General features: G+C 31.2%; 53 protein-coding genes (1 of these 53 running past the window's edge). 35 read left to right on the top strand and 18 right to left on the bottom strand.

The features are described from left to right. The 3 genes in view from ACXAHM_RS06135 to ACXAHM_RS06125 are tightly spaced (at most 46 nt apart) and all read left to right on the top strand, a layout consistent with a single transcriptional unit that may run on beyond the window. On the top strand, positions 1–2,937 hold the 3' portion of the coding sequence (locus ACXAHM_RS06135; protein WP_474959533.1) for a caspase family protein. Its footprint begins 618 nt before the window's first position; the window shows 2,937 of its 3,555 coding nt (coding positions 619–3,555); its start codon lies off the left edge, out of view; it ends in the stop codon at positions 2,935–2,937. A gap of 46 nt (positions 2,938–2,983) precedes the next feature. Next, positions 2,984–3,565, top strand: a complete 582-nt coding sequence (locus ACXAHM_RS06130) for a Maf family protein (protein ID WP_474959532.1) — start codon at positions 2,984–2,986, stop codon at positions 3,563–3,565. A 5-nt stretch (positions 3,566–3,570) separates the two neighbouring features. After that, positions 3,571–4,173 (top strand): DUF445 domain-containing protein, encoded by a 603-nt coding sequence (locus ACXAHM_RS06125; protein WP_474959531.1) that lies wholly within the window; start codon positions 3,571–3,573, stop codon positions 4,171–4,173. Between the two features lie 71 nt (positions 4,174–4,244). Here ACXAHM_RS06125 and ACXAHM_RS06120 read toward each other — a convergent pair whose 3' ends face one another. After that, entirely contained in the window at positions 4,245–4,415 is a 171-nt protein-coding gene (locus tag ACXAHM_RS06120; protein ID WP_474959530.1) for a hypothetical protein, read from the bottom strand. Between the two features lie 259 nt (positions 4,416–4,674). Here ACXAHM_RS06120 and ACXAHM_RS06115 point away from each other — a divergent pair, with 259 nt between their 5' ends. From ACXAHM_RS06115 to ACXAHM_RS06100, 4 genes are all read left to right on the top strand, one after another. After that, a complete protein-coding gene (locus ACXAHM_RS06115; protein ID WP_474959529.1) occupies positions 4,675–5,367 on the top strand; it encodes a pseudouridine synthase in 693 nt (230 codons plus the stop codon). Next, entirely contained in the window at positions 5,360–6,205 is an 846-nt protein-coding gene (locus ACXAHM_RS06110) for a CvfB family protein (RefSeq protein WP_474959528.1), read from the top strand. The genes ACXAHM_RS06115 and ACXAHM_RS06110 overlap by 8 nt, the downstream gene beginning before the upstream one ends. 107 nt (positions 6,206–6,312) lie before the next feature. Further along, entirely contained in the window at positions 6,313–6,891 is a 579-nt protein-coding gene (locus ACXAHM_RS06105; RefSeq protein ID WP_474959527.1) for a SiaB family protein kinase, read from the top strand. A gap of 13 nt (positions 6,892–6,904) precedes the next feature. Next, positions 6,905–7,285, top strand: coding sequence for a DUF1987 domain-containing protein (locus tag ACXAHM_RS06100; protein WP_474959526.1), 381 nt, complete (start codon positions 6,905–6,907; stop codon positions 7,283–7,285). A gap of 35 nt (positions 7,286–7,320) precedes the next feature. Here ACXAHM_RS06100 and ACXAHM_RS06095 read toward each other — a convergent pair whose 3' ends face one another. Continuing rightward, positions 7,321–8,667, bottom strand: coding sequence for a hypothetical protein (locus ACXAHM_RS06095; protein WP_474959525.1), 1,347 nt, complete (start codon positions 8,665–8,667; stop codon positions 7,321–7,323). 259 nt (positions 8,668–8,926) lie between these two features. On the opposite strand from ACXAHM_RS06095, the gene ACXAHM_RS06090 reads away from it, so the two are divergent. Beyond that, positions 8,927–9,952 (top strand): rod shape-determining protein, encoded by a 1,026-nt coding sequence (locus ACXAHM_RS06090; protein ID WP_474959524.1) that lies wholly within the window; start codon positions 8,927–8,929, stop codon positions 9,950–9,952. Positions 9,953–10,048: 96 nt separating this feature from the next. On the opposite strand, the gene ACXAHM_RS06085 is transcribed toward ACXAHM_RS06090, so the two are convergent. After that, positions 10,049–11,017: a M48 family metallopeptidase gene (locus ACXAHM_RS06085; protein ID WP_474959523.1), complete on the bottom strand. Its 969-nt coding sequence runs from the start codon at positions 11,015–11,017 to the stop codon at positions 10,049–10,051. A gap of 333 nt (positions 11,018–11,350) precedes the next feature. Between ACXAHM_RS06085 and tamL the strand changes: the two genes are divergently transcribed. The 9 genes from tamL (at position 11,351) to ACXAHM_RS06040 (ending at position 23,780) form a co-directional block, all read left to right on the top strand. After that, positions 11,351–13,906, top strand: a complete 2,556-nt coding sequence (tamL, locus tag ACXAHM_RS06080) for a translocation and assembly module lipoprotein TamL (protein ID WP_474959522.1) — start codon at positions 11,351–11,353, stop codon at positions 13,904–13,906. A 36-nt stretch (positions 13,907–13,942) separates the two neighbouring features. Next, positions 13,943–14,437 (top strand): 2-amino-4-hydroxy-6-hydroxymethyldihydropteridine diphosphokinase, encoded by a 495-nt coding sequence (gene folK, locus ACXAHM_RS06075; RefSeq protein WP_474959521.1) that lies wholly within the window; start codon positions 13,943–13,945, stop codon positions 14,435–14,437. A 29-nt stretch (positions 14,438–14,466) separates the two neighbouring features. Next, the gene (gene rlmD / locus ACXAHM_RS06070; RefSeq protein ID WP_474959520.1) at positions 14,467–15,876 is read left to right on the top strand and encodes a 23S rRNA (uracil(1939)-C(5))-methyltransferase RlmD; all 1,410 of its coding nucleotides are present in this window, start codon (positions 14,467–14,469) and stop codon (positions 15,874–15,876) included. A gap of 775 nt (positions 15,877–16,651) precedes the next feature. Further along, positions 16,652–17,494, top strand: coding sequence for a 1,4-dihydroxy-2-naphthoyl-CoA synthase (locus tag ACXAHM_RS06065; RefSeq protein WP_474959519.1), 843 nt, complete (start codon positions 16,652–16,654; stop codon positions 17,492–17,494). Between the two features lie 180 nt (positions 17,495–17,674). Further along, positions 17,675–18,334, top strand: coding sequence for a TerB family tellurite resistance protein (locus tag ACXAHM_RS06060; RefSeq protein WP_474959518.1), 660 nt, complete (start codon positions 17,675–17,677; stop codon positions 18,332–18,334). A 752-nt stretch (positions 18,335–19,086) separates the two neighbouring features. After that, positions 19,087–19,881 (top strand): M23 family metallopeptidase, encoded by a 795-nt coding sequence (locus tag ACXAHM_RS06055; protein ID WP_474959517.1) that lies wholly within the window; start codon positions 19,087–19,089, stop codon positions 19,879–19,881. Positions 19,882–19,938: 57 nt separating this feature from the next. Further along, positions 19,939–20,751, top strand: a complete 813-nt coding sequence (locus ACXAHM_RS06050; RefSeq protein ID WP_474959516.1) for an arylamine N-acetyltransferase family protein — start codon at positions 19,939–19,941, stop codon at positions 20,749–20,751. Between the two features lie 91 nt (positions 20,752–20,842). Then, a complete protein-coding gene (gene ggt, locus ACXAHM_RS06045) occupies positions 20,843–22,531 on the top strand; it encodes a gamma-glutamyltransferase (RefSeq protein ID WP_474959515.1) in 1,689 nt (562 codons plus the stop codon). Between the two features lie 145 nt (positions 22,532–22,676). Further along, a complete protein-coding gene (locus ACXAHM_RS06040; RefSeq protein WP_474959514.1) occupies positions 22,677–23,780 on the top strand; it encodes a DUF4476 domain-containing protein in 1,104 nt (367 codons plus the stop codon). A gap of 65 nt (positions 23,781–23,845) precedes the next feature. Here ACXAHM_RS06040 and ACXAHM_RS06035 read toward each other — a convergent pair whose 3' ends face one another. The 3 genes from ACXAHM_RS06035 to ACXAHM_RS06025 form a co-directional block, all read right to left on the bottom strand. Further along, on the bottom strand, positions 23,846–25,711 hold the full coding sequence (locus ACXAHM_RS06035) for a peptidase U32 family protein (protein ID WP_474959513.1): 1,866 nt from the start codon (positions 25,709–25,711) through the stop codon (positions 23,846–23,848). 122 nt (positions 25,712–25,833) lie between these two features. Then, positions 25,834–27,135 (bottom strand): dicarboxylate/amino acid:cation symporter, encoded by a 1,302-nt coding sequence (locus ACXAHM_RS06030; protein ID WP_474959512.1) that lies wholly within the window; start codon positions 27,133–27,135, stop codon positions 25,834–25,836. A gap of 255 nt (positions 27,136–27,390) precedes the next feature. After that, a complete protein-coding gene (locus ACXAHM_RS06025; RefSeq protein ID WP_474959511.1) occupies positions 27,391–29,538 on the bottom strand; it encodes a S9 family peptidase in 2,148 nt (715 codons plus the stop codon). Between ACXAHM_RS06025 and ACXAHM_RS06020 the strand changes: the two genes are divergently transcribed. Then, positions 29,537–30,100 (top strand): thioredoxin family protein, encoded by a 564-nt coding sequence (locus tag ACXAHM_RS06020; protein ID WP_474959510.1) that lies wholly within the window; start codon positions 29,537–29,539, stop codon positions 30,098–30,100. The two genes, ACXAHM_RS06025 and ACXAHM_RS06020, sit on opposite strands and share 2 nt — an antisense overlap. A 63-nt stretch (positions 30,101–30,163) precedes the next feature. Here the strand turns inward: ACXAHM_RS06020 and ACXAHM_RS06015 are convergent, their stop codons facing one another. From ACXAHM_RS06015 to ACXAHM_RS06000, 4 genes are all read right to left on the bottom strand, one after another. Then, on the bottom strand, positions 30,164–31,618 hold the full coding sequence (locus tag ACXAHM_RS06015) for an aminoacyl-histidine dipeptidase (protein WP_474959509.1): 1,455 nt from the start codon (positions 31,616–31,618) through the stop codon (positions 30,164–30,166). A gap of 77 nt (positions 31,619–31,695) precedes the next feature. Then, a complete protein-coding gene (gene aat, locus ACXAHM_RS06010; protein WP_474959508.1) occupies positions 31,696–32,409 on the bottom strand; it encodes a leucyl/phenylalanyl-tRNA--protein transferase in 714 nt (237 codons plus the stop codon). A gap of 47 nt (positions 32,410–32,456) precedes the next feature. Then, positions 32,457–33,707 carry a PAS domain-containing protein gene (locus ACXAHM_RS06005; protein ID WP_474959507.1) on the bottom strand — a complete coding sequence of 417 codons (1,251 nt, stop codon included), beginning with the start codon at positions 33,705–33,707 and terminating at the stop codon, positions 32,457–32,459. Further along, positions 33,708–34,787, bottom strand: coding sequence for an NAD(P)/FAD-dependent oxidoreductase (locus tag ACXAHM_RS06000; protein WP_474959506.1), 1,080 nt, complete (start codon positions 34,785–34,787; stop codon positions 33,708–33,710). A 152-nt stretch (positions 34,788–34,939) separates the two neighbouring features. Between ACXAHM_RS06000 and ACXAHM_RS05995 the strand changes: the two genes are divergently transcribed. The 4 genes from ACXAHM_RS05995 to ACXAHM_RS05980 all read left to right on the top strand — a co-directional run bounded on the left by ACXAHM_RS05995 (position 34,940) and on the right by ACXAHM_RS05980 (position 38,408). Then, a complete protein-coding gene (locus ACXAHM_RS05995; RefSeq protein WP_474959505.1) occupies positions 34,940–35,599 on the top strand; it encodes a tetratricopeptide repeat protein in 660 nt (219 codons plus the stop codon). A gap of 117 nt (positions 35,600–35,716) precedes the next feature. After that, entirely contained in the window at positions 35,717–36,358 is a 642-nt protein-coding gene (locus tag ACXAHM_RS05990) for an MBL fold metallo-hydrolase (protein ID WP_474959504.1), read from the top strand. A 1-nt stretch (position 36,359) separates the two neighbouring features. Beyond that, on the top strand, positions 36,360–37,058 hold the full coding sequence (pssA, locus tag ACXAHM_RS05985; RefSeq protein ID WP_474959503.1) for a CDP-diacylglycerol--serine O-phosphatidyltransferase: 699 nt from the start codon (positions 36,360–36,362) through the stop codon (positions 37,056–37,058). A 279-nt stretch (positions 37,059–37,337) separates the two neighbouring features. Then, positions 37,338–38,408, top strand: coding sequence for a hypothetical protein (locus ACXAHM_RS05980; protein WP_474959502.1), 1,071 nt, complete (start codon positions 37,338–37,340; stop codon positions 38,406–38,408). Here the strand turns inward: ACXAHM_RS05980 and ACXAHM_RS05975 are convergent. Continuing rightward, complete coding sequence (locus ACXAHM_RS05975) at positions 38,405–39,580, bottom strand: AI-2E family transporter (protein ID WP_474959501.1); 1,176 nt, start codon at positions 39,578–39,580, stop codon at positions 38,405–38,407. The two genes, ACXAHM_RS05980 and ACXAHM_RS05975, sit on opposite strands and share 4 nt — an antisense overlap. A gap of 136 nt (positions 39,581–39,716) precedes the next feature. Beyond that, positions 39,717–40,040: a DUF3276 family protein gene (locus tag ACXAHM_RS05970; protein ID WP_474959500.1), complete on the bottom strand. Its 324-nt coding sequence runs from the start codon at positions 40,038–40,040 to the stop codon at positions 39,717–39,719. 172 nt (positions 40,041–40,212) lie between these two features. Here ACXAHM_RS05970 and ACXAHM_RS05965 point away from each other — a divergent pair, with 172 nt between their 5' ends. The 5 genes from ACXAHM_RS05965 (at position 40,213) to ACXAHM_RS05945 (ending at position 45,470) form a co-directional block, all read left to right on the top strand. Beyond that, positions 40,213–40,968 (top strand): septal ring lytic transglycosylase RlpA family protein, encoded by a 756-nt coding sequence (locus ACXAHM_RS05965; RefSeq protein WP_474959499.1) that lies wholly within the window; start codon positions 40,213–40,215, stop codon positions 40,966–40,968. A gap of 13 nt (positions 40,969–40,981) precedes the next feature. Continuing rightward, positions 40,982–41,782, top strand: a complete 801-nt coding sequence (locus ACXAHM_RS05960) for a septal ring lytic transglycosylase RlpA family protein (RefSeq protein ID WP_474959498.1) — start codon at positions 40,982–40,984, stop codon at positions 41,780–41,782. Between the two features lie 70 nt (positions 41,783–41,852). Continuing rightward, positions 41,853–42,764 carry a DUF58 domain-containing protein gene (locus ACXAHM_RS05955; protein ID WP_474959497.1) on the top strand — a complete coding sequence of 304 codons (912 nt, stop codon included), beginning with the start codon at positions 41,853–41,855 and terminating at the stop codon, positions 42,762–42,764. A gap of 144 nt (positions 42,765–42,908) precedes the next feature. After that, on the top strand, positions 42,909–44,282 hold the full coding sequence (gene hisS, locus ACXAHM_RS05950; RefSeq protein WP_474959496.1) for a histidine--tRNA ligase: 1,374 nt from the start codon (positions 42,909–42,911) through the stop codon (positions 44,280–44,282). 174 nt (positions 44,283–44,456) lie between these two features. Further along, positions 44,457–45,470 (top strand): DUF481 domain-containing protein, encoded by a 1,014-nt coding sequence (locus ACXAHM_RS05945; protein WP_474959495.1) that lies wholly within the window; start codon positions 44,457–44,459, stop codon positions 45,468–45,470. Between the two features lie 38 nt (positions 45,471–45,508). Here the strand turns inward: ACXAHM_RS05945 and ACXAHM_RS05940 are convergent, their stop codons facing one another. Together ACXAHM_RS05940 and ACXAHM_RS05935 are read right to left on the bottom strand one after the other, a co-directional pair. Next, the gene (locus tag ACXAHM_RS05940) at positions 45,509–46,573 is read right to left on the bottom strand and encodes a M42 family metallopeptidase (RefSeq protein WP_474959494.1); all 1,065 of its coding nucleotides are present in this window, start codon (positions 46,571–46,573) and stop codon (positions 45,509–45,511) included. After that, positions 46,570–47,223, bottom strand: coding sequence for a metal-dependent transcriptional regulator (locus tag ACXAHM_RS05935; protein ID WP_474959493.1), 654 nt, complete (start codon positions 47,221–47,223; stop codon positions 46,570–46,572). The genes ACXAHM_RS05940 and ACXAHM_RS05935 overlap by 4 nt, the downstream gene beginning before the upstream one ends. 169 nt (positions 47,224–47,392) lie before the next feature. On the opposite strand from ACXAHM_RS05935, the gene ACXAHM_RS05930 reads away from it, so the two are divergent. Continuing rightward, positions 47,393–47,659, top strand: a complete 267-nt coding sequence (locus tag ACXAHM_RS05930) for a hypothetical protein (RefSeq protein ID WP_474959492.1) — start codon at positions 47,393–47,395, stop codon at positions 47,657–47,659. Here ACXAHM_RS05930 and ACXAHM_RS05925 read toward each other — a convergent pair. The 4 genes from ACXAHM_RS05925 to ACXAHM_RS05910 all read right to left on the bottom strand — a co-directional run bounded on the left by ACXAHM_RS05925 (position 47,642) and on the right by ACXAHM_RS05910 (position 51,324). Continuing rightward, positions 47,642–48,745, bottom strand: a complete 1,104-nt coding sequence (locus ACXAHM_RS05925) for a glycosyltransferase family protein (protein WP_474959491.1) — start codon at positions 48,743–48,745, stop codon at positions 47,642–47,644. The genes ACXAHM_RS05930 and ACXAHM_RS05925 overlap by 18 nt on opposite strands. A gap of 9 nt (positions 48,746–48,754) precedes the next feature. Next, a complete protein-coding gene (locus ACXAHM_RS05920; RefSeq protein WP_474959490.1) occupies positions 48,755–49,780 on the bottom strand; it encodes an acyl-CoA reductase in 1,026 nt (341 codons plus the stop codon). A gap of 68 nt (positions 49,781–49,848) precedes the next feature. Further along, positions 49,849–50,517 carry a DUF4159 domain-containing protein gene (locus ACXAHM_RS05915; RefSeq protein WP_474959489.1) on the bottom strand — a complete coding sequence of 223 codons (669 nt, stop codon included), beginning with the start codon at positions 50,515–50,517 and terminating at the stop codon, positions 49,849–49,851. A 102-nt stretch (positions 50,518–50,619) separates the two neighbouring features. Continuing rightward, entirely contained in the window at positions 50,620–51,324 is a 705-nt protein-coding gene (locus ACXAHM_RS05910; RefSeq protein ID WP_474959488.1) for a 16S rRNA (uracil(1498)-N(3))-methyltransferase, read from the bottom strand. A 147-nt stretch (positions 51,325–51,471) separates the two neighbouring features. Here ACXAHM_RS05910 and ACXAHM_RS05905 point away from each other — a divergent pair, with 147 nt between their 5' ends. The 7 genes from ACXAHM_RS05905 to ACXAHM_RS05875 all read left to right on the top strand — a co-directional run bounded on the left by ACXAHM_RS05905 (position 51,472) and on the right by ACXAHM_RS05875 (position 57,592). Further along, the gene (locus ACXAHM_RS05905) at positions 51,472–52,008 is read left to right on the top strand and encodes a YceD family protein (RefSeq protein WP_474959487.1); all 537 of its coding nucleotides are present in this window, start codon (positions 51,472–51,474) and stop codon (positions 52,006–52,008) included. A gap of 20 nt (positions 52,009–52,028) precedes the next feature. Further along, the gene (gene rpmF, locus ACXAHM_RS05900; protein ID WP_044203678.1) at positions 52,029–52,235 is read left to right on the top strand and encodes a 50S ribosomal protein L32; all 207 of its coding nucleotides are present in this window, start codon (positions 52,029–52,031) and stop codon (positions 52,233–52,235) included. Between the two features lie 156 nt (positions 52,236–52,391). Then, on the top strand, positions 52,392–53,378 hold the full coding sequence (locus ACXAHM_RS05895) for a beta-ketoacyl-ACP synthase III (RefSeq protein WP_474959486.1): 987 nt from the start codon (positions 52,392–52,394) through the stop codon (positions 53,376–53,378). Between the two features lie 82 nt (positions 53,379–53,460). Then, complete coding sequence (efp, locus tag ACXAHM_RS05890; RefSeq protein WP_474959485.1) at positions 53,461–54,027, top strand: elongation factor P; 567 nt, start codon at positions 53,461–53,463, stop codon at positions 54,025–54,027. 74 nt (positions 54,028–54,101) lie between these two features. Continuing rightward, positions 54,102–54,620: an acetyl-CoA carboxylase biotin carboxyl carrier protein gene (gene accB / locus ACXAHM_RS05885; protein WP_474959484.1), complete on the top strand. Its 519-nt coding sequence runs from the start codon at positions 54,102–54,104 to the stop codon at positions 54,618–54,620. A gap of 54 nt (positions 54,621–54,674) precedes the next feature. After that, entirely contained in the window at positions 54,675–56,021 is a 1,347-nt protein-coding gene (gene accC, locus ACXAHM_RS05880; protein WP_474959483.1) for an acetyl-CoA carboxylase biotin carboxylase subunit, read from the top strand. Between the two features lie 377 nt (positions 56,022–56,398). After that, positions 56,399–57,592, top strand: a complete 1,194-nt coding sequence (locus ACXAHM_RS05875; protein WP_474959482.1) for a tyrosine-type recombinase/integrase — start codon at positions 56,399–56,401, stop codon at positions 57,590–57,592. The last annotated feature ends 79 nt before the right edge of the window (positions 57,593–57,671 follow it).

The following is a 57,671-nucleotide window of genomic DNA, read 5'->3' as shown; positions in this document are numbered from 1 at the left end:
TCAAAAAATGTATTTGTATCCGGTAGTTGGGATGGTTCTTTAAAAGTTTTTAATGAAAGCGGATCAATTAATTCTCCTTTATTTTCTCTTCCTGAAAAGCAATCAGTGCATACTATTCATTATATAAATTCACTAGATAAAGTTTTAATAACAACAACAAAAAAGAATGCTTATCTTTATTCAATCCAGAATAATATTTTAGTTTATGAGGAGAAATTTGATGAAAAAAAAATAAATAACATATCATTTAACAAAAAAGGTGAAATAGGTGTTTTTTCCTATGAAAATGGAGAAATTGCTATTTGGGATAGTAAAGATAAAAGAGTGAAGACATCTTGGAAACCTATCCTTGATAACGCAACAGAAGTAGGTGTTGCTTTAAATCATGGCTTGATGGCTGTGTCTTCTAAAAAAGGATTTATAAGGCTATGGAAGTCAGGAACTAGAGAGCCTTTAATAAAAGAAAAAGTGCATGATGGTAAGGTTACTTCATTAAACTATTTAGAAGATGGATCAATTTTATCAACAGGTATTGATAGTACTTTAAAACAATGGAATTTATCTACTGGACTTGATGAAATTCGGAAGTATGATTTCCCAATCCATAAAGCACATTTATCATCTACAAAGTCATCATTATATATGATAAATGATAGAGGTGATTTAATAAAACAAGAGCTAATTAACAATGATTCATCCCAAGTAATCTATTCATCTTTCACCCAAATAAATGACTTCTCAGTATCTTCTAGTGGAGAATATATTGCATTGGCAATGAATGATAGATCTGTGAAAATACTCGATGTTCAGAATAATTTTGCTTTAGATACAACTTTCATCACAACAGATATCTATGTAAATAAGGTTACATTCAATCATGCTTCAGATATACTATTAATTGGTGGTAAGAATCATTTGTCACTATTTAATATGAAAAAGCGTAAAATTGATATTGATTTGCCTATTAATAAAGCTATTCACTCTCTTGCATTTACTTATGACGATAAATCAATTTTAATCGCTGAAGATAACGGAGAACTTATTCAATATTCAAATGATTTAAAAAAGAAACTTTTTTCGTATCAACAAAGTAAAGGTAATATAGTTGATTTAAAGGACTTTCCAGGTAAAGATGTTTTTATTAGTCTATCATCTGATTTTGAAGTTGGAATTTGGGATTTGAAATCTCCCTATAAATTTGGAGCTGTGTTATCTGATGGAGATGTTGGCTGGGTTGTAGAACATTATTCAGGACTATTTGATGCTTCTAAAGCTAATATGCGGAATCTATATTATGTTGTAGATCAAGAAACAATTGATTTGAGCCAATTGCAAAATATGTATTGGGAGCCTGGACTAGGAACAAAACTTTTTACAGGTGAAAAATTGAGAGAAGTACCTCAGTTAAATACTTTAAATCTTTTCCCTGAAGCAGAGTTGTCCAAGAAGAATAATAAGCTTTTTGTTGACGTGAATGAAAGAGGTGGAGGTATCGGTAAAATTTCAATTCTTGTAAATGGAAAAGAGGTTCTTGAAGATATTAGACCCTATAAACAATCTCTGTCAGTTACTCACCTCAATTTATTAAACCAGAAAAAGAAAATTTCAAGATATGTTGTCCCACTGGATAGTTTAAGTCATTTGTTCCAAGTGAATGAAAGTTTAAATGATATCACTGTGGTATTGGAAAATGAAAATGGTTCTTTATCAGGTAGAGGTCTAACTATTCGCCATAAATCAAATGCTATTGATAAGGTTATACCTTCATTTTATGGAATTGTAGTAGGAGTTTCTGATTATAGAGGTATTAATTTAGATTTAAAATATGCGGCTTCTGATGCTGATAAAATAGCTTCATCTATACAACAATCTGCAAGTTATCTTTTTGGTGAAGATCATGTGAGAGTAGACCTTTTTTCATCAAATAATGAACAAAATTTTCAACCAACCAAAGCAAATATTGAAAACAGCTTTAAAGAAATAGGAAAAGTTGCTCAACCTTCAGATATCTTATTTGTCTTTCTCGCAGGTCATGGAATGTCTGAAAAAACAATAGATGGAGACGAAGATTTTTACTTTTTAACGAAAGATATGCTTTCTGCAGATCTTACTGATCAAACATTAAAGAAGAATTACACAATTTCTGGAAAAGAATGGCTAGAGTGGATGAAAGAAATTCCAATAACTAAACAAGTTTTTGTGATGGATGCCTGTAATGCAGGTAAATTTGCAGAAACGATTGTGGCTATGCGTAATTTAGATGACGAATCTATTCGTCTTAGAGCATTAGAAAGAGTAAGATCTCGATCCGGAATGTTTTTGTTGGCAGGGTCAGCCGCTGATAAAGTAAGTTATGAATCTAGTTTATATGGTCAAGGGTTACTTACTTATTCGATTTTAGATTATATGAAAAGAGGGGCCTTGAGAAATGGCGAATTTATTGACGTTCAAATGATGTTTAGTAATGCGGTGGATGAGGTGCCAAGATTAGCAGAGCGCTTTGGTGCTTATCAACAGCCGGAAATGCGAATTCCTCAAGGTGGTGATAGCTTTGATATAGGGCGATTGACACCTGAAATTAAAAATAAAATTATAATCTCTTCTGATTTATCAAGAGTTTCTTCCTCGCAAATTGAAGATGATAGTACATGGGTAGATGGTCTTAATTTATCATCTCTATTTGACCAAAAATTATTTCAACTTTCGGAAGGTTTTAATAGTGGTCGTAGTTCAATTACATTTTCACCAAATGCAAAAGGTCAAGATGTATATAAATTAAAAGGACGTTATCATTTCAAAAACAATGAAATAATTTTGACCTTAAAAATTGTATCAAACGGGACTATTTTGTTTCAATCTACCTATTCATCTGTCAATAAAGATGAAATATTGGATGAAAGCTTGAATGATGTCATTAAGTTTTTTCAAGATATTTAATTCTTTGTATTTTTGAATCTAAATTCATTTATAAAGCAAACCATAAATGCTTAATTTAAATAATAAGAAATTAATTTTAGCGTCAAAAAGTCCAAGAAGAGCCTCTTTATTAAAAGAGATGGATTTAGATTTTGATATTGAAGTACGTGAAGTAGATGAGTCTTATCCTGAAGATTTATCCTCGAATGATGTCGCAGAATATATCGCTCATAAAAAAGCTTTAGCATTTGATAATTTAAATGAAAATCAAATTGCTATTTTTTCAGATACCGTGGTAGTCAATGAAAATAAAGTACTTGGGAAACCTAAAGATTATGATGAGGCTTTCAGAATGCTAAAAGAGATGTCTGGGAAATCTCACTTCGTATATTCTGCAGTAGTTTTAAAGTCTAATTCTTTGATAGTCTCATTTACAGACGCTACTAAAGTATATTTTTCAGAAATGTCTGATGACGTAATTGATTATTATATCAATCAAAAGAAACCATTTGACAAAGCGGGGTCTTATGGTATACAAGAATGGATTGGTATGACAATGATTGAAAAAATAGAAGGTAGTTATTTCACAGTAATGGGACTGCCTACAGAAAAATTATACAAGAAATTATCTAAGTTTATTAATTCATAATTGAAATGAACTCATATTTGATGTGGTTGTTTCCTGTAATTTCTGCAGGAATAGGATGGGTTACTAATTACGTAGCGATTAAGATGCTGTTTCATCCAAGGAAACCTATTAAAGTATTATTTTTTACTTTTCATGGAGTGTTCCCAAGACGAAAAAAGACGTTAGCAAGAAGGCTAGGGGTGATAGTTGAGAAAGATTTATTTACTCCTGAAATGATTGTTGATAAACTAAAAACAGAAGAAAATAAGAAAAAACTCTATGAAGCCATTATGGTTCGAGTAAATGAATTTGTAGATGAAAAAGCTACTCAATTCGGGCCTATGTTACAGATGTTCGGCGGTGATGCAATAATTGATCAAATACGAACTGGAATGGAAAAATCTGTTGACGAAATGGTGCCAAAAGTACTAGAAGATATTGGCTCCAATATCACTGATATTAGCATTGAAGAAGTAGTCTATGAGAAAGTGATGGATTTTTCAGATGAAAAATTTGAAGATTTATTAATGTCAGTAATCAAATCAGAGTTAACATTTATAGAAATCATGGGAGCAATTTTAGGTTTTTTGATAGGATTAATTCAAGTAGGAATATTAATGCTAGCATAATCTATTTTTGAGAAAAGTCAATTAGTATAAAATAAAAAGCCAATCTGAATTAATTTTCAGATTGGCTTTTTTTATTTTTTCTTCTTTGGAATGAAAATCGTCATCTCGTCATCAACTTTAATAGCCTTTTCGAAATTGTTCTCATATGAATTATTCGTCTGCTGTTGCTGTTGTTGGAAGTAAGGATTATTTTGAGTTTGTTGTTGCTGCATTTTCATTAATCTTTTACTTAAAATATTCATGAGAAATCTGATGATCACTTTTGAATATCTTTTAAAAAGAAAAGCAAAGGCGGCAATAACAATTAAAATCTTAATTAACATATCTATATTTAATGTAGTGTAATTTATTTCGTAATGATTATGTATTAAATCTTTAATAATAAAAATATTGAAGACTTAACGCTTATATTTGTTGTCCTGCAAATATAGTCACTTTATTATAACGTATAGCAAAGTGTACAGGTTTAAAAATTGAGAATTCTTTAGCTTTAATTAATAAATGTTGGAAATCTTATTTCAAGATGAACATTTTGTCGCTATAAATAAGCCATCAGGACTTATGGTTCACCCTTCAGAATTAACGGGGAGAGAAGGCGAGTTTGCGATGCATCAACTAAGAGATCAAATTGATAAATATGTCTATCCTTGTCATCGATTGGATAGAGCTACATCAGGTGTTTTAATTTTTGCATTAAGTGCTGAAATGTGTCAAGCATTCCAAAACATAAATAATGAATCTGGAGATGTTTTAAAAGAATATATTACTTTGGTTAGAGGTCATCTTTTAGAAAATAAGATGCTAACAAAAGATATTAAAAATAGATATGACAAAGTATATAAATCTGCTAAAACATATGTAGAACCAATAAAAAATGTTGAATTGTCTATTCCTGTTGGTAAGTATGAAACATCAAGGTATTCTTTAGTTAAAGCTAGGCCATATACAGGAAAAACACATCAGATTAGATTGCATTTAAGAGGTGAAAACCATCCAATAATTGGCGATAGAAGATATGGAGATCATCGTCATAATAATATGATGCTCGAAAAATTTGGTTTAGATAGATTGTGGTTACATGCTGAGAATTATACTTTTATTCATCCAGTTACAGGAAATAGAATAAGTATCAAAGCAACATTGCCAGAAGATTTTAGAGAGATATTAAAAAAAATAAATATAAATTATGAGTAAAGTTAATGTAGGCGTTTATAATGAATTAGAAGTCGCTAGAGTAACTGATTTTGGTTATTTCTTTTCAACTGATGACGGGGATGTTTTTATGCCTAAAAGATTAGCAAAAGGTGAACTGAAAGTCGGTGAAATAACGGATGCATTTATCTTTACTGATCAAGATAGAAGATGGGTGGCTACTCATGAAAAACCTAAAGGTGTTGTTGGAGATTTTGTGACTTTACCTTGTAAGGATACGAACAAAATGGGTGCTTTTTTAGATTGGGGCATTTCGAAAGATTTGTTTGTTCCATTTTCAGAGCAAGAAGAGCCTTTAAGAAAAAAGAAATTTTATACAGTATATATTGATCTAGATAGAAAAACAGGAAGGGTTTTTGCTTCTACAAAGTTATTCAAGTATCTCTCTAAAGAAACTTCTTCATTTTACGAAGGACAAGAGGTGTTTTTATATATAGCACATCAAGTTGAATTAGGCTACGAATGTATCGTTAATAAAAAGTGGAGAGGACTACTTTACAAAGACAAAGTGTTTAAACCTTTGAAAGAAGGCAGTAAAGTAAAAGGATTTATTTCATCTATTCGTCCAGACGGGAAGCTAGATCTAACACTATCCAAGCCAGGTTACCATGCCAATGATATTGACCGTAAAGGAAAAGAACTAATTCTCTTAATGAGAAAGAAAGGTGGTCAAATGCCCTTCAATGATAAAAGCCATCCCAAAGATATAGAGAGAGAATTCCAAATGAGTAAAAAACAATTCAAACAAATTTTGGGTTATTTATACAAAATTGGCGTTGTTGAATTTACAAAAGAAGGTACAAAATTGATAAATATTTAAATTTTGTAATTATTTTTAAAGAAACATTTTGAATATCAAATTAAGATGAAGTAATTGTATAATTATAACATTGTAATTTGTTATGAAATTTGAGTACATAGTTAAAATTGGATAACACTCTATTGAAAGTGCATTCAGAAGTAGATACACTATATCAAAAAATGCGAGGAGCAAATGGCGAAGAGCTTTTTGCGTTTAAAGGCATTATGAATGACGATATATTAGGAGAAATCCTGAGTAGAGTGGAGGATACACTAAGCGAACACGAATCACTAATGAAACTTCAACGAAGAATTAATGTGATAGCTGTCGAAATTCTTCAAAATATCTTTCATCATTTTGAAGGTGTTGATTCCACAACGGTCAGTGATTCTTCACAAAATATCGTTATGTTCTTGCTATCTAAAGGAAAAGACGCCTACTATATTATAGCAGGTAATTACGTTCCTATGGAAACAGCAGAGTTTCTAAAAGAGAAGATAGACTCAATCAATGGATTATCTGTCGATGAACTAAAAAAGCGATACCGCAAAGTATTAAGTAACGGTGACTTCTCTGAACAAGGAGGTGCTGGTCTTGGTATTATTGACATTGCTAGAAAATCAGGTCAAAAACTTGACTATGATTTCGTAACAAACAACAATAGAAACTCATTTTTTACAATTAAAGTAAGTGTACCCTTATAAATCGCATTATAAGATGAAAGATTTTCTTAAAAAAGATACACCGAAGACTCCTCTCATACAAATGGAATATGAGAGTGGTTATTTTTTGATATCAGGAAGGTCAATTCCTGAAAACTCTATAGAATTTTACAGACCATTATTTGAATGGTTAGATGAATATAATACTAAGCCTCAGGCAAAAACTCAATTTGATGTACGTTTAGAGTATTTTAATACAAGTTCATCAAAATGTCTAGTTGAAGTATTTAGAAAATTAGAATTTCTAAAAGCTAGTGGGCATGATGTCGAAGTAAATTGGTATTATGAAGAAGATGATGAAGATATGCAAGAATCTGGAGAAGACTTCAAAGAAGTTATTAAACTACCAATACACATGCATATTTTAGAAGAATAAAAAAGGGGAGTAATTTTACTCTCCTTTCTTTTTATCTAAATTTTTGGATCATTGACAATCGCTGTATTAATTAAATCATCTACAAAAAACTTTGCATTTTTTGGAAGAGAAATCACCATTTTACCCGATTGATAGGCAGGTAATTGCTCAAATATCTTAGCGACTTTGTCAAGATCTTCTCTTTTTAAATTAATCTTTAATAATTTATCAGAGAATGAAGGTTTATTTTTATATATAGCATCTAATAGATTGTATTGAGGTTCGGTGAATATTAATTCTCCAATTGAAGAACCAATGTTATCCATTTCGTTTCTCTCAATTTGATCCATTAAATAGAAAACTTCAATGTCAATTTTACCTTCTTCAATATCTTCATCCTCTTCTATTAAAAATTGATTTTCATAAACCATAAGTATATGAGTAATCAGCTCTTGTTGGCTCTCAGAGAAATACTTTTTAATACTATCCCATTCGATTTCTTCAGAAAAGGCCTCTTTAAGGCTTCTTAATTGTTTTTTATTGTATCTAGAATCACCAATTTTGATACTGTCTTTTTCATTAAAAACAGCTTCTAATAATTTTAATTCAGCTTTTGAGAAATTATTATCTGCAAAAAGAGAATTTTCATCATTAGACTGATTACTTGAAGATTCTATCTCAAACAGTTCTTGAATACTAAATGTGTGAAATTCATCAGGTTCTTCATCATTTAGATGTGAACATTTTTCTAGAATATTTAAGATAAATTGCTCTTGGTCAACAGTTAATGGAGTGTGATCAGGATATTCTAAAGTTGTAATAATTTCACGAACATAATCTAATTGTTCTAGATTAAATGTTAGATTACCTACTTGAACTTCTTTCTTATTTTTTGTCTCATCTTCATGGATGATACTTAGAAATTCAAATTCTTCATCAGTTAGTGTCGTTGCAAGACTTAAATCGCTATCTCCGAATTCTCTTTCAATCTCGTTCATCATAAAAAGAACGCTGATGTTCTTCAGAGATTCAATTAATTCCCAACGATTTTCATCTTCATATTCCCAATCAGTTTCAACTTCATCTAATTTTTTAGATAGTTTTTTCAAAAAGTCTTTTTGAATGGGGTCTGATAAAGATTTTTCAAACTCTTGGTAAATAGGAGTTCTATTCTTTTGAGTAAAGTCAATTTTATCTAAAATTTCCTTTACTTTTGTGGAATCATTAGATGAAAATACAGGGAATAAAGAGCGATTAAAACTCTCATTTTTATCATAAATTGATTTAAAGAATTCAAATTCATTGATAGAAAAAATAAAATCGCTGGATTCTGGAGTAATATTATGAGCTTCTAAATCTAGACGGTCGTTTTTTTCTAATTGATAGATTTCTTCTATGTGCATTCTGATGAATTTTAAGTTTCTTGCTGAAATACTTCCAATAATAAGGACTTAGGATGAAAATACATAGTTAAAATACAAAACAGATGTAAAAAAAGTAATGTAATTTGTACTCTTACTTTCTATTTAGAACTAGTTTTTGCAGATTTGCAAAGTTAAAAAATAAACTGACCTTAAAACTGTGCAAAACTTCATTAAAAATGGGGTGATTGTGATCTTTTTTATTGGACCAACATTGACAAAAATACAGAATTAATAATATATGGGATTGTTTGATTTCTTTTCTAGTGATTTGGCGATTGACTTAGGTACAGCCAATACATTAGTTATACAGAAAGATAAAGTGGTTGTTGATGAGCCTTCAATAATTGCATTAGACCGACAAAACGGAAAAGTCATTGCTGTAGGAACTAAAGCAATGCAGATGCATGAGAAAACTCATGAAAATATTAGAACTATTCGTCCACTTAGAGATGGCGTAATTGCTGATTTCCATGCTGCAGAGCAAATGATACGTGGTATGATACGTATGATTAATGAAGGGAAAAGATTTTTTACTCCTTCTCATAGAATGGTAATTTGTATTCCTTCAGGGATTACTGAAGTAGAAAAACGTGCCGTTCGTGACTCAGCTGAGCATGCAGGAGCAAAAGAAGTATATATGATTCCTGAGCCAATTGCAGCTGCTATTGGTATCGGTATAGATATTGAACAACCTGTTGGATCTATGATTGTAGATATTGGAGGTGGTACTACAGAGATTGCAGTTATTGCACTTTCGGGTATCGTTGGTGATCAATCAATCAGAACTGCTGGGGATGTATTTACTCGTGATATCCTAGATTACATGAGACGTCAGCACAACTTATTGATCGGTGAGAGATCAGCAGAAAAAATTAAATGTGAAGTAGGATCTGCTTTAACTGAATTGGATGACGAATTAGAACCATTTGAAGTTAGAGGTAGAGACTTAATGACAGGTATCCCTAAAGTTATAACAGTTACTTATTCTGAAGTTGCTTATGCAATTGATAAATCAATTTCAAAAATTGAAGAAGCTGTTTTAAGAGCTCTAGAAACTGCTCCTCCAGAATTATCAGCGGATATCTATGATCGAGGTATTCACTTAACTGGTGGTGGTGCTTTATTAAGAGGTTTAGATAAACGTTTATCTATTAAGACTAAATTACCTGTTCACGTTGCTGATGATCCTTTAAGAGCTGTAGTTCGTGGTACTGGTCAAGCCTTGAAGAATTTAGATAATTATAAAGCAGTATTAATGACTTAATACTTTTGTAGTATTTATTTTCATATAAAAAATCCCTCTATTGAATGAAATAGAGGGATTTTTTATTTTCTCACCATTGTAAATGGTTGCTATAACTTAATCAAATAACCCTTTTACAAAATCTTTTGCGTCCTTAGCCTTATCTGCAATAGGATCTGTAAAATCTTTAAATTCTTCTTGATAACTTTTTCCAGCAGAAGTAGCAAACTTCCCAAGATCATCAACAACTTTATAATCACCACGAACAATTTCATCATACTCTCCACTTTGTACCCAATTCATAATTTCATTAATCCTTGTAACGGGGAAAGGGTGAGATTTAAAAATTGTATTTAGAAATTTATGAGCAGTATTTAAAATTCCTTTTTGATCTTCATATTCACGAGCTTGTCTTAAAAACTCACCAAGGTCCATTTGTTCTAAATTCCCTCCGCCAGCTAATTTCATAAGTAAATGAATACTTGTTTCAGGATTTTGAACCGCTAATAAACCTGCTCTATCAGCAGATAGCTCACTTTTTCTTTCCCATTCTTTTAAAGCGATGATTATACCATAAATAGCAGCTTTTCCTAATGGAATACCAAATTCAACAACTGATATTTTTAACAGAACTTGAAGTAGAGTGTGGTATAAAACATGACCACTTAGGATATGTCCTAATTCATGAGCAATAACAGATAATAATTCCTCATCATTTAATGTTTCAACGATACTTGAATTTAAAACAATAAAAGGATCATCTACACCAATTGCACCAGCATTTAAAATTGGACTTTGAGAAACATAAATTTCAGGAATATGATCTACATCAAAGATTTCACAAGCTTCTAATAATAATTCGTGAACTCTAGGGAATTGTGTTTTTGTAACTCTTACAGAAGAAGATAACGTCATCAATCTCAATGATTTTTCTGTTGTCTTACTGATGACAAATTTTAAAAGTGTATCAAACCCTGTCATTTTTTTAAGAGTAGATAATGCTAATTTATCTGCAGGATGTTCCCATACACTTGGGTGAATTTTAGGGAATTTTTTTTTGTGAATTTTAACCGCTGTAGAAGCCATAGTGTTTATCGTTATTTTATTTAGTTATAGCATTTTAAACCATCTTTTAATATTCTTTCTATTTGAAATATTTTAAGATGTGATCTTAAAAACTAAATAGGTATATTTGTCTTTGAAATAGACCCTTTACTTTAAGTTATATTTCTAATATAGTAGAAATTAATATTACAATTGTAAAATTGTTAGAAAAAATATACTTCTTACAAATTTTATTATTTTTTATGACTTATCTTTTATACAAAATAGGTCTATAAATGTGTCTATACTTTTCAACTAATAGTGGGGGAATAACCTTTATTAGTTTTCATTTTTTTACTGATTGAACAACTACTCTTGAATACAAGATTATTTAAATATAAATTCATCTCATTTTTTTTGATTGTCCTTACAAGTTGTATCTCCTATAAGAGTCTTGATCAGGAGAAAAGCTTATTGGTGGAACAGAAAATTGAGGGGGTTAAATTTTTCGATAAATCAACGTTGGATTCTTATCTCAGGGTAAAACCAAACCGTTCTTTTCTAAGAACAGACATACGTATACCTCTTTATTTTTATATGCGAGGTGAGAAGTATTACAAAAAAAATTATCAAAAAGATAGTGTGAAGTTTGCTGATATGACGGAATACTATGAAGAGGTAATTAAAGTATTAGAAGATGAGTGGAAAGAAGAAGTTTATGATAACCGAGAATATTTAGACAGTTTATATCAAAAAGATGTCTATTTAGTTTATCATGAATTAAGAAAAGCGGAAAAACAAGCGTCAAGAGATTCTCTCAGAGGTTTGAGAAAACTTCGTAAGGTCAAATCTAAATCTATAACCAAAACTGAGAAAATAGCCGAAAGAGTTGAAAATGGAAACTGGTGGATGACTTCTGCTGGTGAACCTCCCGCATATTTTGATTTAGAAGAATCACAAAATAATCAAGCAATTTTAGAAAGAACGCTAAAAGCTAAAGGTTTTTTAAATGCTAAAGTAGAATTAGAAGTTGATACTACTTTTGATGAAAATTATACTTTGGTAAAAGAAAAATATGTTGTTGATGAAGGAAAAAGGTGGAGAATAAATCGTATAAAATATGATACACCCAGTAAGACGATTTATAATGAAATCCTGAGAAATAATAGAAAAAGTAAAATAAAAGAAAAAGGACCGTATTCAGAAGAGAGACTTCAATCCGAAAGAAACAGATTGACTAAAGTTTTCAAAAATAGTGGATATTATGATTTCTCTTCAAATTATATTCATTTTGAAGTAGATACAAATAAGGTTCATGGGAAAGTAGATATTTTGGTGACTGTTGATCCACCTAAGACTGGAGATCGACATATTAAATATTATATCAATGATATTACATTGGAAACCGATCCAAATGACAAAGTAGTAGCAGACACTACCGAATATGAAGATCTTACCTATATCGAACATAAGAAAAAATACAAACCAAAAATTCTTGATGGAAAAATAGCACTGAAAGAAAGTGCTCCTTATAATGAGCTTTTAACGAATGATACAAGACGTTTCCTTACGCAAATGGATGCCTTTAAATTCGTTAATATTGAATACATCAAAACAGGAAATGATTCTTTAAATGTATTTATCTATCCAAGTTCTTTCGATAAATATCAATATGCTTTTGAAACAGGTCTAAATGTTAGCCGTTCCCTTCCAGGACCATTTGCTAGTTTGTCATTAAAATCAAGAAATATATTTAGAGGTGCTGAATCTCTTGAATTCAGAGGTCGTTTTTCACTGGAAGCGCAAGCGAGTATTGCTGAGTCAAGTGATGATATTTATAATGGTGCAGAATATGGTTTTAGTACAATCCTAAATGTACCGAGACCTTTAATTCCTTTTGTCAATAAATTAAATGAGTCCTATTATATAAGAAATGCTAAAACAAAAATTATTAGTGATATTTCATATGTTAGTAGACCTGAATATACTCGTTTGAACTTTAAAGGTTTATTTGGTTATGACTGGCGAAATAGGAAAGAGGATTTATTTGAATTATCTGTAGCCGATTTAAACGTTGTAAGAACTCCATTTTTAAGTAATGATTTTAGAATAAGATTGCAGCAATTAGCGGAGCAAGGAAATACTTTACATTATTCATTTGATAACTCTTTTGTATCAAGTATGCATATGAGTGTTTCAAGAATGAGAGGAGATTACATGACTAGCTCTTCAAAGGCAAATTACATGAAAATCTATGGTGAATTGGGTGGTAATATGCTCGATTTAGTAAATAATTGGACAGGGAGTGAACCTGGATCAATCTATGGATTACGTTATTATAAATTCTTTAAAATCTATTATGATTATCGAAAAGTAACGCCAATTGGAGAGAAGAAAAAACATTTCTTTGCCTCAAGAATACATGTTGGAGTAGCAAAACCATATGGTGAAGTAGATGCCTTACCTTATGAAAAATACTTCTTCTCAGGTGGAGGAAACAGTAATAGAGCATGGAGACCAAGACGATTGGGACCAGGATCTTTTACACCACCACAAAATGAGGATGGTACATTTGACTATAGTTATGAACAGCCTGGCGACATGATTATTGAATTAAATGCTGAATGGAGGTACAAAATCACCAATTTGTTCCAATGGGCATTTTTTATTGACGCTACAAATGTTTGGTTATTGGAAGAAGATGCAACAAGACCCGGAGGTAACTTTGAGTTTTCTCGTTTCTGGAGAGAATTCGGTATTGGTGCGGGACTAGGAGCAAGAATTGATTTTTCATTTTTATTAATTCGCCTTGATGTTGGTACAAAAATATATGATCCTGCAAGGAGAGAAGGAGATCGATTTGTTGCAGGATATGACTTTTTAGGAAAAGGTACAACAGAATTTAATATTGGTATAGGATATCCTTTCTAATAATCCTTATTTTTGTGCGAATATTAAATTTATAAAATGTCGCAAACTAAAGTTGTGTTGTTATTGGGTGCAAATCTTGGTGATAAGTTGCATACACTTCAACAAGCCGTAAAGGAAATTGAAAATGAAATAGGTCAAATTATTTCATTATCACATATATATGAAACTGCCGCATGGGGTAAAGAAGATCAACCTAGCTATTATAATCAAGTCTTAGAATGTTTTTCAACTTATAGTCCTGAAGAGTTAATTCTTATCACACAAAGTATTGAAAACAAATTAGGTAGAGTTCGAAAAGAAAAATGGGGAGCACGAATTATTGATATAGATATTTTGTTTATCGATAGTGAGGTAATTTCTCTGAAAAATTTAAATGTCCCACATCCTTTTATACAGGAAAGAAGATTTACATTAGAACCATTAACAGAAATATTACCAAAGTTTGTCCATCCAATTTTAAATCAAACTTTAAGTGATTTACTTTTGCAATGTAAAGATCCGCTTACAGTAAAAAAGCTGTTATTAAAATAGATTCGTCTTTTAGAATAGGAAATACTTTAATGGGAAGAAGAAAAAAAAATATCGTATTAGAGAACGTTAAAATTATTGACGTAGGAAGTGAAGGTAAAGCAATTGCAAAAACAGAAGATAATATGACTGTTTTTGTGACAGGTGCTGTTACAGGTGATGTATGTGATCTTCAAGTTACAAAGAAGAGAAAATCATATATGGAAGCTAGACCTATTCAATTCCATGAATATTCTGATCAAAGAACGGAAGCTTTTTGTGAGCACTTTGGAACTTGTGGTGGTTGTAAATGGCAAATGCTAGATTACAAATGGCAATTGTTTTATAAACAAAAACAAGTTGAAGATCAATTAGAAAGAATTGGTAAAATTGATTTACCTGAGATAACACCAATCTTCGCATCAGAGGAAACGTTTGAATACCGTAATAAAATGGAATTCACTTTCACTGGAAATCGTTGGTTGACAAAAGAAGAAATGGATTCTAATACAGATGGTATTGAAAAAAGAGGAGTTGGTCTTCACTTGCCAGGTATGTGGAATAAAATTCTTCACTTAAATAACTGTTACCTTCAGAACAAACCTTCGGATGAAATCAGAAAGGCAGTGTATGAGTTTATTATTGAAAATGATTACTCTGTTTATGATCAAAAAGAAGAAGATGGTTTCTTAAGAAATATGGTAATCAGAACTTCATCAACAGGAGATATCATGGTCATGATGCTTTTCTTCAAAGATGATGTTGAAAAAAGAAATGCACTTCTAGATTTTATAAAAGAAAAGTTCCCTCAAGTCACTTCTTTACTATATGTTATAAACGGTAAGAAGAATGATAGCTATCATGATTTGAATGTAAATATCTATCATGGTTTACCTTACATTGAAGAAGAAATGGAAGGTTTGCGTTTTAGAGTGGGACCAAAATCTTTCTACCAGACAAATTCAAAACAAGCGTATAACCTTTACAAAGTTGCCAGAGATTTTGCTGAATTAACAGGAGAAGAGAGGGTATATGACTTGTATACAGGAACAGGTACAATTGCTCAATTTGTTTCTAAGAAAGCAAAAGAAGTAATTGGTATCGAATATGTAGAAGATGCTATCAAAGATGCAAAAGTAAATACAGATTTAAATGGTATTGAAAATTGTAAATTCTTTGCAGGTGATATGAAGAAAATTCTTATTCCGTCATTCATTAAAAAGCACGGTGAGCCTGATGTAATTATTACTGACCCACCAAGAGCAGGAATGGATGAAAAAGTAGTAGAACAGATATTAAAAGTTGCTCCAAAACGTATTGTTTATATTAGCTGTAATCCAGCTACGCAAGCAAGAGATATAGCACTTTTAGATGAAAAATATAAAGTAACTAAGGTAATGCCAGTCGATATGTTCCCTCATACTTATCATGTTGAGAATGTAGTAGCATTGGAATTAAAATAAATTTACTAGAAAACGCAATCATTAATTTGATTGCGTTTTTTTGTGTTTTATTTGTCTATAATCACTTTTTAATTATATTAAAGCATCGAATTGTTATATCGTCAAATGCTTTACTTTTAAAAACAATATCGAAACTAACTGAAATGATGAATTTAAAGGAATTGCTATTCAATTAATACAATTTTATTACTACCAATAGTAATTCTTCGTGTGAATAAACTTTAGATAATAAACTACTTCAGTAAATAATTTTCTTCTAACTTTTTTAAACTTTCAATAATTTTGGAAAGACCTAAATGGCTGATTCATTTACTATATTTTATCTCAGGATGGACTATGTTCATACTGCTTAGTATAGTGCTTGTAACTTTTGTACTTTCAGGGGCTTTGGTAGCTTTCGAGAATTTACCGTTTATTCCCGACATGATTAGTTTTCCATTGAAAACCTTGATCTTAGTTTTAACCTTTATTACTGCAATTATTTATTCTGTAAAGTTTTCTTTATGGTTAAATAACTATCTCAATGAAATAGCAATAATCAATAGTTACACCTCTGTTGGTATTTGTCTTAATCTATCAGTATGTTTTCTAGGGGCTCCAACACTTTTAGTAATTAATTTGATCACGTTTTATTTTTCATTTTAATTGAAATAGAAGACAATTTTTTCATGAAGAAAAAGATATTTAATCTTATAAAGATTTAAAATTGAAAAGATGTTCCTTTTCACATGATTGTTTTTAAATTTGTGTCAACTAAAAACACAAAATTATTGTAATGGCAAACCTTGAGTGGAAAACAGAAAAAGAATACGAGGAAATCACCTTTAAAAGTTTAAATGGTGTAGCAAGAATCGCATTCAATAGACCAGAATGTAGAAATGCATTTACGCCAAAAACGGTTGATGAATTATGGGAAGCGTTGATTATTTGCCATGAAAGTCAAGATATTGGTGTAGTATTAATTACAGGAGAAGGTCCTTCAGAAAAAGATGGTGGATGGGCTTTTTGTTCTGGTGGTGATCAAAGAGTACGTTCAACTACAGGGTATAAAGGAGAAAATGGAATTAATCGTTTCAACATCTTAGATGTTCAGCGTCAAATTCGTTTTATGAATAAAGTGGTTATCGCTGTAGTTCCAGGTTGGGCTGTAGGTGGAGGACACAGCTTACATGTAGTTTGTGATATGACAATTGCAAGTAAGGAACATGCTAAATTCAAACAAACTGATGCTGATGTAGCAAGTTTTGATGGAGGATTTGGTTCTGCTTACTTAGCTCGTCAAGTTGGTCAAAAACGAGCAAGAGAAATATTCTTCTTAGGAGCGGAGTATTCAGCACAAGAAGCTTTTGAAATGGGTATGGTGAATAAAGTTGTACCTCATGAAGATTTAGAGCAAACAGCGTATGATTGGGCTCAAGAAATTATGACGAAATCACCTACAGCAATTAAAATGTTGAAATTTGGTTTTAACTTAATTGATGATGGTTTAGTTGGTCAACAAGTTTATGCTGGAGAAGCTACACGTTTAGCCTACGGAACTGATGAAGCCGTGGAAGGTAGAAATGCATTCTTAGAAAAAAGAAAAAGAGATTTCTCAACTTTCCCAAAATTTCCTTAACGGATTTTTATCAAGATATCATAGCCCATTTTATATGGGCTTTTTTTATTTCATTTTTTTTATGCCACCTTTCTATATATATTAGTTGAGTAATATATTCTGACTGAATTGTTATAAACTAATTAAAAACCAATTTTTTAGAAAACAATCTATTTTTTAACTACAATAATATAGCAAACTATGTTTATTATTTTTGGAACAAGAGGGGTAAAACACACTGTAAGTGAAAACCCTATTCTGACTAATTCGTGCCCTAACTGTAGTGGCTCATTAGTAAATAAACTTTACCGTAGATGGCTCACATTATTTTTTATACCAGTGATTCCATTAGACACAATCGACCGTTTTTATGAATGTAATAAATGCGGAAATGCTTATAATGAAAGTATTAAAAATATACTTCAGCAAAATCAAGTAGACAAAGAACAAGCGTTACAAGATGCGAAAAAGTTATTTACTACAACTGTAATTGCTGCAATGACACATATGGCTATCATTGATGATGATTTCGCAGCAGAAGAAGAAAGAGAGATTCTTGATATGATAAGTAATTTTCCAGATATGACTGCAGAATTGACAGAGGTGATGGAAAAAGTAAAGAAAGATGGTAACAAGGATAATTATGTTTTTGATTTATTACTAAAAGCAAGGTTAGAATTATCATCAGAGGCTTTAATCAATATTCTTGGTCAAGCAGGTATTGTTCTTTTAGCAGATGGACAAATTGAAAAAGAAGAGGAAGATTTAATGAAAGATTATTTAGTAGCTTGCGGGTTACCAAAAGATCTTTATAAAAAGATTTTAGAAAAACTAGAGAAAAAAGAAATTGCTGAGGTTTAATCTTCAATAAATAATTTTTTTGATTTCTTTGTTTTCTAAAAGCGAATTACGAAAACTCATTGAAAGATGAGTTTTCTTTTTATTACGAGAATGAACTTCAGACACTATAGATTACAAGTTGCTTTATTGTGAATTATCCCTATAAATACATACAAAAAAGATTTAATAATCAAATTTTCAATAGGATTGATAGCTTATTTTTCTCAAATAGAATAAAATGTTTATTAGGTGATATTTATGCAATTTTTCTATTGTTTTTTACCAATTTATTTCACACTTATTATTATTACTATTTCTAATCAATACCTATTAGAAAGCCAAATAGATAACCATAAATACAATTCTTTTCTAAAAATACTTTTCTTTTTTCCCTTCTTCTATTTTTTACTTAATAAAGATTTTTTTAATGGGCAAAGTTTTGCTAAATGCTATTACGGATACAAAATTATTGATCGTAATTCAAAAAATATAGCCTCAAAAAAGCAGTGTGTACTAAGAAACTGTACAATAATCATATGGCCAATAGAGGTTCTTCTTCTTGTATTAGAGAAAAGAAGAATTGGTGATTTAATTGCAAAAACTAGAATAGTAAGAACAAACCCAATAAACTTGGAAAAAAGTCTTTTAAATATGAAGGAAAAACAAATTAGCTTTCACAAAGCAAGTTTGTTCATAGCTTTATTTTTATCTTCTATTTACTCATTATTTCTTGAATTTCTAACTATTTTTATTCAAAATAATTTAATCTAACTATGAAATTATTACTTATACCTTTGCTATTTTTCTCATTTACACTATTTGCTCAAGAAAATAAAGATTTAGATTTAAATCTTGTTGAGACAGGAAATGATAAATGGAAATTATATATTAAAAATTTGAGATTAACTCCACAAGAAATAGTCATATATCTTGATTCAACTGATGAACTTGTGATGAATTTTTCTCTACCAATTTCTTCAGATACAACAATTATGAATTTAGTTGGTGATGATAGAGCACAAATTGCTGAAGCTTTTAATGCAAAATATGAAATTAAAAACTTCTTTGGAGATTCTTCAACAATTCATCCTGATTATGATTATTTATATCAATTGCCTTATAAAAAGAGAAAGAAGTATGAAGTAAGTCAGGGTTTTCATGGTAAAACTTCTCATCAAAGTGTAATTTCTGAATATGCTATAGATTTTCGTATGGACATAGGGGAAACAGTTTGTGCTGCAAGAGAAGGTACAGTTGTAAAAATTCTTGATCATTTTAAAGAATCTGGAAATAAAAGCTACGTACATAAAGCGAATAAAATTATCATCTTACATGAAGATGGTACACTCGGAACTTACGCTCATTTAAAATATAAGGGTGTAATTGTCAATGTTGGTGACCATGTAGAAAGAGGTCAAGAAATAGGATATTCTGGAAATACTGGATATACAAATGGACCACATTTGCATTTTGTCGTTAGGAAAGAAAGAGATATTGCGATTCCAATAAAGTTTGAAGGATATGAAGATATTAATTTAAAAAGAGGCAGAAGATATAAATGTCAATGATTTTTCTAATTTATTGAAACAAACTTCTAATATAATTATAATTAGATTCATAATACTATGAAGAGCTTAAACCTCAAACTATATTTCAAAAGGATTGGATTAGAAGAAACATATAAAGATACTTCATCCACTTATAAAAGTTTATCAAAGATTGTATATGCACATATTACTACAATACCATTTGAGAACCTTGATATTAATCTTGGTAGAGAAATAAAAGTGGATATTCTATCAATTTTTAATAAAGTGGTTTACAAGAAAAGAGGAGGTTATTGTTTTGAAGTAAATGGCTTAATGCATGCTGTATTAAAACAATTAGGCTTTAAAGTAAGACCCTTGCTTGCTCGAGTTTTATTGAAAGAAGAACCATCTGGAAAAACACATCAAATTACTTTAGTAGAAATAGAAGGAAAGGAATACATTGTAGATGTAGGTTTTGGGGCAGGGTCTTCTAAAACACCTTTACCAATTATTTATAATGAAGTAATAGAAAATGAATCACAAACGTATCGATTCCTTAATGATGAAAAGTTAGGGTTAACCTTACAAATTAAAGAAAAAGGAAAATGGATGTCTTTGTATGCTTTTCATAGAAATTATATTGTACAAAGTGATATAGTTCTTGGCAATTATTATTCTTATTCTAACCCCAACTCACATTTTACCTATTCAAGAATAGCATGTCTTCATACCAAATTAGGAGTTAAAAAGCTTTTCAATAATCGATTATCTATTGAAAATAATAATGAATTTCAAGAATTCTTCTTAAAGGAAGACCAAGCAACAGTTAAACGAATAGAAAGAGAGTTTAATATTACATTAAATGAATCTATAACAAGTTTTAAAACTGTTGAAGATATGAATAAGTAAGATATACTTCCAAAAAACTTCAATAGATAAACAATTCTCTTATTTTTGTGTACTCAATTATTTAAACATCTGAAATAATAAACACACTTTCATGAGAATTAATTATCTTTTAATCTACCTCTTATCAATCACTATCTTTCTAAATCTGAATGAATTAAGTGCGCAAACTTATGGTAGAAATGGTATGGTCGTATCTGACAATATCATAGCATCACAAGTAGGTAATGATATTTTAAAAAAAGGTGGAAATGCAATTGATGCTTCCATCGCTACAGCATTTGCATTAGCTGTTACACATCCTCAAGCAGGGAACATTGGCGGTGGAGGTTTTCTCGTTTATAATGATGCAAATGGAAATGCAACAAGCATTGACTTTAGAGAGAAAGCACCTCTAGCAGCATCTCCTAATATGTTTTTAGATAAAAATGGTCAACTCATCCCTGGTAGTAATCATGAAGGTTTACTCTCTGTGGGTGTACCCGGAACAGTTGCAGGATTATATCTTGCACATGAAAAGTATGGTAAACTCCCTTGGAAAACGTTAGTTGATCCCGCTTATAAACTAGCTAAAGAGGGTGTAATTTTATCATGGACATTAGCAGAACATGCAAAAAGTATTAGAGATAATGAAGGTCCTGAATTTTTAAAACACTATTATGATAATGAAAATGGTGAGTTAACAAAAGCCGGAGAGGTGTGGGTTCAAAAAGAACTTGCACAAACATTAAAATTGATTCGTGATAAAGGTAAGAATGGATTTTACAAAGGAGAAGTAGCAGAAGAAATCGCTAGATATATGAAAGAAAATGGTGGAATTATTACTACTGAAGATCTTGCAAAATATGAAGCTATTGAAAGAGATGTAATTAGAGGAACTTATAAAGGTTTTGAAATCATATCAATGCCTCCACCAAGTTCAGGCGGTGTGGCAATCGTGGAAATGATGAATATTTTAGAAAATGCTCAATTTGATACAATTCCTTTCAATTCAACACCATATGTACATTTATTAGCGGAGACAATGCGTAGGACATATGCGGATAGAGCAGAGTTTCTAGGTGATCCAGATTTTAATCCAGAGATGCCAGTTGATAAATTAACTTCAAAAGAATATGCTAAAAATCGTTACAATACGATTGATTTTCAAAATGCTTCAGTAAGTGATTCCTCCAAATATGGGCGTTTATATGACGGTAAAAATACAACGCATTTGTCTGTCATTGATAAAGATGGTAATGCTGTATCCCTAACGTATACCATTGAACAGTCATATGGATCAAGAATGGGTTCACCAAAACTTGGTTTTATATTTAACAATGAAATGGGTGATTTTAATCCACAACCAGGTTATACTAATTCAGGTTGGTTGATTGGATCGGATCCTAATATAATTGCTCCAGAAAAAAGAATGTTATCAAGTATGAGTCCCTCTATCATTACAAAAAATGGGAAGAACTATTTAGTAATAGGTAGCCCAGGTGGAAGGACAATTATTAATACTGTTTTTCAAACGATTTTGAATGTTTTGGAATTTAACATGCCATTGGATAAAGCAATTGAAGCAATGAAAATTCATCACCAATGGTTTCCTGATCAAATTACTTATGAAAAGGATTTACTTTCTCCTGATACTAAAGATAACTTAGAGAAGATGGGACATCAAATGAATGCAAGAGAGAATTTAGGTAGACTTATGGGAATATTAATTCCTGAAGGAGATAATGTGTACATTGGAGCTTCAGATTCTTCAAGCCCAGATGGTGGAGCAATTGGCTATTAAATAAAAATTATTTCCTTAAATATTAATTAAACCACAAAAATAGTTGTTGTGACAATAATTATTTAAACAAGGTAATTACACTAAGTTTACTTTGAATATATAGTACGATAATTCTACAAATTTCAATTTCACTAAAATTCTATTTATGAAAACTACAATCACATTGCTATTTTTAGTGATTAACTTCTATGGTCTTTTCGCTCAAACCAAGAAGTACAACCTTCCAAAAAGTATAAATCTAGAGAATGTAAACATTACTTTCCAAAAAGTGAGTGTTGCCTCAACAAGTTATTATATTAATTACAAAGTGGAAAACACTGGAAATGGGGTGTTATTACTTGATAGAACAAAAACTAAACTTCTTCAAAATGAAGGAGAAGTAACACCAACCTCTCAATTGACTGTATTATTACCAACAAAGAACAAGGTAATATATAATCAATTTAGAATTAAAGCACCTATACAGAAAAATGCTTCAACTTTTAAGCTACAACTAGATGGTGTTCAGTATGCATCCAAAGCTGTTAAAGCTCTTTCTGTAGCCAAATTTCCATTAGAAGAAAAAGCAACTCAATCATTAGAAGGTTTTTCTACAAAAGTGATGGAATATAATGTACGTTCAGAGGAAAATAGAATTTTTGCTGAAATCAAATGTACATTTAACGGTACAGGAAAACAATTGGGACATATTGATTTATCTAAAGTGAAAGTCAATGGGGGTAAAGCTGAAATAGTAAAAAAAGGGGATTATTTACAGGCTGGAAAATCATATACATTTGCAATCAATATAACACCAAATGGGGAAGATGTTAGTGTAGACTGGGCTGAGGCTTTATCTATTCTTGATATAAAAACCATTTCGATAGCTCCAATTGAAATCAAGAGTACTGATTATGTTGAGTCGAAGGAGGCTAAAGAAAAAGAAGACGAAAAAAAGGATGAGAAGAAAGAAGATTGTTCTTTAAGCTATGCTGATTTTTCTAAGTTAAAAAAAGACATTCAAAAAGAAATGAATGTTAGTAATAAAGCTGTGGAGATGGCAAATGAGTTCTTATTGGAAAAAGGCTGCATAAATGTTGACCAAGTAATTGAATTTATGACTGTATTTAACCTTGACGGTCAAAGATTAGCTTTTGCTAAAATGGCATATCAATTTACTTCAGATAAAGCTAAATATCATAATGTAGTAGGGAAATTATCTTACACTAAAAATAAAGAAGCTTTAGAAGAATTTCTTTCAGTTCAGTAGTATATGAATCACATTTTATCAAAAAAGCCTATCATTTCGGTGATAGGCTTTTTAGTATATTTAGCTTAATCTTTTGCAACTTCTTCAGGAGCGTCATCAATAAGCATTACACAATCTTTACAATTAAATTTCAATTTGTATCTCACATCCTTGTATTTCAAGAATAAAGGGAATTGAACATTTTCTGGTGGAGTAACAAAGGTTTCATGTTCGTCACACATACCAATTTGATAACGAAGACAGTGTTTTGTAGTCATTAAACGTAATTTACTCTTGTCTTCACGACCTTCAAAGCCTTCACCAATTTCTTCTACACCATGTCGCTCGTAAAATTCTCTAGCTTTTTGATTTAATACATTTCCATGATGATCAAATTTCTTTTGGTAGTAAGGATATGTATCATCAATCTCGGTATTAAGGCGTTTAGGTTGCTTATAGTTTTTATTTCTATACTCTTCCAGTGCCTCAATTAAATCTCTTCTCCATTGGTTTACTTTACCTCCTGGGATAAATGGAATCTCACCTTCAGGTAAGTGAACATTTTCAATACTAAAAATAGTGTTCCCAGATTTCTTAAGAGATTTCGTTAAGTTTTGAATAGCTTTTTCTTTGTTTGAAGCTACCTCGAATGGTTCTTTATATTTATGAGAAACTTTATTACCGTAAATATCTTCAATAGAAAGTTCAACAGTATTTTGTTGCCAATCTAAAGTAATATCAGCATCGATTTTACGAACTGTTTTCTCACCTTTAAGTTCTTTGTTATACTGTTGGTCAAAATTTCTATAAATTTCTGCACCAACACGTACACCCATTACAAGGGAAGTTTTGATCCAACCTTTATCATCTACATGCTCAACTTTCATACCCTGAAGCTTTTCATGTTTATCCAAGAAACATAATCCATCACCAGGAACAAGTTTCTTATCCGTTTCAATTAGATATTGATTGGCTTTTATTTCTTTTACTACACCGATTTTATCACCAATAGCTTTTGGTGTATCAAAATTAGCAATAGTATCTTTTCTTTTCTCGTAGAAGTAAGTTGTAAATTCTCTATTATACGTCTTTTCAGGAGCTGGTTCAAAACCTAAAGTAACTTTACCTTGAGAGTCTCTTACAAACTCATCTCCATATTTATCCAATACATAATCAATACGCTTACGGAAGTTACCGACCATGTTTTTAACGTAAGCCTCATCTTTAAGACGACCTTCAATCTTAAATGAATTAACTCCAGCTCTTGCTAATGGTAATATATAATCTTCAAGATTTAAGTCTTTTAGAGAAAGAAGGTGTTTTTCGCTAGCGAGTTTTTGACCAGCATTATCAATTAAATCATAAGGTAAACGACAAGGTTGTCCACAAGCACCACGATTTGCAGAGCGATCACCTACGTTATTACTCATATAACATTGACCACTTAAACTCACACATAAAGCTCCAGCAACAAAAGCTTCTAATTCAACATTAGTTTTTTCTCCAATATCTTGAATTTGCTTTATAGATAATTCCCTAGCTAATACTACACGATCAAAACCTACTTTTTCAAGAAATTGAACTTTCTCTAAATCATAGTTATGCGTTTGTGTAGAGGCATGTAAAGGAATAGGAGGAAGGTCCATTTCTAAAAGCCCCATATCTTGAATGATCAAAGAATCAACACCTGCATGATATAAATCCCAAGCTTGCTGACGTGCTTGCTCTAATTCATTATCAAATAACAAAGTGTTCATTGTAGCAAAAATCTTTGCATTAAATCGGTGAGCATGCTTTGTAAGTTGCTCAATTTCTTGAATTGAATTACCTACACCATCTCTTGCACCAAAAGCTTTTGGTCCAATATACACGGCATCAGCACCATGATTTATGGCTGACATACCAATTTCAATATTCTTTGCGGGAGCTAATAGTTCTAAAAACTTCTTCATGCTGCAAAAATAACTTTGTTTTTTGAATGAAAACGAAAATGGAATGTTTTATTTACAAAAAAAGCTGATCCAGGTCACTGAATCAGCTTTTTTTTAAATATCTATATCGTTAAATCGAAAGATTATAACTCCGGTTCTTCAATTTTAGAATGATTGCCAACAGCTTTATCTACTAATATAGCAACCGTTGAATCTCCAGTTACATTTACTACAGTTCGAAACATATCAAGAATTCTATCAGGAGCAAGAATTAATGCAATTCCTTCTGTAGGTAAACCAACTTGTTCAAGAACGATAATCAACATAATCACACCAGCGCCCGGTACTGCAGCAGCACCAATTGAAGCTAAAGTAGCAGTAACTACAATTGCTAATTGATCCATTAATGTAAGTTCAATACCAAAAACTTGTGCAATAAAAACGGCAGCTACACCTTGATATAAACTTGTACCATCCATGTTGATCGTAGCACCTAATGGTAAAACAAAACTAGTTGTTTCTTCAGATACTCCTAATTCTTCTTCCACCTGTTTCATGGTTACCGGAAGTGCTGCAGCACTACTACTAGTAGAAAAGGCCATCATTTGTGCAGGGAAGATTCCTTCAAAGAAGTTCTTTACATTCACTCTGCCAAATACGATAAGTATTAATGGATAAACTACTAAGATCATAGTAAATAAGCCTGCAATCACCACTAAAGAGTATTTACCTAAGGTTAACAATAACTCAGCAGCACTAGATGGATCATCACCTGTAAAATCTGTTATTAGAGAAGCGATTAATGCAAATACACCATAAGGAGCAAATAACATGATGATATCAACCATTTTCAGAATGATTTTATCCAAGCTTTCAAAGAAGCGCTTCACAGGTTTACCTTCTTCTATAGGGATTGCAACTAAAGAAACAGCAAATAAGATAGCAAAGAATATCACTTGAAGCATATTACTATTACTACTCATAGCATTAAATATGTTCCCAGGAACCATATCTACTAGAGCTTGTAAAGGCCCATTGTTTTTTACTTTACTTGCACTTTCAAGTTTAGAAGTCGTAGTGTCTGCAAACTTTTCGATAAAAGTCATTCTTGTTTCTTCTGAAATTCCAGACCCAGGTTCAAATATATTGACTAAAACAAGACCAATAGATATTGCTATAACAGTAGTTGCTAAATAAATAACAACAGCTCTACCACCCATTTTAGATAATTTTGATAAATCGGTCATAGATGCTACACCATTTACCAAAGAGATCAATACTAATGGTACTGCTATTAACTTTAGTAAACGAATGAAGATTGTACCAAAGGGTTTAATCCAATCATCAGAAAATTGAGCATAACCATTAAAGCTGATAAATAATCCTAGAAGAAGGCCTAACACCATTCCGATGATTATTTTCCAATGTAGTGCAAGTTTTTTCATTATTGTTATTTTGAAAAAGGATCTGTTTTGTTTTAAGTAAAGTTTATCGATCTAAAAAATGAAGAGTAAACTTCTGAAATACATCATATTAATATCTGATCGACCGATACCTTATGAGAAGTCATTAAATTCATTTGATGAAAACTCCCCACAAGATAAGACAGGACTAGAAAAAATACTCCTTTTTTATAATTTATTATAGAATAGAGATATAAAAAAGTCCTACAAAGTAATATTGTAGGACCTTAGAATATTTTAATTTAATGCATCATCAATGTACATTAATACTTTCTCCATTAAATGAACTCTATCTTTTCCTCTAACATTATGTGGATGCCCAGGGTAAGTAAAGAAGTCAACTTGAACTCCATTAGTTACGCAATTCTGTAAGAATAAGAAAGAATGCTGTGGTACAACTACGTCATCAATTAATCCATGAATAATTAATAGTTTATTTTTTAATAAAGTAGTCTTGTCTAATAATTTTGCTGTTGCAAAACCTTCAGGGTTTAATGCTGGAGTAGACATGTATCTTTCTGTATACATCACTTCATATAATCCCCAATCCATTACTGGACCTCCTGCAACACCTACTTTGAATGTTCCAGCTTCTTTTGTCATTAATGAAGTAGTCATAAAACCACCAAAACTCCATCCATGAATTGCCATTCTTTCAGGATCCACATATGGAAGTGACTTTAAATAATCAACACCAAGCATTTGATCTTTTACTTCTTCTGTACCAAGATTTAGGTGAGTAGCTTGCTCAAAATCTTTTCCTCTGTTTTCAGTTCCTCTACTGTCGACAGTATAAATAATATAACCATCTTGTGCTGCTTTCTGCATCCATAATGCAGCGCCTGCTTGCCATCTATTCGTAATTAATTGAACTCCAGGACCAGCGTATACATAAACAATAACAGGATATTTTTTATTTTCATCAAAATTTGCTGGTTTAATCATTCTTGTATTTAAGATAGTATTTCCATCAGCAGCTTTGATTGTTGAAAGTTCGATAGGGGAAGTAGTATAATCTTTTAGAGGATCTTCAGCCTCTACCAATGTTTGAATTGATTTTCCATTACCATCAATGATGATTTGTTTATTTGGAGTATCTAGATTAGTAAATGCAGCTATAATCAAATTACTTGAAGCATCATACTGTATTTGACTGTATACTCCTGACATTGAGGTAATTTTAGTAACTTTCTTTGATTTTAAATTTGCTTTATAAACTTGACGATCTAACCCATTGTTATCAGTTCCTAGAACAAACAAGTTTTGTTTCTTCTTATCAAAACCGATAACATCCATTACTACCCAGTCACCAGAAGTCAATTGAGCTAATTCTTTACCATCTGTATTGTATAAATACACATGCTCGAAACCATCCTTTTCAGTTCTCCATAAAAATTGATCATTACTATTAGGAAGAAATTCCATTGGGTGCGTTAATGATAAATATTTATTGTCTTTTTCTACAAATAAAGTTTTTACAAATTCTCCAGTTGAGGCATTATATTGATTTAAGGCTAAATGATTTTGAGCTCTATTTAATATGCCAATATATACAAACTGTCCATCAGGAGACCAAGCTACATTTGTAAGGTATTGTTCTTTTGGGCCTTCTGTTTTGACTTGAATACTTTTTTTCGTTTCAATGTTGAAAACATGTAAAGTTACTTCTTCACTTTTCATACCCGCCATTGGGTATTTGATTGGATCAGCTGAAGCAGGGCGTGTCTCAAGATTTACTAGAGGGTAGTCAGTAACCATCGTCTGATCATTTCTATAATAAGCGATTGCGTTACCATTTGGAGACCAAAAAGTACCTTGATTAATACCAAACTCGTTTCTATGTACTACATGACCATACACAATTTCTTTATTCTTTTCATTTGTGACTTGAATCTCATTTCCATTGACATTTAAAAAAAGATTGTTTTCAATTGTATAAGCAACTTTTGAGAAATCTTTGGTGAAATCTGTATTTTGTCCCTTATCATTCCAAGTGCTAAGTTTTATTGATTTTTTTGTCAATACATCAGTTGAATAGATAGCATTTTGATTCGTGAAAATAAATGATTTTTTTGTTGTCCATTGATATCTTGGAAAGCGGTTTAAACCATCTAAGTCAGGATTAGATTTTTTGACTTCTTCTAAAGTAATCAATGTTTTCTTCGTTCCTTTTTTAGCAAAAGTTGCGATTAATGCATTATCTTCGATAGAAGTATAATATCCTTTAGCATCAGGTTGCCATTGAACACTTATTCTTTCTGGATAAAATGTGGACCATCTTTCAACGATTGATTGTTCCAATGTTAAAGTCTTATTTTGTGCATTTAATTGTAAAGCACAGAAAAATAATACGCTTAGTGTAATTAAACTGTAAAATCTTTTCATGATTGATTTAAATAAAAATATAAGTTTAGTATTCTTCGTTATTTTAGCCTCTTTAAGTACTTCTATTTATGGTCAAGACAAAGTAAATTGGCTTACTTTTGAAGAAGCTATGGCTAAAAACAAAAAAGAACCTCGTAAGATATTTATTGATGTTTATACTGATTGGTGCGGTTGGTGCAAAAAGATGGATAAAAGTACTTTTTCAGACCCAGCAGTCGTAAAATATTTAAACGAAAATTATTACGCAGTTAAATTAGATGCAGAAGGGAAACAAGATATTACCTTTCAAGGTACCACCTTTAAGTACATTAAAAATGGGGGTAAGGGCTATCATGAATTGGCTGCTACTTTATTAAATGGGAAAATGAGTTTCCCAACTACTGTATTTTTAGTCCTTGATAAAAAAGAAGTACTAAAAGCACAACCTTTTCCTTTACCAGGATATCAAGATAAGAAAAATATGCACCTCGTTTTATCATATATAGAAGAAGGAGCAATGGATAATATTCCTTTTGAAACATTTAAGGAAAAAAATTATGTATCTCCTTATTCTTCTAAATAGATAAGTTATCAGTAATCAAAAAAGAGAATTAAGCATATAAGCCTAATTCTCTTTTTTGATAGATTATTTCTTAGCCACTCTTTCAAGTGTGATTTTAATAAAGTCCCAGAATCTACGAACCGTATTAATTTCACACATCTCATCTGGTGAGTGAGGATTTTTAATTGTAGGACCAAAAGATATCATATCTAAATTAGGGTAGTGGCTTCCAATGATACCACATTCTAATCCTGCATGTACTGCATTTACGATAGCAGGTTTATTAAATAACTCTTGGTGGATTTCCTTCATTTCTTCTAAAATCTCAGAGTTAGCGTTTGGAGTCCATCCAGGGTAAGCACCGCCATGCTCAACATTTCCTCCAGTGATTGCAAACGCTCCATCGATTTGATGTGTCACATCATATTTAGCAGAATCAACAGAACTTCTTGTTAAGAACTGTACAACTACTTTACCTGATTCAACATGCACTCTTGATAGGGATGTTGATGTTTCTACTAAACCTTCTAGATCATCTGACATTCTAATAACTCCACAAGGGGCAGCATAGATAGCACTGAATAAAGCTTCTTGCACTTTAACGTCCATTACTTTTTCAGGAGTTGCAATCTCTGAAACATTGATAACAAGATTTGGTTCAGTAGCATGTAACTCAGCTTTAACTGTTTCCTCAAAAGAAGCAACATAAGCCTTGAACTCTTCAACTTTGTCATCAGCAACGACAACTGTAGCAACAGATTCACGAGGAATAGCGTTTCTTAGACTACCACCATCAATTGAAGCAACCTCTAAACCAAACTTAGCATTTGATTTCCATAATAAACGGTTCATCAATTTGTTTGCATTACCTCTACCAAGGTGAATTTCACAACCTGAGTGACCGCCTTTTAATCCTTTAAGGTCAATAGATAGGGCTGTTCCTTCAGCAGCTACTTCATCATATGTATAGTTGACATTTGTATCAATACCACCGGCACAACCAATACATAATTCGTGCTCATCTTCAGTATCAAGGTTTAATAGAATATCACCATCTAACATTCCTTCTTCTAAACCGAAGGCACCAGTCATACCTGTTTCTTCATCTATCGTAAATAATGCTTCGATAGGACCATGAACTAGATCAGTTGAAGCAAGAATACCCATCATAGTGGCAGCGCCAATTCCATTGTCTGCACCTAAAGTAGTACCTTTTGCTTTAACCCAGTGTCCATCAATATATGATTGAATTCCATCTTGATCAAAATCAAAAACAGTATCGTTGTTCTTTTGATGAACCATATCCAAGTGTGATTGGATAACAATACCTTTCCTATCTTCCATTCCTGGAGTAGCTGGCTTTTTGATAATCACATTCCCTGTTTTATCAACAAGAGTGGTCAAACCTAAGTCTTCTCCAAATTTCTTTGTAAATGCAATAATTCTTTCTTCCTTTTTCGATCCTCTAGGAACTGCATTTAATTTCTCAAAGTTTTCCCATATCTGTGTGGGATTTAACTGAGCTACTTCGTTGTTCATGTTTTATATATGTTAGTATGTCAAGAAAGGGTCTCTTTCTTACTATAATTTCGATTTCAATTCAAAAATACTATTTCTTATTTATTTGTAAAGAAATCTGTTCTAAAGATTTCATTCCAATTTATACGATTAAAATGCCTTTGTTGATTACGGTCTGTATATAATAAAAAGGCATCTCTTGGTATTTCTTCAGCACCTAAGCTTTCAAGGTGAGGAGTATGCATTTGACAATCAATAATTTCATATTCCATTTCAATGAGATTTTTGCAAAGCATAATAAATCCATATTTGGATGCATTGCTTTTTTTTGAAAACATTGATTCCCCAAAAAAGGCTTTACCCATTGCTCCGCCATATAAACCACCTACTAATTCTTCACCTTCCCAAACTTCCACTGAATGCATAAAACCAATTTTATGTAATTGATTATATGCTTCTTCCATCTCATCTGTAATCCATGTTCCACCTTGATCAGGTCTGTATATTTCTTTACATGCTTGTATAACACCAGCAAAATTTTGATCAAATGTAACTTTGAAAGTTTCTCTACGCAGTAATTGTCTCATACTTTTAGAAACTTTTATATTTTCTGGGAATAAAACACAACGAGGATCAGGAGACCACCATAGCAGTGGGTCTTCGGGATTGAACCAAGGAAAAACACCGCTTGCGTAGGCTTCTATTATTCTTTTAGGGGTTAAATCACCACCTACAGCTAAAATTCCACTTTCATCTGTTAATCTCGCAGGGGGGAATTGAACGCTATCTTCTTCTAATTGAAATATTGGCATTCTAAAACTTGGTCTTTTTTATTAAATAAAGCAGAAAGATAATAAAATTATAACTGCTCAGCTATTAAAATAAGGTAATATTCATTCATGGAAGTATATGCACTGATTGGTGTAGCGAAAATCTGAATTTTCTTTCTTTCACTAGTATCAGGGTTATATGCTTCAATATGTTTAACTGTATGAGGAAGGTTTGTTTCCTTTGCAAGAATCATTGGATGTTGATCCTGAGGAATTTCCACATCAGTATCTTCTATATATATTTTACGAATATCTAATAAGTCCTCTTCAGAAGTTGGTAAAGTACCTTTTCCTAAAAGATCTTTAGCTTTATGGTTTAAATATATTGGAATAGTTTCAGCATCAGCTACCATTACACCAACTTGAGCATGTTCAAATGTATTGAAGAACCCTTGTAATTTTTCATTAGAATTTGATTCTTCCTCACCTTCATGATGTTCTTGATTTTGATATTTTGCCAATTGTTCTTTTGCCCAACGTAATTCTTGAAGTTGTGCATGATAACGTTGAGTCGCTTGTTCTTCTGTTTCTGCCTCAGTTCCCTCATGGATAATTTCTTTATCAAAAGATAAATTATATTCCATAAATAACTCTTGCCAAGCGGCAGGGACATCTCTTTCTAATTCACTACTAATACCTTGACTTTCATATTCTAAATGTTTTACAAATTTAGATAAAGGCTTTTTGATCCAGTAAGACATAGAAGAACTTTGAACAAAGAAGAAAATAGTTAATAAAACGATTCCTGCTACTGTTAAAGGTAATGATTGTACACCAATATTCATCCAAAGTTTTAACTCAGGAATACATAAAACAATTGATCTATCTAATTTACTATTAGGTTTTAATCGAATTAAAAACCACTTCCCAATAGTTTGTTTACTATGAAAATTTAATTTTTTAAAATCAGCATTTAATTCATTTGGAATGCTATTTACATCTGATCTATTTAAAATAGATTTTTCACTTCCATCTGTAATCCAATACAATGCAGATCCATGATCATTTAAGTAATACACATCTAACATGGTCATTTTATATAGACCGATACCATCTTTTTTTACTTGATCAATGGCTTTTTCAATTTCTTTAGAAGCCGTTGCATAATGATCTAATGCTTTAGAATTTAATAAAACCTGAATAAGATGTTCTTTTTGTTCTTTTACATCAAAGTAAATCTTAGCACCACAAGCACCCAACAATAAAAACAATGACAGTAGATAGAATATCACTGCTTTCATCTGAACTTTAGAAAAAATGGTATTAAGTTGTGTATTCATTTATTTCGAATTTTGTTCTATTCTTTGTTGCTTTGAAAGACGGTTAAGTCTTACCTCATAAGGAAGGGGTCTTCCATTCTCAATATGATTTAATAGCAATTCAGAAAAATAAGGACCTAATGATACTCCTTTTGCACCCAATCCATTAAATATATGAATATTTTTATGATTTTCATGAGTGCCAATAAAAGGTCTACGATCAAATGTAGCCGGCCTTATCCCAGACCAATGTGATAAAATTTCATACTCGTCATCAACCAAAGGATCAACTTTCTCTAATAATTGTCGTTTACCTTTTGCTGTAGGAGATTCCATTTCTTCCACTCTTTCATAAGTAGCTCCAAGTTTGCAAGTACCTTCATCATCAATAGGAAGGATAAAACCATTTCTATTAATGATATGTTTGAAACGTGCATTTTTGAATTTTATCAATAACAATTCACCTTTCACCGGTCTAAAGTCTAACGCTGTAAAGAAAGGATTATTTTCTACTTTATTACCTTCAGCAAAAATAATATGGTTTGCAACGATATTTTTGTAAATGATTTGATCATTCTTGACCTCTAAGTCTTCAAAGACAAATTCTTCTTCTATAATATTATTTTGATTTTGAGCTTTAAATGCGTCAAGTAAAATAGGAATATCTACATATCCACTGCGTTCTACTTCCATGCCACCATATGTATTATCAATATATTCACTATAGAATCCATCTTTAACAAAACCTTTTACATAAGTATTATATTTTGGATCTGCACTAGCCGCAATCCAATCTGTTTGCTTTTCTTGTGAATCGAAAGGAAAATAAAAGGGGATAGGTTGAAAAGATTTAACATTGTATTTTTTATCAAAGGCAGGGTAAAATTCTTCAACTTTATTAAACAAAAGATCACACAGCCATGTCTTTACCATTTTTCTTCCTGTAATAGGATTGTAAAGCCCACCTGCTACTCTAGAAGAATTTTTTGTAACACCATTATCTATGATTTTAAAAGAATTGCCTCTTTCTGCTATCGTCTCAGCAATTACAGTTCCAGCTAAACCTTGCCCTACAATTAAATAATCAACCTTTTCTTGCATATAATCGTTCAAATTAAAATAGTAATTACAAATATCTTATTCTATTTATAAAAAATATAATTTACATAAAACTAAATCTCTAATAAAAGTTGATAGGCTTTTCTTAATTTTTAGTTATTTTCATTTAATTTTTTAATTAAAACTAATAAATCATGCGCTTACTACTTATTCTGAATCTTTATTTTTTCATCACTTTTGGCCTTTACGCCCAAGAACAGGTTTTAGATGAAACAAAATTAATTTTGGCTGATAATTATTACATTAAAGCAAAATCAGATTACGAAATCAAAAATTATAAATCCTCTTTATCTTTTTTTTCAAAAGCATATGCTATCAATAATAATAATTCAGATTATGCATATGGAGTAGCTACTTCATTTTATGAGTTTAATGAATATGATAGTGCTCTAGTTTATATTTTAAAAGCAATTGAACTTGAACCAAAACAACCTGATTATCATTTAAGGGCAGGGAATATTTATTTTAAAAAAAGAGATTATGCTAAAGCTATTTCAAATTATAATATCACACTAAATAACCTAAGTGAAGAGTATCCCATAAATATTTTAAGTTGTTATTATAATTTGGCTGTAAGTCATTATTATTTAAAAAATTATACTGAATCAATAAGTGCTCTTACTGAAGTAATCAAAGAGGATAATGAAGATTATAATGCTATTCATCTTAGAGGAGTGAGTTATTTTCGCTTAAATGAAAAAACGAAAGGGTGTCAGGACCTTCAAAAAGCATACTCATTAGGTAACCTTAAATCAAAAGAATATTTAGATAAATACTGTAATACAAACAATTAAGGATTTCATTATTTTTTAGTAACAGTAGAATGACCTAGATAAAGTATAATTTCTTTATTTTTGTATGAAATTTTTATGTTCTGTTTCTCAATCAGAACAAATTGAATAGAAAGAATAATGATAAAAGTACATACATTCACATTTAGTCCGTTCCAAGAAAATACTTATATAGTATGGGATGAGACAAATGAAGCAATCATTGTAGATCCAGGTTGTTATGATGCCTATGAAGAACAAGCATTAAAAACATTCGTGGAAGAGAAAAATTTAAAAGTTGTAAAGATTGTCAATACACATTGTCATTTAGACCATGTATTTGGAAATAAATTTTGCCAAGATACATTTGGTGTGAAATTATATATACCAAAAGGAGAAATTGAAGTATTAGCATCAGGATTAGCCTCTGCAACAAAATACGGTATTCCAAATTTTGTAGTTTCAACTCATGATGAACTTTTAGAAAGTGGAGGTGAAATATCTTTTGGTGATTCAAAACTAAAAATCTTATACGCCCCAGGTCATTCACCAGGCCATTTAGTTTTTTATAATGAAAATCAAAATATTGCTTTAGGTGGAGATGTATTGTTTAAGGAATCAATCGGTAGAACAGATTTACCGGGTGGAGATCATCAAACTCTTTTAGAAAATATTAAAAATGTGATGTACTCATTACCTGATGAAACGACAGTTTACCCAGGTCATGGTCCATCTACGACTATCGGTCATGAAAAAAGATTTAATCCATTTGTAAGAGGATAATATGAATATTAAAAAACATATTCCAAATGCAATTACTTGTAGCAATTTATTAAGTGGTTGTTTGGGTGTAACTTTTTGTTTTGAAGGAGATCTAGTTTTAGGTGCTGCAATGATTTTAGTAGGAGCAACCTTTGATTTCTTCGATGGTTTTGCAGCGCGAATGTTAAAAGTATCTTCTCCTGTTGGAGCTGAATTAGATTCATTAGCTGATATGGTAACTTTTGGGTTTCTTCCTTCCGTTATCTTATATCAACTTTTGATAGAGGTAGAAATGCAAGCAGATACGCATTATACCTATTTACCATATATAGCTTTTTTAATTGCTGCATTTTCTGCAGTTCGTTTAGCAAACTTCAATGTAGACGAAAGACAATCAGATGGTTTTATTGGAATTCCAACACCTGCTACAGCATTAGTTATTGGGTCTCTTCCATTAATTCTGAAATATTATCCAGAATTTGAAGGAATTATTTTGAATAAATACCTCCTAATAAGCATTACTTTGGTCATGTCATATTTGATGAATGCAGAGCTACCACTTGTTTCTTTAAAGTTTAAGAACTTTGGATGGAAAGGAAATGAACCAAGATTTATTTTAATTGGTGTTAGTGTACTTTTATTAATAGTTTTAAAAGTAGCAGCATTACCATTAATTGTTTTAACTCAAGTAATTGTCTCTTTAGTCTTTCGGAAGAAATAACTAAAGAAGCTATAGAAATTAAAAGGATAGAAATTAGATTTTATCCTTTTTTTATTTTTTGCTAATCCACTATTTATTTTAGAAATTCAACTATTACTTTCAAGCAAACTTATGAGATATTTTTCCATTTTACTTAGTGTTTTATTAAGTCTTGTACTTTTTTATTTCAATATAAATTTACATACAGAACATACCTCAAAACAGGAAACGCAAAGTGATATATTATTGCAATTAAATTTTCTCGAAGATCAATTACATAATAAAAACCTAGGAATGGAGATGCAAAATCTATTTCCAGAAGGAGAGGTTTTTACCAATGTATTATACGGATTATCATGGTGTGAACTTGCAATGAGTGATCCTGAAAACGATTCTCTAAAGAATAAAGCAATTAAAGAAGCTCTTTTTGCTTATAATACAATTGATCAAAAGAAAGTGAAAAGTATTTTCCCAAGTTTTTTAAAACCAGATCATGGTGCTTTTTATAGCGGTTGGAGAAATTATCTTTTGTCTAAAATATTATTATTAGATACTACATTTACAAATGCAGGTCAGTATATAGAAAAGTACAAAATGCAATCTCAAGACATTGCAAATACTTATGACTCTTCTAGAGTTACCTATCTTGAATCATATGCCATGCAAACATGGCCAGCTGATAACTTTATTGCTATTGGTTCATTGGCAAATTATGATAAATTGTTCCCTTCCAAATACAATCATGTGATAAAAAAATGGATGGAGAAGGTGAAAAGTGAATTAGATCCCGAGACAATGATGATTCCTCATGCTGCTGAATTTCATCCTGATGGAGGTATTTCCTATGAAATTATGACTAGAGGTTCATCAACAACATTAATCTTAAGAATGCTTATTGATATTGATCCTTACTTTGGGAAAGAACAATATGAGCTTTTTAAAGAAAATTTTGTTGAAACTACTTTTGGCCTACCTTCAGTAAGGGAGTTTCCTAAAGGTATTTCAGCTTTTGGAGATATTGATTCAGGCCCTGTATTTTTTGGTGTTGGTTCTGCAGCAACAATTGTAAGTATAGGTACATTTGCAGCATATGGTGATTATGACAAATTTTTAAATCAATACAAAACAATAAATGCATTTGGTTTTACTACTATAACAGAAGATCAAAAAATGTACTTGGATGGTATTTTACCAATTGCAGATGCTTTTATTGCTTGGGGTAGAGCTTCAGCATTAAACTTTTCTGAAAATGAATATGAGCATGAATATTCATATGGATATAAATTCCATATTTATTCTTTAATTATTCTAGTATTAATATGGGGATATCAGCTTAAATTTAATTTAAATTTCAAAAGAAAAGACTACTAATCCTCTTTTTTCAACTTTGGAACTTTATCTCTAAAAATTTGATATTTTTTGTATCCATACCAAAATTCTTCAGAGCCTACTTTTAATACTGTTAAAGTAGGTATGGCGAATATCATTCCTACAACTCCTCCTAAAGCTGAACCAACAAATACTGCAAGAAATATAGCAAGAGGGTGCATTTTTACACTTCGAGAAAAAATAATTGGCTGAACGACGACATTATCTACCAATTGTACAATACCAAATACCGAAAGCACTTTTATAATCAAGAATATATAATCAGAAAGGTCAAGTAAAGAGGGGTCTGTAAGTACTCCCACAAGTACACCAAATGATCCGCCAATAAAAGGTCCTAGGTAAGGTATTAAATTGGCAACAGCAGCAAATACAGCGATGGTAATAGCATATTCAATGTTAGCTATCTTTAAACCAATAGTTGCAATTGAAAAAATACTTAACATCTGAAGGAATAAACCTAATAAATAACTTGAAAGTAGTTTTTCTGTTTTAATAATAGCTGAAATTGAAACTTCGAAATATTTATTAGGAATTAATACAATTAGTTGTCTCCTTAATAGTGAAGGGTCATACAGGAAGAAAAATGTAATAAAAAGTACGGCCATTGTACCTACAAAGAAATTACCAGTCAATGCGATTAATCCATTGACAAAAGTTCTAATTTGGTCACTTTCGACCATTGTAGATATTCGTTCAGTAAGTTGTTGAATTAAAAATCCATCTTCTGCTTCTGGAAGTATATATTTTTGAATAAGATTTTCAATACTATATAATGGACCTTCAACAACCATTATAAGTTCTTGTGTATTCTTTTGAGTTAATACCTCCAGTTGACTTTTAATCAGAGGATAAAAGAGAAATACAAAAAGACCAATGATGCAAAAAAGTATGATAAATGAACAGAAAACGGCTAATGCTCTAGGGAATTTATAACCAAAGGCATGGAGGTTAGCAATATAGTTTGTTGGAGTTTGAAGTATAGAAGATATAATCAAAGATATAATAATGTATGCAATTATATCCTGTAATTGAACTGACAGCCAACCTAAACATGCTACTATAGCTATTACTAAAAATAAATTAGTAAAAGACCTAAAGTATTTAGCTACTGAGGCGATTGATTTTAATGAATTATTAAACTTGTCAGATTCCATATTAAGTTTTTGTACTGCAAAAAATGTCTCTTACAATATATGAATATTGCTGAGATCTGTTCCGTAACTTAAAAATATAAAAAAGACTCCTACTTATTGTAAAGTAAGAGTCTTTTTTTGCTTTGAAAAAATGATCTTAGTAAGATAAATCGTTATCTAATGGTTCACTTTTGAATTCATTGCTGTAGCTTTCTTCGTGATTGTACTCTTGTTCAGGTAAAAGATCGTTCTTCACCTTATCAACGCACTCACCTAAAGCGTCTACAAATTTTTCAAAATCCTCTTTGTATAAGAAAATTTTGTGCTTTTCGAATACAGGTTGATCATCTTTAAAACGTTTTTTACTTTCCGTTATGGTTAAGTAATAGTCGTTTGAACGAGTTGCTTTGACATCAAAGAAGTATGTACGCTTTCCAGCGCGAACTTTCCTTGAAAAGATTTCTTCTCTTCTCTCTTCCACAGTCCTAATCTTTTAGTTTATTTCTGATCCTAATTTTTATATAACATTTCTATTATCCAAATAGAATTGAAAAAAAATGCATTTTTATCTCTGATTATTGCTAAAATTGAGGAAAAGCTGAAAATAATTGTAAGTTTACCTATGATTTTTTAGAACATTCAAAGAAAAAATAATGTCAGTAAAAAGACTTTTTGCCATCGGATTTGTAATTTTTTTAATTCTACCTAATAGTATTTATGCTCAAACTATCACAAAAATTGGTTATTCAGAAATAGGAAAGGCATCCTATTACCCAGATGATAGGAATAATATCATCACGCAGGGAGGATATAAGTTTAATAAAGATTCATTGTATGCTGCTCATCAATTTTTTCCTTTTGGAAGTATAGTGAAAGTTAGAAATGTAGATAATGGTAAAATAATTAAACTTAAGATTGTTGATCGTCCTTACACTAAAAATAGAATCCTTGATATGACCTATGTTGCTGCACAAAGGATTGATATTATAGGTAAAGGGAATGTCGATATTGAGGTAACACTTTTAGATACACCGCAAACACTAGCGGAAAAAAAGAAAAATAAAAAAGAAAAGGTTAAAGTTGAAATTGAATCACTTAAAATTTACCCTTCTAAATTTAGTCAAGTTGGAACATATCTATTAAAAGGAGAAGTAGTCCATATGCAAGGTTTTGGAATACAACTTGCTAGTTCAACAGATCTAAATTATATTCTTAATGAAGGTAAGTTGATCAATGAAAATTATCTTATTAATGGTATTTTTGTTCAGACTGGATGGTCAAATGACCAAAAAGTATTTCGTCTTCTGATAGGCAACTTCAACGATAAAGAAAAAGCAGCACCATTGTTGCAACTATTTAAAAATAATGGGTGTGATGTATGCTTTATTAGAAAACACCTAAACAAATAATTGATTTTTTATAATGAACCTAAAAAAGATTTTGTTATTATTCTTAAGTCTAATAACAATTAATACTCTCTACGGACAAACAAAAGTTGGTGACAAAAAGAAAGGTCAGTCTTCTTACTATGCTAATAAATTTCATGGTAGAAAAACAGCAAATGGTGAGAGGTTTAATATGTATGCCTATACTTGTGCACATAGAAAATTACCTTTTGATACTTATTTAAAAGTAACAAATTTGAAAAATGGTAAATGGGTGGTAGTAAGAGTGAATGATAGAGGACCATTCAAATCAAATCGTATTCTTGATTTATCAAAAGCTGCGGCTGTGAAGATTGATATGATTGAAGATGGAATTGCAAATGTTGAAATTGAAATTTTAGCTACAAATGGCCAGGGAACTAAAATAAAAGAAGGAACATCAGGAAGTTCAAACGATGCAATAAGTTCTAAAGATGTAAAAAAAGAAAAGAAAAAGTCTAAAAATTCTTCTTCTAAATCATCAACAACTACATCAAATGCAAAAGTGGGAACATATGGAGCTCCTGGAACTTACAGTATTTGGGGAACGCCAAAAACGATTAAAAATGGATTTGGAGTCCAATTAGCTTCTTATTCAGATTTATCTAAAGCAAAAGAAGCCGGAAAAAAAGCCAATAAAAAAGGATTGATAGAAATTTACATTCAAGCTGGATATCATAATAGTAAACCTATTTATCGCTTGTTATATGGTGATTATTCTGAGACTCAAGCAAAAAAAATAGTAAAAAAAGCAAAATCTAAAGGATATAAGGGTGCCTTTGTCAAAAAGCATTTGTAACTTATAAAGGTTATTAATCAAAGATCACTTTCATAGATCTAACTACTTTACAATTTCACTCAAAGAACTGATGTTGCAAGAAATCTCTTTTGATACAATTCGTCAATACGGTAATATTGAACTTTTAGCAAAGCAAATGGTTGAAGGTTTTATTACAGGTCTACATAAATCGCCATATCATGGTTTTTCAGTAGAATTTGCCGAACATAATTTATATAACCCAGGTGAAAGTACACGGCATATTGATTGGAAAGTTTATGCGCGAACTGATAAACTTTTCACAAAAAGATATGAAGAGGAAACCAACCTTAGAGCAATGATTGTCTTAGATCGTTCTCCTTCTATGTATTATCCTGATAAGACATTTGATAAGATGGCCTTTAGTACAATGGCTGCAGCTTCGTTGGGGTATATGTTGCAAAAACAAAGAGATGCTGTTGGTTTATGTACTTTTTCTGATGATTTAGAAGAAATGACGCAAGTAAAGTCGACCAGAACACATCTTCATCAGATATTTGTGAAACTTCAACAAATGTTGGAAAAACCTCCACCACAAAAGGGAACACATATTGCAAAAGTACTTCACCAAGTAGCAGAAACAATTCATAAAAGGTCTTTAGTGATTATTTTCTCTGATATGATGGGGCAGATGGGAAATAGAGATGAAATGTTTGCAGCATTACAACATCTAAAACACAATAACCATGAAGTTTTATTGTTCCATGTTGCCGATCATAGTACGGAATTGCAACTGGAATTTCCTGAACGACCTATGGTATTTGTTGATGTAGAATCAGGTCAAAAAGAAAAATTAAGACCTTCTCAAGTCAGGGAACAATATCAGAATACTATTCAAGAACTATATCATGATTTAAATGTCAAATGCGGACAGTATAAAATTGATTATGTTGAAGTAGATAGTAAAAAAGATATTGATCAAGTGATTATACCTTATATGCTCAAAAGGCAAAGAATGAGATAGTTATTAAAATGAAAAGGAACAAGACTTCAATTATTAAGACTTGTTCCTTTTTTAATATATGTCATCTTTGTAATTCTATTTTCATTTTCTTTGAAAAATGATGTAATTGCGCTTCTTTAAAGAAACAGAATAATTAAAAAATAAATGGCAAAGCAAAAACCTAGTGTACCAAAAGGTACTAGAGATTTTGGACCAGAACAAATGGCCAAGAGGACATATATTTTAGAAACAATCAAAGATGTTTATAAAAAATATGGCTTTCAAAACCTGGAGACTCCAACAATGGAAAATTTATCCGTTTTAACAGGTAAATATGGAGACGAAGGTGATCAGCTTTTATTTAAAATCGTCAATTCAGGGGATTATTTAAAGAAAGTAAATGCTGAAGATCTTGAAAAAGGAGCAAAGCATATGTTGCCAAAAATCTCTGATAAAGGACTTAGATACGACTTAACTGTACCTTTTGCTAGATATGTAGTAATGAATCAAGGTACTTTAAGTTTTCCATTCAAAAGATATCAGGTTCAACCTGTATGGAGAGCAGATAGACCTCAAAGAGGTAGATATAGAGAATTTTATCAATGTGATGCTGATGTTGTAGGAACAGATTCATTATTGTGTGAAGCTGAAATTCTTGCAATGATGGGTGAAGCATTAAATAATTTACAAATTACGGATCACACCATTAAGCTTAATAACCGAAAAGTTTTAACAGGTATTGCAGAAGCAATTGGTGAAAATGGTAAGGAGTCTGAATTATGTGTGGCCATTGATAAATTAGATAAAATTGGTGTTGAAAAGGTTAACCTTGAATTAGTTGAACAAAGAGGTTTCACACAAGAAGCAGTTGATCAACTGACACCAATTTATGAAATAAGTGGCTCAACTGAAGAGAGAATTGCCAAAATGAAAGCATTCTTATCTTCTTCTGAAGTAGGTTTAAAAGGACTTCAAGAATTAGAAGAAGTCTTTAACTATACTCAAAAAATGGGTGTGGGTACTGATAAAGTTGAGTTTGATGTAACACTAGCAAGAGGACTTTCCTATTACACAGGTGCAATTTTTGAAGTGAAAGTTAATAACGCAAAAATGGGATCCATCAGTGGAGGAGGTCGATATGATAACTTAACTGGAGTTTTCGGTCTTGAAGGAATGTCTGGCGTAGGTTTTTCTTTTGGAGTGGATAGAATCTATGATGTATTAGAAGAATTAGATTTATACCCTTCATCTGCAGTTGAAACAACAAAAGTAATGTTGACTAATTTTGATAATCAAGGAAGAGATTACTCTTTACCTTTACTTCAGAAATTACGTATCGCAGGTATTAGTGCAGAATTGTACCCAGATAATGCGAAAATGAAAAAACAAATGAACTTCGCAAATAGAAAAGGTATCGCTTATGTAGTTCTTGCCTGGGAAGATGAAATGGCTCAGGGAAAATATTCATTAAAAAATATGAATACAGGAGAGCAGCAAATGTTAACTGCAGACGAAATTGTAAACCAATTGAAAGATTAATAAGGTTACAATTTTAAATATATTAAGCACAATAGGTCTAATATCTATTGTGCTTTTTTTTGTGATAGTCGGTTTTTATATCCATATAATTGGTTTTTATAAGTTTTAGGAAGCTAATGAACGTTTAATCATGAATATAATCTCTTTAAAATATTTATGGTTATCACAGATTATTTGAAATATATAATCCTACATGTCATTATTTTTCTTTCTCTATCATCATTTGGACAATCTAATTTAGATACACTGACTTTCAAAAATGGTGATAAGATGATTGGAGAAATAAAATCCTTTTCCAAAGGTGTTTTTACAATTAAAACTGATTACAGTAAATCAGATTTTAAGGTAGAATGGTTGGAAGTTGATAAGGTAAACTCTGGCACACATTTCCTTGTAACTGTAGAAGGAGGGCGTCATTATTTTGGTAGACTTGAAAATTATAGTAGAGACAGCTTAATTATTTATAATAAGAATAATCATAAGGTGGTGAGTTATGATGATTTAGTCTACTTACAAGAACAAGGAAAAGATTTGTCAAAAAAATTGCAAGGAAGTTTTGATATGGGCTTTAGTTATACAAAAGCTAATAACTACAGTCAATTAACTTCCTCAGCTGATTTAAAATACACCAATAACTTTTATATATCTCAATTAAAAATCAATAATCTATTTTCAAAACAAGATAGTGCTGATGATATTAAAAGAAATGAAGCCTCTGTTAATTTTCAATATCTTCTAAAAAAAGATTATTACTTTCTTCTTAATAATGACTTCTTAAATAATTCAGAACAGTCAATTGATCTTCGATATACACTTGAAGCGGGTGTGGGTAAATATTTCTTCCATACAAATAAATTTAATCTTGGTACTTCATTGGGTATGAACTACTTGAATGAGAAATTTATGAATGAACTTGATGTTCAGGAATCAGCAGAGGCCTTCGTTGGTATTGATTTGGATATTTTTGATATGGGAGATATTGATTTAGATATCTCACTAATAACTTACAAAAGTTTAAACATTGATGGACGTTGGAGGGAAGATTTGGATGCTAGTTTAAAGTATGATTTACCACTCAATTTTTATATTAAAGTAGGGTTCAGTCTCGATTATGATAATAAACCAGCCGAAATAGGAAAAGATTTAGATTTCGTCATTACTACGAGTTTTGGTTGGAATAATAAATAAAAAGGATAGAACTCGAGAATTCTATCCTTTTTATTTATCTAATAGGACCAATCGCCTTTTTCAATTTCAAGAATTGCATGAACAACTAAGTCTATCATTGCAACTACATCTACCGGGTGTGCCATTTCGGTAGTTTGATGTAAATATCTCATAGGTACACTTAAAGCTCCTGCAATAGAACCATTTTTAGGCATTCGTTGAATGTTAGCAGTGTCCGTTCCACCAAATGGAAGAACCTCAGGTTGAGCTGGAATTTCCTTTTGCTCAGCAACTTTTTCTAGATGCTCTACCATTCTGCGATCACATATTGTACCGCCATCAAAATGCTTAATACCAGCACCTTTACCCATAGAAGTTACATAATCTTTTGGTGCTAATCCAGGTATATCATTAGCAACAGTAACATCTAATGCAATACCAAAATCAGGTGAAACACCATGACCAGCAACTTGAGCACCTCTTAAGCCAACTTCTTCTTGAACTGTAAATACACCGTACACATCAACGGGAGTATCTTGATTTTGAAGAGTTTTCATAATCTCTACCAATGCATAAACACAAACTCTGTCGTCTAATGATTTACCATTAATAAGATCACCAACCGTATCCATTTCTTGCCATCTTGTAATTGAATCGCCAATTTTCACATGCTTTTCAATTTCTTCTTTAGATAAACCGCAATCTATAAAATACTCTTCGTTAGTTACGACTTTAGTTCTTTCTGCAGCACTCATTGAGTGAATAGGTTTACACCCCATAACTCCCAATAAATCTTTTTTACCATGTACTTTAACTCTTAAAGAAGTTAAAGTTTTTGGGTCAAAACCTCCTAAAGTTTGAAAACGTATATAGCCATTGTCGTCTATGTGCTTCACCATAAAACCAATCTCATCCATGTGAGCTGCTAACATAAATTTCTTAGCATTTTCTTTGGAAGATTTCTTTATGGTAATGAGGTTTCCCATATTGTCAACATAATATTCATCAACAATATCTTTTAAAGTGTCAATTAATAAATGTCTTACTTTCTTCTCAAAACCAGGAGCTCCTGCTGTTTCACTGATATTTTTTAATAATGGGAGATCTATTCTTTCTAAACTCATATTTGTACTAATATATTTTCTGATACCAAAGCAGAAACAATTTTTTGTTCTCTGCTATTGATGATTATTTCTAATGATTTATCAAATTCTATTTTATCTGAAACTTCTATTTCTGTTCCAATACCAATACCTACTTTATCAAGGTATTGTAATAAACTACTATTTCCATCTTTTACTGCGACAACTGTAGCCTTTTGACTTACAGGTAAATCACAAAGAGATGTAGCTTCTAAATTACTAAATTCACCATTTTTGTCAGGAATTGGATCACCATGAGGATCATATTTAGGGTAGCCTAAGAACTTGTCAAGTCGCTCAATCATTCTAAGAGATTGAATATGTTCGAGTTGTTCAGCCACTTCATGAACTTCGTCCCAATTGAAATTAAGTTTCTCTAATAAGAAAACTTCCCAAAGTCGATGTTTTCTGATGACTAATAATGCGGCTTTTTTTCCTTCTTCTGTTAAAGATGTCCCTTTATATTTTTGATAATGAATTACCCCTTTATTGTTGAGCTTCTTTATCATATCTGTCACTGAAGCAGCTTTCGTGCTTAATTTTTCAGCAATAGCATTTGTATTTACTGGAGTATCTTTTTCAGATAAGTGATATATAGTTTTTAAATAGTTTTCTTCGGAATGACTAAACATTATATGTGTGCTATATATTATTATTTCTGCGATTTGCAAGTAAATAGTTAAGGTGGGAAAATCATAATTTTTAAAGAGAAGATTTTATCTTAAAACTTTATAAAATAACAAACAAGTGTTCCAGATACACGTATTTACTAATATTAGCAAACTATTTAATATACAAATTATGGGATTTGATTCAAGTGCAGTAAAAGTTTTAGAAAACAATAGACGTGAAATTAAGCAAGTTCAAACAGGACGTTTTCCATCTAAAGACTATTTAACGAAAGCCGGAAAACCTATGAAATTTAAACAGGGAACTAATGAGCAAAAAAGGAAATTTGAATCTTCTTTGGAGACATATAAGATGACAAGTAGAATTGAATTATTTGCTTTTTGGGCATTAGGAATCTTTGGTGTTACATTTTTAATGGCGTTAATCTTTACGGCTTAAAATGTTAAGCAATTTTTCTTCTTCTGTACTCCAAAAAGCTGAAGGAACTATATTTCTTTTAGATTTTTCTATCTTTTCTAGATAGTCATATAATTTTGGAACTGAAAAATTATTAAAATCTATGAACATATTATTGGAGTAGGATTGTAAGAAATTTTCCCATTTTGAATTATGCTGAATAAGCATTGGAATACCCATTGCTAGGCATTCATACATTTTAGTTGGAATACAGTTTTTAGTTGAATCATTTAACGGATAAGGCAATGCAATACATGTTGAGTTTTGCATTGCTTTTATTATTTCTAAGTGGGGGACAAATTCATTAATCCCAATTAATTCAACATTTGAAGAATCAGAAATAACATTTAGCTTTTGAAGGACATCATCTTCATAAGCTTTACCAATAATTAAAAATTTAATGTTTAGTTTATTCTTGCAACTATTTAAATCTGAAATAAAATTTATAAAATTGATTACACCAAAGCTTTTTGTCAATGTTCCACAAAAGGTAATTATGATTTCCTGATCTGTTTTCCTTGAAGTCTGTTTTAATAGGGGTGCATACTTATTTTCAAGAACAGTTGATTTATACTTAGGTAGTCTTTTTTCATTTAAATAGGTTTTTTCTGCTAAAAATATATGATTCAAAAAAGGGTATGATAGATTTTCAATCATTTTAGCCACAATTGACAGAAGGTATTTCTTATAAGGTGAATAGTAATATTGAGCAATGAAATTTAAAGGGTAATTTTCTAAAATATCATAATATAATTTTACACTTCTATTTTTCCATTTATAGAGTAAAATAATAGGTAATAATTCAATGGTATGAATAATTATTTTATCTGGTTTTTCTACTAAAAGTAAATGATAAAAGAGTCTACTCACATTTAAGCGAGTAGACTCTTTTTTATATGGCTTAAATCTAATATTAGACTCAAGAATATCATTTGACTTCAAATTAGATTGACTTCCAAAGATGACAACCTCAACATTTGATAGTTTTGCAATGGATCTTCCAAACTTCTCATAAACCCTAGTATCATTAACGGGTTTAAGAACTGAAGCTAAGATGATTTTTTCCATTGATTATAATTATTTTACTAATGGTGATAAAAATGCCATAGTATCCACATTATCTGCATAAGTTGAAACTGAAGGGAATTGAGCTTGTCCAAAATCTTCAGAATCTGCTAACCATTGTCCATCAGTAACAATACACTGTATTTTATCCTCAGCAGCAGCTAATTTTAATTTAAGATCTTTTCCATTTTCATATGTTTCATAGAATAACACTGAAATAGGAGAAACCATTTCCTCAGATTCCGCTAAAATTAATCCACCATTATCTAAGTGCTCAACTTTATTTACTAAATAAATTGATTTATTATAATCGTAATTGTTGGCATATTTATGATTAATGATTGTTTCTTTAGCACGATTTTCCAAAGCTTTCATTAAAACTTTAAAATCATAACCTTTAGGAGCATATACTTTAGAAATATTTCTACATCCTAAACCATAATATAAGAAGATGTCATCTGCTAATTTTGATAAAGTTTCTTCTGATTCATCACCTCTGATTACTGCAATCGAAGATCTATTATGACGAATAATATTAGGGTATTTATTAAAATATTTCACGAAATATCTAGTGCTATTATCAGAACCAGTAGCAATTACTTTATCTATATCCTTAACAGGAGCATCTAAAATCTCTATGAAATCATTAAATTTTGGTTCAATTTCTTTTAACCAATTAAACAGGATAGTCATCAAGAAAGTATCTTGTGAACTAAGTTTAGCCATTAATATGTGGCCTGAAATCAAAATGCTTAAAGCATCATGAAAACCAACAGCAGGAATATTACCAGCCATAACAACTAAAACCTTCTTTGGAGTTTCTTCTTCTGAAGTTTCATATGAGCTTGTCCACTCATTTAAGACCTCTTCAGATAACATTTTCTCGATACCAGTAAGTGCGTTGTTTACCGATAACTCATCGAACCAACCGTTGTCATCATTTGCTCTACGAGTTAGAGAAGCTTTAGTGTCATTGTCTAAAGTTCTTAGTTTATCTCCCAATGCTACAAAAGCATTTATTCTTTCTTGCAACTTCATTTTTCCTCTGTTAATCTAAAAACAGTGCAAAAAAAGTAGGAATAATGTGAGTTTACAAGAAAATTGTTTTAAAAGTCCGTTAAAGCGAAAGAAATAATGTTTGCACCCATCTGTAATGCCTTCATTCGGACCTCTTCAGGATCATTATGTATTGAAGAGTCTTCCCAACCGTTACCTAAATCAGATTCGTAACTATAAAAACAAATTAACCTACCTTCATAAAATATACCAAACCCTTGAGCTGGTTTGCCATCATGTTCATGAATTTTCGGTAGTCCATTTGGGAAGCTGTAAGTTTGATGATAAATAGGGTGATCGTGAGGAATCTCAACAAAATCTAATTCAGGAAATACCTTTTTCATTTCTAATCGAATAAATTTATCAAGCCCGTAGTTGTCGTCAATATGTAAAAAACCTCCACTTACTAAATAATTTCTGAGGTTTTCTACATCAGAATCTGAAAAGACTACATTTCCGTGTCCAGTAAGATAGATATAACTATAATCAAAAAGTTCAGCACTACCAATTTCTACAATTTCATCATCTACATCAATACTAGTGCCTAAATGATCGTTACAATATTCTGCTAAATTAGGTAAAGCAGTTTTGTTAGCATACCAATCACCTCCACCTGTATATTTAACTTTGGCTATTTTTAAGGAATATCTATTGTTATTTTGAGCATTAGATATAATAGGTACTAAAAATAATAGGAGTATAGTTATATATTTCTTCATTTGTAAAGCTATATCGATAATAAAATAAGGTTTTAAAAAGTGAACCTAGACTATCTTAATATACTAAAATTATGTCAAAAAAGCATAATTACAGTCATTAAATTATTTTAAGTCGACCATGTTTAATATTTGTGCAGAGACAATTCCTGCTGTTTCTGTTCTTAATCTTTCTTTACCTAAACTAACCCAATCAAATCCTTTTTCTTTTGCTTTATTTGCTTCTTCCTCAGAAAAACCACCCTCAGGCCCAATGAGTACGAGTATATCTTTTCTAATATGTATTTTCTGGAATAAGTTTTCAGTAGTTTCAGTTGGAACGTAGGCAATGAACTTTTGATCAAATTGTACTTCCAAAAAGTCTTCAAATTTTGGGATTATTGTCAGCTTTGGCATCCAAAATTTTCGTGATTGCTTCATTGCAGAAATTGCAATTCTTTCTAGTCTATCTAGTTTTAATTGTTTTCTTTCTGAGTGTTTAGAATAAAAGAATGTAATAGAAGATACACCTATCTCTATGGCTTTTTCTAAAAAGAATTCTATCCTATCCATATTTTTGGTGGGTGCAATACCAATATGTACATGAGGAGAATTTTGATGCATCTGTTCGATTTCTTTAATCGTAACTATACATTTTTTTTGATGGGCATCTTTAATTGCACATAAATAACGATGACCTTTTCCATCCATAATATGTAATTCATCATCATTTTTCATCCTTAATACCTTAACTATATGTTTAGAATCTTCTGATGATAATGTTACATACTCCTGGTTTGGAGTGATTTCTTGGTGGTAAAAAAGTCTCATAATTATATTTTTCAGTCTTTATTCTTCTAAATAATTGCAAAAATACATCAGATTTCGCTTTATTTCTTATTTTTCTTGATTATTTATCTAAAATACTTTCTTAGTATTGTTTGATTTTGTAATTTTGCAAGCCAAATCACATTGAAGGTGAAGAAGAAAAACGCATATACTATAACAATTGGTGGCCTAGGTAATGGTAAACATCAATTTGAAATCGAGTTGAATAAAGAACTTTTAGATTTATTTGAATCTGAATTGATGGAAAATATATCTGGAAAGGCGATATTGCAACTTGTTAAAAGTGAAACACAGATCGATGTAGATCTTTCACTAAATGCAAAGGTAGTGTTGTTAAGTGATAGGAGCTTAAAAGAATTTGATTATACATTAGAGGAAACTCAAAAGGTATATTTTAAATTTTCTGATAAGTTTGAAATGTTAGAAGATGATTTATTCAAAATACCTTTTAACGAATCAGATTTAGATTTTGCTCAAATTATTTATGATTTAATAGCAGTATCATTACCTTCTAAACGTTTACATCCAGAGGAGGATGAAGATGATGAGTTTTATTACTCATCATACGAAGAAGAAGATGTAGACGAAATTGAGGAGGACAACAATGAGGAAGAAGAAGAGAAATCGACTGACCCTCGTTGGGATATTTTGAAAAAACTCAAATGATATATATTTAAGAATTAAAAATGGCACATCCTAAGTCGAGAATTTCGAAAGCTTCGAGAGGTAAGCGTAGAACGCACCTTAAGATGGATAAACCTACAATCTCTTTTTGCCAATCAACTGGTGAAGCACACGTAAGACACCGTGCTTTCTGGTCTGACGGTAAAATGTATTATCGTGGCCAAGTGGTTATCGATAACTCTGTAGATGTAGACGAAACTGCTGAGTAGTTTTAAACTGCACAGAATCAAGCCAATCCTAAAAATAGGGTTGGCTTTTTTTTATACTTTATATGGATTTTCAAAGAGTTCATTATCTTTGCCTTTTGAAATTTGATTTTGACAAATAGTTGATCTCAAAAAAAGCAAAGAATTACCGATATTACTATGGCAATAAAAGCAGCAATTAAAGGAGTTGGAGGATACGTTCCTGATTATGTTCTTACAAATAAAGAACTAGAGACAATGGTTGACACAAATGATCAATGGATTCTAGAAAGGACAGGGATATCAGAAAGGCGTATTCTTAAGGGTGAAAATATGGGTACTTCCTATATGGGCATTCAAGCTGTAAAACAGTTATTAGAAAAAACTAACACAGACCCGAAAGATGTTGACTTGATTATATGTGCAACTGTAACTCCGGATATGTTCTTTCCAGCTACAGCAAATATTATTGCAAAAGGCGTAGGAGCAGATAATTCATTTAGTTATGATTTAGGAGCTGCATGTTCCGGATTTTTATATGCTTTAAGTACAGGGTCGCAGTTTATAGAAACTGGAAAATATAAAAAAGTTGTCGTTGTTGGTGCTGATAAAATGTCTAGTATTGTAGACTATACTGATCGTACAACATGTGTTCTTTTTGGTGATGGTGCTGGAGCAGTATTATTAGAACCAACAGAAGAAGATAATGGTGTGATGGATTTTGTATTAAAAACAGACGGTGTAGGAGAGGAATATCTAAACATGAAAGCAGGTGGATCAAGAATGCCAGCTTCTCATGAAACAATAGACAATAAATTACACTATATCTTCCAAGCAGGAATGCATGTATTTAAATATGCTGTTGTTTCCATGGCTGATGTAGCTGCAGAAATTATGGAACGTAACAAGTTAACAGGAGATGATATCGCTTATTTAGTTCCACACCAAGCAAACAAAAGAATCATTGATGCTACGGCTCATCGTATGAACGTTGGGGATGATAAAGTCATGATGAACATCAATAAATACGGTAATACTACTGCTGCAACCATCCCATTATGTCTTTTAGATTATGAAAATAAGTTAAAAAAAGGCGATAATCTTGTTCTAGCGGCCTTTGGAGGCGGTTTTACTTGGGGATCGGCATTTATTAAGTGGTCTTACTAAGAATAATTTGTATTTTTGCGTTCGGATTTTACCAATTCAACGAATTAATACGTTAAGTAGTAGAAAATTTAAAGTATATATAATGGCATCTACAGCTGATTTTAAAAACGGTTTATGTATTGAATTCAATAATGATATTTTTCAAATTATCGAATTCCAACATGTAAAACCAGGTAAAGGTCCTGCTTTTGTACGTACGAAATTAAAAAGTATTCGTACAGGTAAAGTAATTGATAATACTTTCACAGCAGGTCACAAAGTTACAACTGCTCGTATCGAAAGAAGACAACACCAGTATTCTTACGAAGATGATTTGGGTTTCCACTTTATGGATACTTCAACTTGGGAAGAAGTTGCCTTACCAGGTGAACAGGTACCTAACAACGACTTATTGCAAGACGGAATGAATGTTGATATTCTTTTCCATGCAGAAGTTGAAGAAGTAGTAGGTTGTGAATTAGCTCAATTCGTAGAGTTAGAAGTTACTTATACAGAACCAGGTATTAAAGGAGATACAGCTACAAATACATTGAAACCAGCTACAGTTGAGACAGGTGCTCAAATTATGGTTCCTTTATTTGTAAACACTGGCGATGTAATCAAAGTGAATACACAAGACCGTTCTTATTCAGAACGAGTTAAAAAATAAAAATTAGTATTTAATCGAATAGGTTTGGGGAGTGTAGACTTCCATTGTTCCTCAGACACACACACTATCACATTATGAAAGCACCAGAGGTAAAAGATCTGATTAGCTTTATTGCAGGTTCAGGCTTGCAAGAAGTAAATGTAGAAACTGCAGAAATCAAACTTCACATTAAACGCAATGTTGACGCTTCTGCATCAGTACAAGCGGTTGCTCCAGCAGCACCAGTTTTAGCGGCAGCTCCAGTTGCTCCATTAGCAGCAGCTCCAGCAGCAGAATTACCAGCTTCAACTCCAGCTCCAGTAGCTGAAGCAGCACCTGCAGCAGCTCCGGCTTCAGCAGCAGATACTGCAAACTATATCGAAATCAAGTCTCCAATGATTGGAACATTCTATACAGCACCTAATCCTGATTCTGACATGTTCGTTAATGTTGGCGATTCAGTGAAGAAAGGTGACGTAGTTTGTATCATTGAAGCTATGAAGTTATTTAACGAAATCGAATCTGAAGTATCAGGTAAAATCGTTAAAATCTTAGTAGATAACATGTCTCCAGTTGAATACGATCAACCATTATTCTTAGTAGATCCATCTTAATTTATAGTTAGATCAACTATTAAATTAATTTCCAACTATAACTAAGGACGTATCGTGTTTAAAAAAATATTAATTGCAAATAGAGGAGAAATCGCTCTACGTGTGATCCGTACTTGTAATGAGATGGGGATCAAAACTGTAGCGGTTTACTCTACTGCAGATAAAGACAGTTTACATGTTCGTTTTGCTGATGAAGCAGTATGTATCGGACCAGCTCCATCTACTGATTCTTATTTAAGTATTCCAAATATCATGGCGGCAGCTGAAATCACTAATTGTGATGCTATCCACCCTGGTTACGGTTTCTTATCAGAAAACGCTCAATTCTCAGCAATTTGTGCTGAAAACAACATTAAATTTATTGGTGCTTCTGCCGACATGATCAACAAAATGGGTGATAAGGCGACAGCAAAAGCAACAATGAAAGATGCAGGTGTTCCAACTATTCCTGGTTCTGAAGGTCTTTTAGACTCAGTAGAGCAAGGTTTGGAAATTGCTGAAAAAATTAAATACCCAGTTATCTTAAAAGCAACTGCAGGTGGTGGCGGTCGTGGTATGCGTATCGTTAACGGACCAGATGAATTCCATAAAGCTTGGGATTCAGCACGTCAAGAATCAGCTGCTGCTTTCGGTAACGATGGTATGTATCTTGAGAAGTTCGTAGTAGAACCTCGTCACGTTGAGATTCAAATTATTGGCGATAGTCATGGTAATGCATGTCACTTATCAGAAAGAGACTGCTCGATTCAAAGACGTCACCAAAAATTAACAGAAGAAGTTCCTTCACCAGCTTTATCTCCTGAATTAAGAGAGAAGATGGGACAAGCTGCAATTGCAGGTGCTAAGAAAATTAGCTACGAAGGTGCGGGTACTGTAGAATTCCTTGTTGATAAATATGGTGATTTCTATTTCATGGAAATGAACACTCGTATTCAAGTTGAGCACCCAGTAACTGAACAAGTAACTGGTTTTGACTTAATCAGAGAGCAAATTAAAGTAGCTGCAGGCGAGAAAATTTCAGGAAAAAACTATACTCCTCAAGCTCATTCAATTGAATGTAGAATTAACGCTGAAGATCCTGCAATGGATTTTAGACCTTCTCCAGGTAAAATCACAAATCTTCACGTACCAGGTGGTCCAGGTGTAAGAGTAGATACTCATGTTTACTCAGGTTATGCTATTCCTCCAAACTACGATTCAATGATTGCTAAATTAATTGTTACTGCGGAAACAAGAGAAGAAGCTATTAAAAGAATGAAGAGAGCTTTACAAGAGTTCGTTATTGAAGGAATTAAAACAACAATTCCTTTCCACTTAAGACTTATGGATAACAAAGTTTACCAATCAGGTGACTTTAACACAGGTTTTATGGATGAATTTACTTACGAAACTTTAGTATAAGGTTACGTAAATAATATATATCATGATTAAGGAAGTCAGAAATGACTTCCTTTTTTTATGTTCTATCTATTTTGGTTGAAATTAAACATATACTTGAAATTTTTATAATTTAATAAAATATTAATAAGAAGATCTTAAAATAATCTTATCATAGAAAATATTTTTTATAAATTGAAGTAAATATCCATCTGTATATTATATTTACATCATATATTTATTTAAATTTCCATAAATATTAACATTTGCTATAACAGATATATAGACAATTAATTATTAAACATTTGAATAGTATTAGATTAAAAAAAAATAATAAAAATGAAATAAGTGTAGTTAATTCTTATTCAATTAAATTTTTATTAGAAGGGTATAAATCTTATTTGCTTAAAGGAATTGAAGAAAAATCTGAAGAAAATACGGTATTTAAAGCACAATCTCAGTTTAAGAAGTTTCTTGAATATTCAATTTCTTTTCGAGAAGGTCATTTATCTCTTCAGACTTTTATTCATTATTCAAATTACCTACAGCAATTAGTTGATAATGAAGAAATATCCTCTTCTCAAAAAGCTCTTAGGAGAATGTATGCTAGGCGTATTAACTTATCAAATGGCAAGGAGGGATATTTAGTTTGGCTTCATAAGAATGCTTATAGGATTGTTTCATCTAATAAAGATAAAGTATTAGCTAAAAATTGGTCTAAAGACTTTGAGGATTGGTTAAAACTACAATCAAAATTAACTCGAAATACAGATTATAGTAAAGTAATATCAAATATTGTTGGAATGTACCTCAGATGGTTAAAGAAGTCAGACTATAATGAAATATCAGCTTTATCCGTTAATGTATATCTAAGGGAACAAGCTCATTTAAAAATTTCAACTTTAAATCTATATTTGAAAGCAATAAAAAGGTTTGCATCATTTTTTGAATTAAGTTCAGATCATCCTAATAGGCATTCTATTTCACAAGAAATCCAGACTTTGAAAAAGTTTGAGGATTCTATTCAAACGGTAAATAGGATAGGGTTAGGTAAAAAAGATATTCAATCTCTATATGAAAATTCAAATGACAAACAGAAACTAATTCTTCATCTGGGTTTAAAAATGGGTTTAAGGGGAAGTTCAATGCTTAATCTGTCAGTAAAGGATATAAATTTTGTAACAAAAAAAATGGCAGTTTGGTTAAAAGGGAAGAACAATAGAGAATATTTTCCTATACCACCAGAGCTAGTAAGCTTTTTAAAAGATTATATTTCAGGGCATCACCTTTTAGAAAATGATAAATTATTAAATTATAGATCTACCGCAATAAGTAGTTTGTCAAAATATTTTTCAGATTTTTTGAAAACTAATAATTTAAAAGAAATAGAGAAAGAAGGAGAGGTATATACAATAAGTCTTCATAATTTGAGACATACATTTGCCTATAATTCATTAGACAAATTTGGATTATTGACTACTTCTAAATTATTAGGACATGCTTCAACTCAAATAACAGAGCAGTATTATTTACAAGATAAAGTAAGAGATATATTTAATAATCTATATGATTATGATGAAGAATGGAGAGTATAAAATAAACGCTGTCCGTAATTTTTAAATTTTATATATTGAAAATTATGGCAAAGCAATCACAAAAAGAGAGTGCTGAGTT

The organism is Flammeovirga sp. AWQ4_249 (assembly GCF_056161045.1).
This window is presented reverse-complemented; position numbering and strand designations above follow the sequence as displayed.

What these genes read in the sequence shown, in the direction of transcription:
- ACXAHM_RS06130 (WP_474959532.1), top strand. Translation starts at nt 2,984, where the DNA reads ATGCTTAATTTAAATAATAAGAAATTAATTTTAGCGTCAAAAAGTCCA.
- ACXAHM_RS06125 (WP_474959531.1), top strand. Translation starts at nt 3,571, where the DNA reads ATGAACTCATATTTGATGTGGTTGTTTCCTGTAATTTCTGCAGGAATA.
- ACXAHM_RS06120 (WP_474959530.1), bottom strand. Translation starts at nt 4,415, where the DNA reads ATGAATATTTTAAGTAAAAGATTAATGAAAATGCAGCAACAACAAACT.
- ACXAHM_RS06115 (WP_474959529.1), top strand. Translation starts at nt 4,675, where the DNA reads ATGTTGGAAATCTTATTTCAAGATGAACATTTTGTCGCTATAAATAAG.
- ACXAHM_RS06110 (WP_474959528.1), top strand. Translation starts at nt 5,360, where the DNA reads ATGAGTAAAGTTAATGTAGGCGTTTATAATGAATTAGAAGTCGCTAGA.
- ACXAHM_RS06100 (WP_474959526.1), top strand. Translation starts at nt 6,905, where the DNA reads ATGAAAGATTTTCTTAAAAAAGATACACCGAAGACTCCTCTCATACAA.
- ACXAHM_RS06095 (WP_474959525.1), bottom strand. Translation starts at nt 8,667, where the DNA reads ATGCACATAGAAGAAATCTATCAATTAGAAAAAAACGACCGTCTAGAT.
- ACXAHM_RS06090 (WP_474959524.1), top strand. Translation starts at nt 8,927, where the DNA reads ATGGGATTGTTTGATTTCTTTTCTAGTGATTTGGCGATTGACTTAGGT.
- ACXAHM_RS06085 (WP_474959523.1), bottom strand. Translation starts at nt 11,017, where the DNA reads ATGGCTTCTACAGCGGTTAAAATTCACAAAAAAAAATTCCCTAAAATT.
- folK (WP_474959521.1), top strand. Translation starts at nt 13,943, where the DNA reads ATGTCGCAAACTAAAGTTGTGTTGTTATTGGGTGCAAATCTTGGTGAT.
- rlmD (WP_474959520.1), top strand. Translation starts at nt 14,467, where the DNA reads ATGGGAAGAAGAAAAAAAAATATCGTATTAGAGAACGTTAAAATTATT.
- ACXAHM_RS06065 (WP_474959519.1), top strand. Translation starts at nt 16,652, where the DNA reads ATGGCAAACCTTGAGTGGAAAACAGAAAAAGAATACGAGGAAATCACC.
- ACXAHM_RS06060 (WP_474959518.1), top strand. Translation starts at nt 17,675, where the DNA reads ATGTTTATTATTTTTGGAACAAGAGGGGTAAAACACACTGTAAGTGAA.
- ACXAHM_RS06055 (WP_474959517.1), top strand. Translation starts at nt 19,087, where the DNA reads ATGAAATTATTACTTATACCTTTGCTATTTTTCTCATTTACACTATTT.
- ACXAHM_RS06050 (WP_474959516.1), top strand. Translation starts at nt 19,939, where the DNA reads ATGAAGAGCTTAAACCTCAAACTATATTTCAAAAGGATTGGATTAGAA.
- ggt (WP_474959515.1), top strand. Translation starts at nt 20,843, where the DNA reads ATGAGAATTAATTATCTTTTAATCTACCTCTTATCAATCACTATCTTT.
- ACXAHM_RS06040 (WP_474959514.1), top strand. Translation starts at nt 22,677, where the DNA reads ATGAAAACTACAATCACATTGCTATTTTTAGTGATTAACTTCTATGGT.
- ACXAHM_RS06035 (WP_474959513.1), bottom strand. Translation starts at nt 25,711, where the DNA reads ATGAAGAAGTTTTTAGAACTATTAGCTCCCGCAAAGAATATTGAAATT.
- ACXAHM_RS06030 (WP_474959512.1), bottom strand. Translation starts at nt 27,135, where the DNA reads ATGAAAAAACTTGCACTACATTGGAAAATAATCATCGGAATGGTGTTA.
- ACXAHM_RS06020 (WP_474959510.1), top strand. Translation starts at nt 29,537, where the DNA reads ATGATTGATTTAAATAAAAATATAAGTTTAGTATTCTTCGTTATTTTA.
- ACXAHM_RS06025 (WP_474959511.1), bottom strand. Translation starts at nt 29,538, where the DNA reads ATGAAAAGATTTTACAGTTTAATTACACTAAGCGTATTATTTTTCTGT.
- ACXAHM_RS06015 (WP_474959509.1), bottom strand. Translation starts at nt 31,618, where the DNA reads ATGAACAACGAAGTAGCTCAGTTAAATCCCACACAGATATGGGAAAAC.
- aat (WP_474959508.1), bottom strand. Translation starts at nt 32,409, where the DNA reads ATGCCAATATTTCAATTAGAAGAAGATAGCGTTCAATTCCCCCCTGCG.
- ACXAHM_RS06005 (WP_474959507.1), bottom strand. Translation starts at nt 33,707, where the DNA reads ATGAATACACAACTTAATACCATTTTTTCTAAAGTTCAGATGAAAGCA.
- ACXAHM_RS06000 (WP_474959506.1), bottom strand. Translation starts at nt 34,787, where the DNA reads ATGCAAGAAAAGGTTGATTATTTAATTGTAGGGCAAGGTTTAGCTGGA.
- ACXAHM_RS05995 (WP_474959505.1), top strand. Translation starts at nt 34,940, where the DNA reads ATGCGCTTACTACTTATTCTGAATCTTTATTTTTTCATCACTTTTGGC.
- ACXAHM_RS05990 (WP_474959504.1), top strand. Translation starts at nt 35,717, where the DNA reads ATGATAAAAGTACATACATTCACATTTAGTCCGTTCCAAGAAAATACT.
- pssA (WP_474959503.1), top strand. Translation starts at nt 36,360, where the DNA reads ATGAATATTAAAAAACATATTCCAAATGCAATTACTTGTAGCAATTTA.
- ACXAHM_RS05980 (WP_474959502.1), top strand. Translation starts at nt 37,338, where the DNA reads ATGCAAAATCTATTTCCAGAAGGAGAGGTTTTTACCAATGTATTATAC.
- ACXAHM_RS05975 (WP_474959501.1), bottom strand. Translation starts at nt 39,580, where the DNA reads ATGGAATCTGACAAGTTTAATAATTCATTAAAATCAATCGCCTCAGTA.
- ACXAHM_RS05965 (WP_474959499.1), top strand. Translation starts at nt 40,213, where the DNA reads ATGTCAGTAAAAAGACTTTTTGCCATCGGATTTGTAATTTTTTTAATT.
- ACXAHM_RS05960 (WP_474959498.1), top strand. Translation starts at nt 40,982, where the DNA reads ATGAACCTAAAAAAGATTTTGTTATTATTCTTAAGTCTAATAACAATT.
- ACXAHM_RS05955 (WP_474959497.1), top strand. Translation starts at nt 41,853, where the DNA reads ATGTTGCAAGAAATCTCTTTTGATACAATTCGTCAATACGGTAATATT.
- hisS (WP_474959496.1), top strand. Translation starts at nt 42,909, where the DNA reads ATGGCAAAGCAAAAACCTAGTGTACCAAAAGGTACTAGAGATTTTGGA.
- ACXAHM_RS05940 (WP_474959494.1), bottom strand. Translation starts at nt 46,573, where the DNA reads ATGAGTTTAGAAAGAATAGATCTCCCATTATTAAAAAATATCAGTGAA.
- ACXAHM_RS05935 (WP_474959493.1), bottom strand. Translation starts at nt 47,223, where the DNA reads ATGTTTAGTCATTCCGAAGAAAACTATTTAAAAACTATATATCACTTA.
- ACXAHM_RS05930 (WP_474959492.1), top strand. Translation starts at nt 47,393, where the DNA reads ATGGGATTTGATTCAAGTGCAGTAAAAGTTTTAGAAAACAATAGACGT.
- ACXAHM_RS05925 (WP_474959491.1), bottom strand. Translation starts at nt 48,745, where the DNA reads ATGGAAAAAATCATCTTAGCTTCAGTTCTTAAACCCGTTAATGATACT.
- ACXAHM_RS05920 (WP_474959490.1), bottom strand. Translation starts at nt 49,780, where the DNA reads ATGAAGTTGCAAGAAAGAATAAATGCTTTTGTAGCATTGGGAGATAAA.
- ACXAHM_RS05915 (WP_474959489.1), bottom strand. Translation starts at nt 50,517, where the DNA reads ATGAAGAAATATATAACTATACTCCTATTATTTTTAGTACCTATTATA.
- ACXAHM_RS05910 (WP_474959488.1), bottom strand. Translation starts at nt 51,324, where the DNA reads ATGAGACTTTTTTACCACCAAGAAATCACTCCAAACCAGGAGTATGTA.
- rpmF (WP_044203678.1), top strand. Translation starts at nt 52,029, where the DNA reads ATGGCACATCCTAAGTCGAGAATTTCGAAAGCTTCGAGAGGTAAGCGT.
- ACXAHM_RS05895 (WP_474959486.1), top strand. Translation starts at nt 52,392, where the DNA reads ATGGCAATAAAAGCAGCAATTAAAGGAGTTGGAGGATACGTTCCTGAT.
- efp (WP_474959485.1), top strand. Translation starts at nt 53,461, where the DNA reads ATGGCATCTACAGCTGATTTTAAAAACGGTTTATGTATTGAATTCAAT.
- accB (WP_474959484.1), top strand. Translation starts at nt 54,102, where the DNA reads ATGAAAGCACCAGAGGTAAAAGATCTGATTAGCTTTATTGCAGGTTCA.